Source organism: Streptomyces sp. NPDC050732 (assembly GCF_040654255.1).
Taxonomy (GTDB): Bacteria; Actinomycetota; Actinomycetes; order Streptomycetales; family Streptomycetaceae; genus Streptomyces.
On sequence record NZ_JBFAHP010000048.1, the window covers coordinates 1 to 56,472 of the forward strand.

The window sequence follows — 56,472 nt, forward strand, 5'->3', positions numbered from 1 at the left end:
GCGACCCCATCCTTGTCAAAGCGGTGGACAGCGGCGCGGACCGTGACCGGATGGCACTCCAGCACGCCGGCGACCTCGGCAACACACCGGCCCTGATCGAGGAGCCGGATGTACCCGGCGCGCTGCCGCGTGTACCGGGTGAAACCGACTGCACCCTGAGCTGTCCAACCGACAGCGTCCGCACCACAGTTCCTCCGAGCCGACCCGTCCACCGACATGGCGAACATCACGGCACCGGTCGGCAAACGAGCACGTGACGTACGCGGTCACTGGCTCGGCGAACATCCCGAACAACCCTCACCCCAGCCGGAAAAAAGACGGCTCGACCTCGATCTGGCGCTGCCCGACGCCGCCCGGCGTGCACCACGCCTGGTGACGTGACCGGGTACTGGACCAGTCCCGAGGCCCAGATCCCGCTCGGCCAGACCATGCTCCTGGCCCGGACCGACCTCGTCATCGCCGCGGGCGGACACGGCGGGCTCCCTGCCGGGGAAGACTTCTTGATGGTCAACGGCGTGACCAACCTCGCCGCAGGCGAACTGCTGCCATACGTCGTCTATTTCTACCGGCAGCACCCTGCTTCCCTGTCAAGTTCCGCGTGTCTGAGCGCGAAGGTTCATGCAGCATCCCCCGGTTGATCCCGAGCACACTGCCCGGTTCACGACCTGCCGACCGACCTTCCCCCCTACGCCTTGACCGAGGAGCTTCCCTCTGTGATGTACGCCCATGACAACCCGGCCGTCGCTGTGATCACTCCAACCGGCCTTCGCCCTAACCGACTTCCGTACTTGGAGGAGCTCTACGAGAGCCTCCTTGACCAGGAGGGCGTGTCCTGGGAATGGATCGTCGCCCCCAACGGCCCGCAGGCCGATCCCGAGCTCATCCCCTCGGTGATCACCAGGGACACCCGGGTTCGAGTGGTGGCGCGTTCGGGCCCGGGGCCTGCGCCCGCGCGCAATACGGCGCTGAACTACGTACGCGCCGATCGCGTCGCCTTCGCAGACGACGATGACCGGCTTCCGCAGCACTCGCTGGCGATCCGCCACGAGCATGCCGTCGCCACCGGTCTGCACTGGGTCGCCGGCCGATCCGCCGACTGGGATGCCGCGAGCGGAAGCCTGACGACGTGGATGTGCCCGACGCCCGTCGGGCGTCATGCTGCGGGCGACATCATGGCGTTCTGGCCGGACCCCATGGCGAGCAAGCCGCCCCTGGGACACTGCATGTTGCTGACCGACACCCGCCTCGCTCGCGCGATCGGACACGGCGGCCTCCACAAGGGCGAGGACTACCGGTTCGCCATCGGTGTCCCCGCGCGCCGGGACGGCCTCATGCTCGGCGACGTCGTGTATCACCGACGCGTCCATGATCAGCAGTGGAGCAGTGAGCCGACCTACCGGGACCAGATCGAGTTCGATGCTCGGCGGCACGCCTGGCTGATGGGTGAGGCGGAACGCGAACTGCACGCGGAGCCGCAGAGGATGCGAGCAGCGTGATGGCTCTAGGTTCCGCAGTTTCGTGAGCATTTCCACGTGATCACGAGCACTGGTAACGCGCAGTAGTTGTCAATTGTCGCCTATCAACTCCCTTCCGGTTTGGGCGGTGTACTCCCTTCGATCGTTTCAGTATGGCCGGACAGCGCCTTGGGAAGAGCCGCGGCAAGGGCAGCAGCCCTGCGGCGTCGATTCGTTACGCCGACGGGGCGACTCGCGAAGTTCCCTTCAACCTGCTGCGGCTGAGGGACTTCGACGAGCGGTCAGCGCTACCCAGGCCGACGCCCAGCTGTATTCATGTTCCGTACGAGGCCGGTATTCAGGGGCGTGGGCGAAGGTGCGGGGTTTGCCCGGCGAGCCAGGTGGTGATGGCGGCGCCGATGGCGGGTCCTTGGTCTTCTTGGACGAAGTGGACGCCGGGGCCGATGTGCTGGATGTCCAGGGCGGTGACGTTGTGGCGGCACCAGTCGATCATCTGCGGGGCCATGATGAGGCCCGGGTCGAAGGTGAGCAGCAGTTTGGGTACGTCGGTGGAGTCGGCGAGCCAGGTGTCGAACTGTTCAACTCGCGCGGTGACGTCGGCGGGTTCGCCCTCGATGGGGAGTTCGCGTGCCCACATCAGGGTGGGCAGGCGGTGCTCGCGTTCGCGGTAGGGGGCACGGTAGGTGTCGAGCTCTTCGGCGGTGAACGTGCGCAGGGTGAGGGCGGGCAGCATCTGCTCGATAAAGGCGCTCTGGTCGAGGAACATCTCCTCGCCGGCGCCGGGAGTACGGGCCGTGCCGAAGACGGTTCGGGCATGGTCGGGGAAGTCGTCCCAGGTGAACGGGCGGATCACGGTTTCCATGAAGACCGCTGCGGTGACCCGGCCGGGGTGACGGGCGGCCCAGTCAAAGCCGAGCGCGCCGCCCCAGTCGTGCACGACCAGGACGACCCGGTCCAGGCCAAGGGTGTCGAACCACGCGTCGAGGTAGCGGGCGTGGTCGGTGAACCGGTAGCCGATGTCGGGTTTGCCTGAGCGTCCCATCCCGATCAGGTCCGGGGCCAGGCACCGCCACCGGCTGCTGACCTGGGGGATGACCGACCGCCACAGGTAGGAGGAGGTGGGGTTGCCGTGCAGGAACACCACCACGGGCTCACCGCGGCCGCGGTCTTCGGGGCCGTGGTCTTGGTAGTACATCGTCGAGTCGAGCACCGCGATCTCAGGCACGGCCACCTCCCAGTCTTGCTTCCCTGCGTGCTCCCTTGACGGCCAGTTTCGGCCAGGAAGGGGCACTGGACATTTGTGACTGTAGAAGGAGATCAGGCCAAATGCCCGGAAACAGGCCGTAGCCCGCTGTGATCGGCCCCGGCGGCGGGTGGGCCGGATGCGGCGACGTGGCCGGGGCTGTCCTACCGCGGCCGCCGACGTTGCACGGCGTGGACTGAGCGGGCGGTTTCGGCGGGTCTTTCGGTGTCGTGCAAGGGCTGCTGCGAGTAGGCGAACCGGCTCGGCGGGCGTGGGGCCCGCAGTTGGCATCGAAGCCGTCAGGACTTCTGACAGCCAATACCGGTTCATCTGGGCCGTTCCTGCCGGACCCGTCCGTCGCGGCAGGCCATGCGCTGTCGGACAACGCCGGGCCCTGGGTGAGATCGGTGGCCAGGTCTCAAACGTCTCGTTCCGCAGGCCGACTGGCCGTTACTGGTCTCCTGGCGGGCTGATGCGACGGCCCAGGAGGGCGGCGAGCCTGGTCAGGGGTGGAGCGTCATGGGGTGCCGGCTGGGGTGATCCGAACGGTGTGCGTTCCGGAGGGACGTCGGCGAGTTTGCTGCGGGTGGAGGCCAGTTCCCGCTCGACGATGGTGTTGGGGAAGCGGGGCTGTTGGTCCGTTGCCTGGGCGAGGTCCCAGCCGTGGACGAGGGCTTCGGTGGTGCGCAGGTGCAGCGCGGCGATCCCCGGGACGGTTCCGGCGGGGACTCGGAAGATCTGCTCCAGCGCGCCCGGCTGTCTGAACGCGGCGACCATGGCGTCAGCTGAGCTCCGGTGGGCGTCCAGGGGGTCGCTGCCGAGTGCGTCGCTGGTCTTGGGGTCCAGGGCGCCCGGTGTTGCGCTCGCTTGGCCGTGCAGGATATCGGCGAAAAGACGGTTGCCGATCACCATGTGGTTGACCAGCTCGCGGACGTTCCATTGTGGGCAGGGTGTGGGGGCATTCCATCGGTCCCGAGGGACGTCTGCAATCAGATCGCCGACGGCATCGAGAACCGTGGCGAGGTCGTCGATGGGCGCTGATGGCATGAGCTGGACCTCCGTGATGCGCTGCCGGATGGCCTGCCTATCACGAGCGGTACAGAGCGGCAAAAGGGTGCCTATCTCCACCCGCTCGTAGCGGGAGCGTCATGCAAGCTCCACCGTGTAAGGACCGCGCGGCCCTGTCATCAGGTCACCGCTTCCTCGTCGTGGGCGGCCTCCACCACCTTGTCCACCCGTCGGACCAGCCGCGACCGGGGCCCGCCGATCCGGCGCGTGCCGGGCTTCTCTGCGGTGCTCATCGGGCGGCGGTGGGGTAGGTGAGGCGTTTGACCTCTCGCAGGATGGGGGTGGTCTCGATGGACTGGACGCCGGGGAGGGTGCCGATGCGGTGGTCCAGGTACCGGTACAGCTCGTCGGTGTCGCGGAACAGCCCGGTCGCGAGCAGGTTGGACGGGCCGGTGGTGACGGCGGCGAAGGGGATTTCCGGGTGGGCGGCCAGGGCGGTTCCGACGGTGCCGAGCTGCCCGGGGGCCACGCGCAGCCAGAAACGTACCTGCATCTGGTAGCCGAGGTGTTCCGGGATGAAGTCGACGGCGAGCCGCAGTGCCGCGGCGGAGCGCAGGTGGTCCAGACGCCGGGTGATGCTGGCGGGGGAGCGGCCCGTGGCGCGGGCGAGTTCGGAGACGGTGGCACGGCCGTCCTTGGCCAGTTCGGCCATGAGCTGCTTGTCCACGTCGTCCAGCCCTGTCTCCGACGCGGAGGGCACCGGCGCCGGGGGCGTGGGGGTCCGGTCTTCGTTCCCCTGCGCGTCGGGGACCGGGATGTGCCAGGCGTTGGAGGCGCCTTCGAAGGCGTGCAGCAGGCAGTAGGCGCTGACGGAGACGACCTGGGGGGTCTGGGGGAGTTTGTGCAGCAGCAGGGCGTCGCGTTCGCTGGTGGTGCGGGTTGCGAACGCGCAGTGCAGCTCGGTGCCGCCGGAGGCGATGCTGACCCAGGCGGTGTCGGGGCGCCGGGCCAGCGCATCAGCGATCTTGGCGGAGGCGTCAGGGGTGCAGCTGATGCGCAGCAGCCACCGGGTCGCTCCCGCAGGGTGGCGGCCGGGCACGCCGATGACACGCAGGCCCATCGTGTGCAGGCGCCGGTAGCGGCGGGCGACGGTGTGTTCCGAGACACCGACGGCAGCGGCGAGGCGGGCGAACGGGGCTCGTCCGTCCCGCTGGAGCTCCTGCACCAGACGCTGATCGATCTCGTCGAGAATGCCGGAATGCATCGCCTAACCGTGCTCCTGTGAGGGATCTTTTCGGATTCCAGCGTACGGCTTCGGAAACGACGGCCGGGGCGGCGACGGTGGGCAGAGCCGGACACGGCACCGCACCACTTCCCCCGGTTTGCAAGGAAGCCCCTCATGTCCTCCTCCCCGCCCTGCACGGCAGATCCCGGACGCTGGAAGGCCCTGTTCTTCATCTGCCTGGCCCAGCTGATGGTCGTCCTCGACGTCACCGTCATGAACATCGCTCTGCCCTCGGTCCAGCACGATCTCCACTTCTCCGACGGCGCCCGCCAGTGGGTGATCACCGCCTACTCGCTCGCCTTCGGCGGGCTGCTGCTGCTCGGCGGGCGCCTCGCGGATCTGTGGGGACACAAGCGGGCCCTTTTGACCGGCATCATCGGCTTCGCCGCCGCCTCCGCGCTCGGCGGCGCGGCCCTGAGCACCGGGATGCTGATCGGCGCCCGGGCCCTCCAGGGCATCTTCGGCGCCATGCTGGTGCCCGCCGTGCTGTCGCTGATGTCGGTCATGTTCACCGACACCACCGAACGCGCCAAGGCGTTCGGCGTCTTCGGCGCCCTGTCCGGCGGCGGCGCGGCCATCGGCCTGATGCTGGGCGGGGTCCTCACCCAGGCGCTGAACTGGCGCTGGACCCTGCTGATCAACCTCTTCTTCGGCGCCATCGCCGCCGCCGGGGCCCTGCGCACCGTGCCGGCCCCGGACCCGGGCCGGGCCCGCCCGCGGCTCGACGTTCCCGGAGTCCTGCTCGCCTCCAGCGGCCTGATCGGCTTCGTCTACGGGCTCTCGCACGCCTCCTCCGGCGGCTGGACCTCCACCGGCACGCTGATCCCGGTGGGCGCGGGAGTGGTTCTGCTGGCCGCTTTCGCGGTCCTGCAACGGCGGGTGGCCTCCCCGCTGCTGCCCCTGCGCGTCCTTACCGACCGCAACCGCGGCGGCGCCTACCTCGCGGTGGGCCTGGCCGTGATCGGCAACTTCGGCATGTACCTGTTCCTGACCTACTACCTGCAGACCGTCCTGGGCCTCAGCCCGGTGCAGACCGGGGCGGGGTTCCTGCCGATCGCCGCCGCCTCGGTGATCGCCTCCACGCAGATCGGCCCCCGCCTCGCCCCGCGCCTGCCCGCCCGGACCGTGATGGGCCCCGGCCTCCTCCTCGCCGCCGCCGGACTGCTCATCCTCACCCAGATCACCCCCGACAGCTCCTACTGGACCGTCGTCCTGCCCGGCATGCTCGTCACCGGCCTGGGCCTGGGCACCGCCCTCATGCCCGCCTTCAGCCTGGGCACCCTCGGCGCCCGGCCCGAGGACGCCGGCATCGCCTCGGCCATGGTCAACACCTCCCAGCAGGTCGGCGGCGCCATCGGCACCGCCCTGCTCAACACCCTCGCCGCCACCTCCACCACCACCTACCTCACCGACCACCCCGGCCAGGCCACCAAGGCCCTCGTCCACGGCTACAGCACCGCCCTGTGGTGGGCCGCAGGCATCCTCACCCTCGCCGCCCTGGCCGCCACCCTTCTCATCAACCACAACCCCCACCCTCGACCGCACCCGGACACCCGGGGACCGCACCGCCCCGACCACACCCCCGCCGCACACAACTGACCCGATCCCCGACCAGCACCTCCCACCCAAGGAGAGACATGACCGTCTTCGACATCCAGCTCGACGCCCTCACCGGCGGCCCCGCCAACCTCGCCCAGTACAAAGGCACAGCCGTCCTGATCGTCAACGTCGCCTCCCAGTGCGGCCTGACCCCGCAGTACGCGGCCCTGGAAAGGCTTCAGCAGCGCTACGCGCCGCGCGGCTTCACCGTCCTGGGCGTGCCCTGCAACCAGTTCATGGGCCAGGAACCCGGCACCGCCGAGGAGATCGCTACCTTCTGCTCCGCCACCTACGGCACCACCTTCCCCATGACACAGAAGACCGACGTCCACGGCGAGACCCGCCACCCCCTCTACGACGAGCTGGTCACCACACCCGACGCCGATGGCTACACCGGTGAGGTGCGCTGGAACTTCGAAAAGTTCCTCATCGCCCCCAACGGCACCGCCGCCGCGCGCTTCGCACCCCAGACGGACCCGGAGGCCGACGAGATCACCACAGCGATCGAAGCCGCGTTGTCCGGCTGAACGCCGCTCTCTCCGAGGCGTCGTCACAACTCACCCAACGGCTGCGGCACCCCCAACACCGAGACCCGGCGCGAGGCCGGATGGGCTGTCTTATCGCTGGGCCGTCCCTGACCACGCGTTCCCATATATAGCTGCGGATCCCCGGTTAGCGAAACCGGGGGTCCGCCCCCATCCTTGGTGCATATCGCCCCAACAACACCAACGGAGACCTCATTCACAACGCACCACCCACGCACCCCCGATGCCCTACCGGGCCGAAACCTCAAGATGTCCGGTGTTACGCACAGCGTCCACCGGTGGCAGCCCGCTGGGACGTTCTGCTCATGATCCGCCCCCACGAGCAGTGCTCATCACGCGCGGAAATCGTCACCACCGCAGGAGTCAGTGCTCACGCAGCTGCGGTCCCTACAATGGCCCGCTCCACGACCTTGGCCCCCATGTCGAGCGCGGTTGTCCACCAGCGGCGCGGCCGATCACCCTCTGGGAGGTTGCGGTTGGGTGGGCAGCAGTCGGACGACGGGGTCCGGTGCCGTCAGCTGCTGGCGGTAGCGCCGGTTCTCCGCGGTGAGTTGGTTCACGACGCGGACCAGGGCCTCGACATCCTGGCGGAGCGCGACCAGTTCCGTCTGGTCCTTCTGCCGGCAGGGTCTTGAGCTTGACGATCTGCTTGCGGAGCCGGACCTCGACGTCCGTGGGCTGGCCCCGTTCCTTGACCTTGGCGTAGAACTCGTTCTTCAGGTCCAGGTGGCGCTGGGTAAGGGCGTTGCGGGGAACGCCGGCTTCGGCCGCGAGGGCGACGATGGTGAGCGCGCCGTTGGAGTGCTGTGGGGTGCCGGACAGGATGCGGTCCATGGCGGCTCGGATGCGGTCGCGTTCGTCGAGGGCTGGGAGCACCGGTCAGCTGCTTTCGGTCGTGATGCGGGTGGTGTCGTGGTGTTCTGCGGTCCGGCGCAGGGCTGCGGCGCTGCGGTGCAGCCGCTCAGCGAGCGGGCCGGGAACGAGTCGGGCCTTGGCCTCCAATTGTTCGGCGCGGCCGCGGAGTTGGGCGGCCTGATGGTCGGTGCGGGCGATGTTCGCGCAGGTGCCGACGCAGTCGTCGAGCGTGGGGGTGTTGCTAGTGGCGTCGCGCCGGCACAGCGCCTTGTCGGGTTTGTAGACGCACATCAGCAGCGCGTGGGGATTGTCGTAGACAGCAAGGTTCGGGTTCGTGAGAACGTCGTGGGCGGTGCGGGCCGTGATCGTGACGCCCCGGAATCGGGGGGCCTGGGCGGCGGCGTGGATGGCACGCCGGGCTGCGGGCCCGGAGATTCCACCACCGTGGTCGAGGTCGTCGTTCAGAGCGGCGACGGTGTCGATGGTCGCCAAGGCGGTCTCGACGTCGAGGAGGTCGTGGATGCCGTCGCGGCTGCGCGAGGCGTAGTTGCCGCTGATCGCGGTGCGCAGGTGGCCGTACTGGATGGCCAGCGCGATGAGTCCGCCGGGGCGCCGGGCGATATGCCAGGCCAGGGTGCGGCGAAGGCGACTCGCGCCGATGGCGCCGTGCGGATCCGGCGGGACGACGTGCTCGGGCAGCTCCAGGCGGCGGGCCTCGCCGTTGGCCCAGGTGATGAAGTCCTCGATCCGCTGGCCGATCGTCTCGGTGTTCAGCGAGCCGGTGCCCGCAGCGGCGCGCTGCCCGTGGACGCCGTGGTCGAACAGCAGACCCCCGGTGGGCACGAGGCCCTCCAGGACCCGGATTGCGCGGACGACGGGCGTGATCGCCACCCAGGGAACCTCACGCAGCAGCCCGGCGGAGACGTGATGACCATGCTCGTCCTGTGCCGTCTTGAACGTGTGCCCGTAGATCAGGTGCCGACCGGACCGAGGCGGCGGACAGCACCCGCTGCGCAGGCCGAGCACTTCGCCGGGCCGCATCCCGGTGAGGTACGCGATCACGATGAAGCAGGCGGTTCCCAAGTGCCGTACCAGGGAGGCGATCTCGTAGTAGTCGAGGTGCTCGCGCCATCTGCGGCCGTCTACCTTCCCGGCCGGCTTGATCTCTAGCGGGCAGGGACCGGCATGGCGGGCGAGGTACTCCAGCACGGCGGGTTTGCGCAGGCGGTAGTGCGCTTGCGGGACCGTGGCTCCGGTGAGCGCGGCTACGTACGCCGGGGCGACACCGACGGCTCCCCGGATCCAGGTCGAGGGCATGGGTCGTCCTTGGGCGATGAGGTCCTCGATGTAGCCGGCGGCTGCCGCGCCGGTGGCCGGGGTGCCCGGTCCGGGGTTGATGCTCGCGTCCAGGCGGCGCCGCTCGGCCCAGGCGGACAGGATGTCGTCGGCGAGGCCGTCGACCATCCGCAGCGCCCAGATCAGCAGCGGCCCCATGGTCTGCTCGGCGATCGCGTCCGTGGCGTTCTCGCCATGCGGGCTGGCCGCCGGCAGGTAGTCGTCAACCCCCTCGCTCTCCCACGGGGGTTCGGGGACCCCGAGCGGTTGAGGGCTGAGATGGTCGAAGGCCCACAGCCGGGTCAGCGCGGTGAGCTGCGAGCCGACGTAGTTGCGCGAGGTGCTGGTGAACGCGGCCCTTGCGAAGTCCGCGAGCAGCTGCGGGGTCAGAGCGGCCAAGGTCGTGATCGACCGTTCCTGCAGCCAGTCGGCCAGAGCGCGCCACACCTGCACGGTGGTCGCCATCCGGGGAACGCTGATGCGGGAGCGCCACCCGCGGGCGCGTTCTTGCAGGAAGAGGTTCGGCAGTGTCTCGTTGACCATGGTCCAGGCGATCAGCCGGAACTCCTCGCGCAGCTGCGCGGGAAAGGGCTCCCAGCAGATGCTGTGGCCGAACGCGCTGGGGTTGTCGGTCAGCGGGTCCAACGGCCATACGGGATCGCCATATTGGGCAAGGGCACCGGTTCGCTCCGTGGTGACCCACTTCTCGGCCACGAAGGGGTCCGCGGCGTGCGGCCGGGGGCGAACTGCGCGGTGCGCCGTGAGGGCCATGGTGGTCATCGGTCGAAGTCCCCCTTCAGCAGCAGGTCGACCAGGTCTCGGTCGTCGTCGGTGATCCGGTCCTGGGCCGCGGTCCACATGGCCGGGCCCAGCTGGGCCTTGAGGTCCTCCAGCCGCTCGTACGCCTGCTGCCACCGCGCCGCCCAACGGTCCGTATCGAGCACGCTCGACAGCGCCGCCAGACAGGCGTGCAGGTGGGCGAGACGCGGATGGTGTCCGGGGTGGATCCGGGCGTTGGTGCAGGCCAGGCAGAGCAGAAACGACGCGGTGCACGCCGTGCCCGGGGCGGTGAACTGGCTGTGCTCGATGTCGTGGCAGTCCGCCGTCACGGTCGGAACATCCCCGGGATCAGGCTCCTGGCGAAGGCTGGCGGACAAGACCGCGCGGCGCGCGCTGGCCAGCGCGTCACCGACACCGGCGGCGATGTCCTCGATCGCCTCCTGCTGTATCCGGGCATCGGGCAATACGTACACCGAGTCGTGGGTGTCCTGAGTGTTCTGCCCGCTCTCGCGCCGCAGGTGGACGTTGCTGGTGCGCCGGCCGCGCCGGAACGGCGAGCAGGGCAGCTTCTCCACCTCGGCCCACTTCTTGCCCATCGTGGGGGTCACGCCCACCCGGAGAACGCCGAAGGCGTCACCGAAGGACGAGCCCGTGCGGTAAGGATTCTGGACGGTCGGCCGCCAGACCATCAGCCGGTCCACATCCGGGTGCAGCTCGGCCAGCAGGACCCGGGCGAACTGGGTGGCCTCGAGGGCCTGGGTGATGAGGCGGCCCGGCGCGTTGGCGCCGAAGTCCGCGAGGTTGCGGGTCTCGAAGTGCCGCCCCGGGCCACGGCGCACCTTCTCGATCTCCAGCCGCCAGACGGGGTGACCGTCCTCGCCTCCGTCGGTCTCAGCCCGCGGCACGGGCAGCCGGGAGATGGTGGACAGGTTGAAGCCGTACTCCACGGTCAGCAGCACCGCCAGGGCGGTGACTTCATGGCCCGTGAGGAACAGCCGCCTGCGGAACTCGGTCACGTTGGTGAAACCCGCGGCAGCACGGCGGCGCCGGATCGTCCGCGCGCACCCGTCGTCCTCGGAGGCGACCTCCCCGTGGCGGGCAAGGTGATCGAGTTCCTCGCCGAGCAGCCACGGCCCGCAGCCCGCAGCGAGCTCCCCGCGGCGAAAGGCCGTCAGCGTGCGAGCGTTGCCCGTGATCCGCAGGTGCGCCGTTCGAAAGACACGGCGAGCCGTTGTGGTCAGCCGCGCGAACTCCGCCGCCGAGAAGGATGGTTCCACCGGCTTGGCCTTGCCGAGCCGCTCGGCGATCGCCTCCCGCGTCGCGAGGGGAACACGCGGGTGCTCCCGCAACAGCGACGAGACAACTCGCAGCTGGGCACGGCCGCTCGTCCCGGACGGGCGGCTCAGCCGCCACCGCTTCCAACTGCTCGCAGTCAGCGCCTCCAGGTCGCTGGGCGCATCATCCTGGCCCGCGAGACAGGACACGAACTGCCGCACTGCCCACCACGCCTGCTCGCTGGTCTTGTGCGACGCCCAGCCGCCCGAGCGGGCACAGCGTGCGGCGAACACCTCAGCGAGCGACCGCTTCAGCCCCGGCGCCCCCGGCAGCTGGTCGAAGTCGTAGCGGACCACCTTGCCATCGGCGTCCCGGTGCTCGACCACCATCGTGTCGGTGTGCAGGACCGGCGGTCGCTCGGGCACCGCCCCCGCCAGTGGGAGTACCGCTCGACGTCCCCGTCCGCTCATGATGCGGCCATCCGGTCATCGATGTCCTGGATGCCCTCGGCCTCCCGGGCCAGCCGGGCGAAGACCCCGTCCAGCGTCCCGGCCACCGGCGCCGCCTGCGCCGCAGGGGCGGTGGCCAGCAGGGACCTCAACTGCAGGTCGGCGACCGGAGCGAGGTAGTGCTCCACCGTCGTCTCCCGGCTGGCGTGGCCCAGCAGCATCTGCACCATCCCCCAGGCGTCCCCGTACAGAAGCCGGTAATCGCGCCGCTCCTGCGGGGACAGCCCGAACCGCTCATCCATCACGTAATGCAAGATCACCAACATGTAGAGGGCAAAGCTGTGACGACATCCATGCGGCGTCAGATAGGGCGCCTCCACCACCCCGCGCACCGCCACGTCGTGCCGGCCGACCGCCAAGACGGTGCGGCACCGCTCGTTCGCCGCGGTGAACACGCCCTCCCACGAGTGCGGCAGGAACGGCAGACCCTGCTCGTTCAGCCACAGCCACAACGGCTCCGGCCCTCGGCTGCCCTCGGTGTAGAAGGTCATCCGCTCGTACACGGAGGCCGCGTTGAGCTCGGTCTGCCCCAGGACCCCATCCCGGTCACGCCAGTGGACGATCCGACGCGGGCCGCTGGACACGCGCAGCACCAGACGCATCTCGACGATCCGGTCGTAGCGGCCGATGGCCTGCGCGGCACGCACAGCGCGGGCCCGCGCGGACTCCACGTAGCTGTCGATCTGCCCGACCACCTCGGCCGGCACGTAGTACGTACGCGGCTTCTTCGACCGCGTCACCGCCGCCGCGATCCGCCCCACCAGGTAACGCCCGCCCTGGAGCCGCAACTCGGGTACCTCGAACGTGAGCAGCGAGGCGCCCTCCGACCGGCGCAGCCCCGAACCGTAGAGCAGCCGGGCATAGGCCACGTTGCGGGCCTCCAGCCGACCCTTCCAGCTGGAGGCGGGCAGCCCGTCGGGGGTAAAACCCCGCAGCCCTACGTCGACCCATCGCCGAAAAGCGCGCGGCGTCAGCCAGTGCACGTTGCTGCTGCGCGAGTCCTTCGCCCGCTGAACGGGGACGGAAGCGACCGCGCCGCTCCTACGGAGCACCACGCTGCGCGTCTCCACCGGGTTGACCGCGACGAAGGCGTTGCCCGGCCGCGTCGCCCACGCGTACAGCCCCGACAGGGCGGCAAGCTCACGGTTCCACTTCGCGCCGCCGACGTGCTGCGGGTTCTCCGCCGCTTCCTGCCGCCAATACCGGAAGTCGTCGATGTCGACGGCGGTGGCCTGCGTCCACAACTTGCCGCGCATCCAGAGGAAGTTGAAAAGGAGGCACAGGTCGGTAACGTAGTTCCGCTTCGTCTCCGGGGCACGTCCAGCGAACGGCTGACTGCTGAAGTACAGCGTCGTCAGCTCGTCAACCCGGTAGTCCGGGGCCAAGAGGATCGGGTCACCGGGCCGGATATGGACCGAAACCTCGCGCTCCCGAAGGTCGCACCAACCCTTCAACTCCGGCAGTCTCGCGGGGACTTCGCATCGCTCTCTTTGCACCCAAAACACACGCCACATCCAGCCCCTCCGAGGCACTCAGTACGGCTTCAACACTCCCATCCAATAGGGAACCCGGACCAGATGACCGCCGGCGACTCCGTCGCCTACCGCGATCTTCGGGGCCCTTCGCGCGAGTTCGCCTTCCGGCACGGCCGTGCACTGCGCTCCGCGCTGCACCACTCACGCGCTCACGGGCAGGAGCTGGTGCCCTGATGACCTCCGGCGTCACCCAGGCGACCTTGGACTACCTCACCCGGCGCCTCAACGACGTCGCCGCACAACTTCCCACTACCCATGCTGATGTGGACCCAGCGGCGCTCACCGACGATATCGCCCTGCTCGCCCATCACCTCACCTACGCCGGCGAACGCGCGCAGGAACGCTTCGCCGCCGAGACGGTCCGCCTCCCCGAGCGCCACACTCTGATGCGGCTCGCCCAGTCGATGACCGCCCTCACCAGCGCCATGGGCCACCTCACCGAGGCCGTGGATTGTGTGTCCACCGGCTTCTACCGGGAGGCCGTCCCTGGAGTGGAGACCTCACACCTGCGAGGCGATCCCAGGGCGCTGCGGATCATCGCGGCCGAGAAGTGCGGCACGGCCCGCACCCAGCTGCTCGCCGCTGCCGCACAGCTCCACACCGAGGCCGGTGGCAGAGCCGTGCAGCCCCGGCTGGCCACGGCTTCGCTGACGCCTCCGCCCGCTCAGTGCCCGTCCCCCGCGGTCCCCGTGTCGCGGACTGCACGCTGACCCCCTGGACCTCATGTCGCCCGAACCACCCACGCAGATCATCCTCAGCACCAGTCGCGCCAACGGGCTCGTCGCCATCCCCTACGGCGAGGAGCACCTCCGAGCTTCCCGGGCCCTGGACGAAGCCGGATTCCGCCGGATCCCCGGCGGCGCCTTCGCCGCCCCGCTGACCAACGGGTCGACCACCCGGCAGACGGCCAGCGCTCTGGTGCACCGCGCCCACGAGCACGGCGTAACCATCACCACCAGCCCCCGCCCCTATCTCGCGGACTTCGGCGAGGACCTCGCCGCCCGACTGCCCGGCACCTGGAGCACGCAGTCGGAGCACTATTACAACCCCGTGGTGCAAGAGGACCTCATCGGCCCGCTGTGGGACAGCGGAGACCTCCTCCAGGCGCTGATCCACGACCACGTTCCCAGCGCAGTCGTCCTCAAGAACTCGGTGGGCACCGAGCTGCTGCTGATCGAACGCCCCAGGCACAGCACCGGATACCTCCTGGGCGCCTTCGCCACCGAGGAGTACGACGACAACTGGGAGGAGCCGAACGCGCCGCGCAGCATCGTGCTGCCCTCCGAACCGGCCCTCGCCGCACATGCCGTCGCCACCACGTTCCTGCCCGATTACAACCGCTCCCTGCACAACCGCCGCCTCGACACGGTCCTGACCGCGCTGGACCGCATCCGGCCGGAGCACGAGACGCTGCAGGCGATCAAGGCGTCCGGCCGCTACAGCGACGGCGTGCCTCTCTCCGACTCCCGGCTGTTGACCGAGATGGAGCGCACCTTCGCCGACCACGCCTGGCTCCGTTTCCGCGACGTCCTCGAACACGCCCCCGTCCTGCTCAGCCGGTGCCGCCCCGCCCGCAGTCCCTGGCCCCAGGACGCCACCGTCCTGGACCTCCTGCGCACGGCGCTCGCCGACAGCCAGGAGCCGCGGGACGAGGACAAAGCCCTGAGCGGCGTCATGTACTCGATGGACGGGTGGAAGCAGGCCCGCAGCCGCTTCGGTCTCGCCGCCCTGCCCGCGATCGAGACTTGGCTCGCCAACAGCGAGGTGTTCGAGCGCCAAGCCCGTGCCGCAGTCCCTGGCGGACCGATGGCGCTGTCAGCGCCGAGCCCGCGCCTGCTCACCGCCCGCCCGGCACCGCCCGCCGTACCCCGGCCTTCCGCGGCGCACCGCTGACCCCCGCAGAAAGGATCCGCCCTCTGTCCAACCACTTCCACTTCGCCATCCACCCCGAACACGGCTTCGTCGCCATCCCCACAGCCGCGGTCACCCCGCACCTGGCCGAGTGGTTGCTCACCCGCGAGCAGTTCGAGCCCGTCCCCGACACCCCGGGCCTGTACCGGCTCACCCAACCGGAACAGGACGGCCACCGCCGCGCCCGCCAGGCCGTCTGCGACCTGCGCACCCACGGCTTCGCCGTGCAGGCGGATTACTCCCTAAACCCCGCGATCACCCCCGAGCCCGCCCGCCCGTACGTGCGCAACGGGCTACTCGATCGCCGCCCTCGCCTCGCTCAGGCCGCTGCGGCCACCTCGCCGCAGCGCGCCCCCGCGCTGTCCACCGCCCCGGCGCGGCCCTCTGCGCAACCGGCCGCGGTCCCCGTCGCCGGACCTACCCACGGCGCCGGGGCGGGACGGGGCCGGTGAGCATGAGCAGTGAGCCTATCCGTATCGCGCGCAAACGCGGCGGAGAGGTCGAAGTCGAAGGCCCCGTCGATGAGTTCGCCGCCCAGATCCTCGACCGCGCAGGGTTCATCTTCCGCCCCACCCTGAGCGGCGTGTGGATCCGGCTGCACTTCGACACCGGACAGGCGCGCGAGAACCAGAGGGCCACCCACGCCGCCCAGATGCTCAGTGCAGCGGGCTACCAGGTCGACCTCGACCCGAGTCTGCTCCCCGCCGCCGGACATCGCGCGCCGGTGAGCTGGTGGCCGCCGCGCACCGGAGCCGCGATGACAGCGCAGCCCGCGCCCAACTCCACGCAGCGGCCTCGACGCTGACTCCTCACGACACAAGGCACCATGACCCCATCCGCCAAGATCACGCTGTACCTCAGTGCTCACGACAAGATCATCGCCCTGCCGGGCGGGGCCGGTCGCAGATGGGCCGAGACCGCCCTCGACCTGTCCGGCTTCACCCAGGACCACAACCACATGCACACCCTGGCGCTGGATGACCAGGCTCAGGCGCGTCGAGCCCTCACGCGTCTGCACCAGGCCGCCCGCGACTGCCAGGTGAGCGTGACCACTCACCCCCGCCCCTACCTCGGTGACATCGCCGAGGCGATCGTGGCGGCGCTGCCCGGCCACTGGAGGGCGGACGTCGAACCCCTGCGAGAGCAGCAGGACCGGCACTACCTGCGGGACTACTTGTGGGAGACCGGCACACTCCACGGCCTCCTGGAGACGAACAGTCTGAGCTTCGCGGCGATCCTCCGTGATGGTGGCGGCACCGAGCTGCTGCTGGCCGAACGGCCCTCGGACGGCTCGTACATCGTCGGCGCCCTGATCCCGAGCCCCGATCACGTCCGCGTGACAGCCCCGGCTCCGCGCAGTGTCATCGCGTCCGATGCCCGGTTCGCCGCCCGGTTCATCCAGACGCGCCTGCTGCCCGACTATGAGCGGGCCGTCCATCTCTCGCGCCTGGACGAAGCGGAGGAGGACCTGCGCTGGGCGCAGGAGCACGAACCAGGGACGTACGACACCGTGGACCTGGAGGCGGCGCTGTACCGGTTCCGCGCCCACGCCATCGCGTTCATCGCCACTCTGCGCGAGACCACGCCGCTCTCGGCCGAGCAGGCCATCTTCCTTGATCGCATGGAGGACGGCCTGAATCTCGACGAGCTGGACGACCCGGACCCCGAGGCGCTCGCCGACGCGGGGGCGGTGTGGCTCGTCGACGGCGAGGAGCTGATCGAAATGGCTCGCGCCGCCACACCCGCTGCGCCTGGCGCCCCGGCAAAGCCCAAGGCGTTGACCACATCCGCACTGCCCCCGCCGGCAGTAGCCGCCGCCCCCGGCGCGCGCCGCTGAACCCCGCAAGCGGCCACCGCACCGCCCCGTCCCGGAGAACCTCATCACCGACACCCCCACCGAAGACCTCAGCAGCGCCATCAACGAACTCCGCTCCTTCCAGGCGCAGTTCGCACTGATCCACGGGCGTCACGAGAGCACCTGGTCCCAAGCGGCCGATGCCGCAGATGCCTCGCACGCTGCAGCAGTCATTGCGCGCGGCAGGCGCCAAGAAGGCGCCGAGGCGTTCGAGCGCCACGTACTGCCGCACACGAACACGCTGCTGACCGCCGCGCGGAGCGCCGTGGACGCCATGCCGCCGGCCCGGCACCATGCCGCCTGGCGCGAGCTGATCGACGACATGGCCCACGCCGCCGACCAGATCCACCACATCCGGTCCGCGCCCGCCGGCCAGGACGAGCCCGATGCCTCGCCAGTCCGTCACCTCCAACTGTGGCCCTACGTGCTGGCCTGGGCCGAGCGTTCCTTCATCATCGGTGACCTCGCCGGACAGCACCGCCCGGTCTCCCCGCCCCTGAGCGGTGAAGAACTTCGGCTCTGGCAGGGCCGCGCGCAAGCAGCATGGGAGCGCGGCGACTTGGACACGACCGATGTCTGGTACAGCGCCAGCAACGAGCTGATCACTCTGGCGTATCTCGTCGAGCACGGCGAGCAGTCGGTGGTCGTCCTGGCCGGTGAGGTGGGAAGCGAGCAGATGCGGGTGCTCGGCCACTACGCCACCGTGTCCGAGGCCGAACGGGCCGCTCCGCCGCCGGTTCCCGCCGGTGTCCTGCGCCCGGACTTCGCCCCTTTCCAGCAGCAGCCTCCGGCATCGGAGGTCTCGGTCGCGGAGCTGATCCGGAAGGTCGACGAGGCCCAGCACACCGGGGACGTCTACATGGCCCTGCTGGACGCGGTTGACGACTCCGGCTTCTCCCGCGGCCCGCTGCCCCGCCTTGGTGATCTCGTCGACCGGGCCGCGAAGTTCGCCGACGCGCTGGAGACGAAGCAAGGCCAGCACTCCGCCGCCCGCCTTTCTGTGCTCGCGCGGCAACTGGGCGCGCTGAGGGAGGAAATCGAGTTGGTCGCCGAGAGCCTCGGGGCCGGTGCCTTGCCGCCTCACCGCACTCCACGCCCCGTCTTCCACGTCGCTCCCACGCCCCCGGCACCGCCGACCACACCGCCCGCCGGACCGGTAGCACCCCATCCCCCCGGCCCGGCCCGCCACCGCTAGCACCACCCCGGCCCCGGGGTGCTTCACCCCAGAAAGCACGCGTTGACCTCCACCACCGGCTCCGGCCCGCTGCTCGCGCAACGCCACGTCGCCCGCTTGCTGTTCGGCACGCTGATCGGACGCCTGCCTAACGCCATGGCGCCCGTCGCGATCCTCCTCCTCGTCGCCGACCAGGGCGGATCGCTGAAGATGGGCGGCCTGCTGTGTGCGCTGTACGGACTGGCCTCCGCCGTCGGGCAGCCGGTCCTGGGCCGGATGGTCGACCGGCGCGGCCAGACTTTGGTCACCGCGACGGCGGTCCTGCTTACCACGGTCTGTCTGCTGGCCCTGCCGGTGGTCGAGGTCGCCGGACGGCCGGGTCTGGCCGCCGCTCTGGTCGCGCTCGCCGGGCTGAGCACTCCGCCGCTGGAAGCAGGGCTGCGGGCTCTGTGGCCCGTGGTCCTGCCCGACGAGGCGCGGCGCCGGGCAGCGCTCGCGCTCGACACCGGCGCCCAGGGGCTGATCTATGTCATCGGGCCCCCGCTGGTTGCCGTGCTGTCCACGACGACCGGGCCGCGCACCGCGATGGTGGTGAGCGCCTCGCTGGGGCTGGTGGGGGCCGCGGTGGTACTGAGTGCCGCGCCGTCGCGCCGCTGGCGCCCGGCCCGGGCGACCCAGCGCACCGGGCCGCTTGGGTCCCTTGCTCATGTGGGGTTGCGCTGGCTGTTCGTGGCGGTGAGCGGCGTCGGCTTCGCCCTGGGCGCGATGAACGTCTGGGCCGTCGCCCTTGCCGAGGATCTCAGGATGGACCTGTTGTCCGGGCTCATCCCGGGCCGCGCTGTCCACCGGCAGTCTCGTCGGCGGCTTCCTCTACGGGAAGCGCGCCTGGCCAGGCACCGTCACCGAGCAACTCCGCCGCGCCGCACTGCTGTTTGCGGCCGGGTGGCTACCGCTGATGACGGTCACAGGCCCCGTCTCCGCGGTCGCGCTGACGGCTGTGCCGGGGCTGCTGCTCACCGCCGTGATCACCTCCGCGTTCCTGACCGTTGACGCTCTCGCTCCGGCCGGCACCTCGACCGAGGCGTACGCCTGGCTGATCGCCGCGGTGGGCACCGGTCAGGCCGCCGGGACCGCCCTGTCCGGCGCGCTCACCGAGCACCCAGCAATCGGTGCATCTCTTCCCGCAGCCGGCGCCGCGCTCACCCTCACCGTCCTGCTCGCCGCCCACCGGCACCTCGCCGCCCCCTGCGCCACCGGGCAGCGTCGGGGGCGACACCGCGGCACACCGGCTCGCGCCGCTCGCTGAACGCTCAACACTCGCAAGGAAATTCACTCATGGCTGTTGTTGGTACATCGGGCTATCAGAACGTGCGGAAAGGCGGGCCAGGTAGCTGCGGGGCGGTGAGGCCCGCCCTGGAGCATGTCGGCAGTCATTGCCCATCGTTCGTGGTCCAGCCACGCACCGTTGATGTGTTGGAAGCTCCGGGCCCGCCTCGCCTTCGCCCAACACCCCACCCCGCCACCACCGATAGGAAATCCGCCTTGCCCGAAGTACCAGCAGAGCCGTTCATGACGATCCGGCACACCATCACCGGCGAGATCACCACCACCGGCTACAACGCCGCCGCCCGGCGGATCCTGCTCCAGTCCGGCTTCGAAGAGACGCCAGGCTGCGCCTGCCGAGCGACGGAACCCGGTACGGAGCAGACGCACGGGCCTGCTCGGCAGCCAGCGAGCTGCTGGTCGCCGACCACCCCCTGCACCTGTACCGAACCCTCGGTCGGCCGGTGAGCGCCGACGGTGCGCCCCGGTTGGCCCGGTCGCCGATGTCGGCACAGTCCGTGATCCGCTCCAAGAGCGCCCAGCCTCTCCCGCGCATCGTCAACCCCGCCCGCACCCGCACCTCTTGAAGGACCCTCGTTTTGACCACACCCGGTACGCCTCCCAGTCCAGCGCGCACCAAGGGCGGCGAACTACGGGCCAAGGTGGCCCGGCTGCTGGCCGACCGGCCAGCGGACACGCTCACCATCGGGGACATGGCCCGGCAGCTGGGCCACTCCCACGGCGCCGTCCGCAACGCCGCCCTCACCCTGGTGCGACGCGGCGAGGCCGACCAAGGCGGAACCGGACAACCGGAGTTCCGCGCGAACGCGAAAACCGCCGCAGCCGCGCAGACCGCTGTGATCAGTCCCCCGGGCACCCACTCTCCCCGCGCCCAGGCGGCCAGGGCCCGCACGACCATTCCCGCAGCAGCCACGCCCAGGCAGACCGGACCGATCCGCCGCGCGGGAGGCCAGGTCTACCACCCCCGGGAGCTGGCCGATCTGCCCGACGTCGAGGCGTTGAACCGCTTGCGCGACGCCGACGTGCCGGTGCTGCTCTACGGCCCTCCGGGCACTGGCAAGACGAGTCTGGTCGAGGCGGCGTTCCCGGACCTGCTCACCGTCGCCGGTGACGGCGACACCACGGTCGGCGACTTGATCGGCGAGTACACGCAGGACGACGCGGGAGGCTACGTCTTCCAGTACGGTCCGCTGGTCACCGCGATGACCGAGGGCCGCGCCCTGCTGATCGACGATGCCACCTTGATCTCACCGAAGGTCCTGGCGGCGCTGTATCCCGCGATGGACGGGCGCAGGCAGATCCAGATCAAGGCCCACAAGGGCGAGACCATCAAGGCCGAGCCGGGCTTCTACGTGGTGGCGGGCCACAATCCCGGCGTCCACGGCGCGGTGTTGACGGAGGCGCTCGCGAGCCGGTTCAGCGTGCAGATCCAGATCGGCACGGACTATGACCTCGCCCTGGCCTTGAGGATCGATGCCCGGGTGGTCCGGGTCGCCCGACACCTCGCCCACCAAGTCGAACTCGGCGAGCTGGGCTGGGCCCCCCAACTGCGAGAACTGCTCAGCTACCAGAAGACCGAGGCCGTCCTCGGCACCAAAGCCGCGCTCGCGAACCTGGTCGGCATCGCCCCTGTGGAGGATCGCGACGCCGTCGCCGACGCCGTCATGAAGGCTGCCGGCGTCAAGAAGATCGCTCCTCTCACCCTCGGCAAGCAGCTCCCCGCCTCGGCCACCCGGCAGCCCCCGGGCAGCTCCGGCTCCGCACACCGGGGCCGCCCGCAATGAGCGCCCACCACCACGTCCAGTCCCCCGCCACCACGCCGGACGACGACGCCGACCTCGCGCGCTGGGACGACGACGGCGCCCCGCCCGCGCAACCCCGCTCCTCCCCGGCCGCGTGGCTGCGCGTGGGAGCCGAACTCGGCGATCGGCTGGTCGCCCTCTCCGGCCGCCAGGACCTCCTCGTCACCTGCCGCCCCGGCACGCGCAGCGGCGCACCGGCCGCGTTCTTCCCCACTCTGGGCGAGGTCGAGTTCGACGCCCGCCTGTTCGCCCCCCTCCAGCCCCACGAGATCCATCCGCGGATCGTGGGCGACGAGGAGCGGTATCCCGCCGCCTGGGGAGTGTTCGTCCACGAGGCCGCGCACGCGGCCCACTCCGTCTGGACGGCGCCTGCCGGGGCGGACCCCCGTGTCGTCGAGGCCGCGCTCCTACTGGAGGAGAGCCGCGTCGAAGGCGCGCATCTGATCACGCGGCCCACGGACCGCACGTACCTGCGCACCAGTGCCCGAACCCTGGTCATGCCCGACATCGCCCACCCCACCCTCCAGGGCATCGAACAGGCCGCCGCCGTGGCGGCCCTGATCCTCGGCCGCCGTGACGTCGGCATCCTGGACGCCGGCGAGACCCGGGCCGTCGCCGATCTGTGCGAAAAGGTACTGGGCGCAGACCTGCTGACCACCCTCACCCGCATCTGGACCGCAGCTCACCAGTGCGCCGACCACGACGCCACGACCATGCTCGCGCGCGGTCAAGAATGGTGCGACGCTCTGGACGCCGCGGCCCCCGCCCTGCCCGTGCCGGAGGGCCTCTCCGATCTGCTGTCCGGCGCCGTGGGGGTCGTCATGGACAGCACGGTAGCCACCGACGCGGCCGACCTCGCGGCACAGGACGCAGCAGCCAACGCCATGGCGTCGCGGTCCAAGGCGCAGGCTCAGGACCGCGCCCAGCGAGCCGGCCAGCGACGCAAAGCCGCCGCCACCGCCAAGTCGGTGTTCAACGCCCGTGGCACCACCGTCACCCCCGACGGCACACCGGCTCCCTCCGGCAACCCAGTCACCGGCACCCGCAGGCCCACCGCAGCCGAACAGAGTGCCGCCGCGCGCCTGAGCCGCGCCCTGCGTGCCGCCGCCTACCGCGAGCGGACCGAGGAGCGGACCACCAGCCCCACCCCGCCCGGCCGCCTCAACATGCGCGCGGCCCTCGCCCGCGACGCTCAGCGCGCGGCCGGGTCGGTCCCCACCGCGGAACCGTTCACCCACACCCGCCGCCGGAACTCCCCCACCCCACCACTGCGGGTGGGGATCGCCGTCGACGTCTCCGGCTCCATGCGTGCCGCCTGCGCGCCCGTCGCGTCCGCTGCCTGGATCGTGGCACGCGCAGCAGCCCTGACCGACCCCGAATCCCTTACCGCCACCATCGCCTACGACAGGCACCTGACCGCACTGATCCGGCCCACCCACCGAGCACCAGAGCGCGTGACGACGTTCGATGCCACCGGCGGCCACCACAACCTCGGCGACGCCATCGACGCACTCGACCACGGCCTCGAACTCAGCCGCCCCGGCGCCGGCCGCCTCCTCGTGATCGTCACCGACGCCCACTACGGCAGCGACGAAACCGCTCAAGCCGTCACCCGCGTCAAGCAGCTTACGACCGCCGGCTGCGCCGTACTCCAGCTCACCCTCACCGCGAAGTCCCACCACTTGCCAGGAACCACCTTGCTGCACCTGCCCCGGCCCTCCAGCGCTCCCGTCGCCATCGCCACGGCGGCCACAGACGCCATCCGCAGGACACGCTGAGACGGCGCGGAAGGCGGAAGCGTCCCCGAGACCACCGCGAAGCACTCCAGACCACCTCCGCAGGCCAGCCCATGTCGCGCGCCGCTGAATCCCCACCATCAGTCCACTCGACCGCACATACCCGGCCTTAACCCCTGAACTGCCCGCCACGGCAAGGAGATCACCCAGAACATGGCTGTCCGTACATCTTTCGAGGTTATCCACACCTGTGGACACACCGTGACGCACAACCTGTCCGACCGGCCCGCCGACAAGCGCGCGTCCTTCGCCCGCTGGCTCGCCTCCAAGGACTGCACCGACTGCTGGAAGGCCGCCCGCGACAACGACAGCGCCAGCAAGGAGGAGTGGCTCGCCGCCAAGCGCGCCGCCGAACAGCAGGCCGCCGCCGACTGGGCCGCCCAGTTCGAGATGCCGCCGCTCGAAGGCCCCGAGAAGGCCCTGGACTGGGGCGAACGATCCCGCCACCAGCTGGTCACCGCCGCCTACACCGCCCTGGTCACCGAAGGCACCTGGGACGAGGCGAACTGGGCCGCGCTCGAAGAGAAGATCCGCACGATCAACCGCGCCGGGTGGTGGATCGATCAGCGGGACGCCGAAGGAACCGATCTTCCCGAGCTTCTCGACGCCGCCACGGAGGCCGATCGCGGCACTGAGAACCCCTTCCGCTAGTTGGGCGCAGCGGGCGCGGGACTGCCTTATACCCGACGATCCCCGGTTAGCGAAACCGGGGATCCTGCGGACCATTGTCCTTCCACCGCCACCCCGTGACGTTCGTGGAAGGACCCCAGCTGTGCCCCAAGCCGCCCGCCCGCCATACGTTCCCGACGACCTCCTCACGCCCAAGAGGGACATGACCCATGGCCACTTCCGGCCCGGCGACCAGGTGGTCGTCCTCAAGGGTGTGGCCGGCGGCGAGTTGTGGGGGGATGCCATGACGGTGGTGACTCCGTCCTGGCACACGCCCACCGACGAGGACGGCTGGCGGCTGCGCGACCCCAACGGCGGGCAGCAGACCTTCGTCACCGCCCACCCCCGCTATCTGGTCCACCTCTCGCGGCGCTGCCCTGACTGCCTCATCTACCTGCGCGCCCTGGAGGACTACCTGATCCCGAAGTTCGCCGACGCGGGCACCGTGATCGACTGCGGCTGGTATTCCACCACCGAGCTGAACCAGCTCGTGCACATCGCAGACGCCCGGGGCGGCCGGTGATCCCGTACATCCACGAGACGGAGTTCTTCCCCTCCATCCCGCTCTCCGCCGCGCTGGACCGTCCAATCGCCGAACAGAACGTTCTGGGTGATCTCGTGGTGGCTAGCGCGCCCTTGGACCCCACCGTCGCCGAGGGCAGCCCGCAGGAGTGGACGTTCGCCGAGTGGGAGGAGTACCTCATCGCGCCACAGAGCCTCGCCCCCTACGCGGCCGGACCGAACGCCAATGCCCCTGAGATTTTCCATCTGGTGGTCCGGCTGCACCCCGCCGACCGGGAACTGCGTCGGTCGGAGTGGGCGGAGATCGCCCAGCGGTTGTCCCGCGTCGCCGGTCTCGCACCAGCCGGGGATGAGCAGGCGTGCCGTTGGGTGGCGCTGCAGGCCCGGCCTAGCCGACTCAATGTGATCGCCAACCTCGTTCGCGGCGACGGCGTCTGGGCGCGGCAGCCCTATCCGCTCGTCCGGGCGCTCGTGGAGGAGTGCCGACGCATCGAGGCCGATCTGGGCCTTGTGCCCGCCCAGCCCCAAGGCGGGCGCCCTCTGACCGCGCGTCTGCCGGCCGAACGCATCGCGCTGCCAAAGCCGGTGGCGGGTCAGTCCCCGCCCGCGGTGGCCGCGCAGCTCGCCACGGTGATGTGCCAGCTCGCCGACGAGACCAACGGGCCGATCGCCTCGGTGCGCGGCCTGGTCGAACAGGCCGCCTACCGGCTGGAGTCGCTGCCCCACGCCTACGGGCCCGAAGCGGGGCACCGGCTGGAGTGGATCGCCCGGCGCCTGTACGGCATCCAGCAGGACCTAAAAGCCACCGCCGCGAATCTGCCCGGCGCCAACCAGCGCGCCGCCCCGGCTCCCCGCATGCCCACGCCTCAACCGGCGCCCACGCGCCATTCCCGCTGAACACTGTGAGAGAGCCCTGCCCTTGGCCATTGCCGACCGTTACCTGACCCTGCAACGGGACGTGCACTCGGGCGAAGTCCTCGCCCGCGGCGGCGACCCGGAAGCGCACAGCATCCTGGAACGCACCGGCTTCATTCCCGTCGTCCGCGTGCACGAGCACTACCACCGACTGCCCACCGGCCTCGACGAAGCCGAGGAGGAACGTCTCGCCACCCGGGCCGTGGCACGGCTGCGCACCGTCCGGTACCACGTCGCCTGCGACCAGGCGTTCGAGACCGAACTGCGCGAGGCCCACTACCTTCCCCTTGGCGCCTCCGTCGCCCACCAGGCCGAACGCATCCGCCAGGCGACCACCACCGAGGAGGTCGCGGATGCCCTGACCGAACTCACCGCCCCCCACGACGGCGTCCTGGCTGCCCTCGACGATGTCCTCGCGGCAACGATCGAGTTCCACCTGAGCCTTGGCGGACCATCTGACATCGCTACCGCCGCGCGGCTGCGTTACCTCTCCGAAGGCCGCCTGGACGTCATCCGAGCCGACCTGGCCGCCATCCGCGCCGACCTCGCCGACCTCGCCGACCGGCACGAGCCTCACCCGCAGCGCAGCGTGTGCAGCGCCGAAGTCGGCCCGCATGAGCGTGAAGCCTCCGCCGTCTGCGGTTGTCCGCCCCCGCCCCTGACCACCACCGCATCCAGCCCGCCGCCCACTGCCCCGGCTCCCGCCGGGCGGCGCTGACCTCCCATCCCCGAGGAACCCATGCACGATCCCACCCCTGATCTCGCGTCCTTCGCCATCGCCCTCGCCGACGAACTCCCCGGCAACTGGACCAGCGAGCACCAGACACACGCGCAGTACCCCGACCAGTTCGCCCGCGCCGAACACGTCTGGGACATGAACCTGGTCGCGCAGGCCATCGCCGAGCACGTCCTGGACCAGGACGCCGTCCTCACCCGCGACGACGGCACCCGCCTGTACGTCATAGCGCGCCCTCGCAGCGGCGAGGAGTTCCTCGTCGGCGCCATCGCCCCGGCCGGCATGCCTGCGGAAGCCTTCCACACCGTGCGCGAGCCCGACGGCATCTCCGTCCCCGACGACCCGGCCCAGGCCGCCGCGGACATTGCGACCGCCCTGTTGCCCCGCTACGACAAGGCCCTCGCCCAAGTCCGCGACAATGCCGCCCGCCTCGCTCCGACGTCGCCCCCGGACCTCGTGGTGATCACGTTGAGCGGCCGGGACTTCCACGTCACCAAGCCCGACCGGGCCGACGCCGCCCAGATCCTCACCGACAACGGCTGCGTCTACGACAAGGACCATGACGCCTTCGTACTGCCCGGCGAGGACACTGCAGCCCAGGCCCAGGCCATCCAGCGGGCAGCAGCTCAGCTCGTCCAGCTCGGTATCGGCATCAGCGTGCGGCTCCCGCAGGCCAAGCCCGCCTTGGACACCGCCCCGGTCTCAGCCCCGACCCCAGCCGCGGCCTCCGCGGCGCGGACTCGGTGAACGGTTCGACGGACGGCGAGCCGACGTTCTTCGTCCTCCCCTACCCTACGTGACCACCACACGGGATCCGAAGATGGCCTGTGCCATCGGAGGTTGGGTGAGTGTCATCGGAGTCTGGCCTCCCGGGGGACGTCCGCTCAACGCCTGGACACCAGAACCCAGAGGCTCAGAATCAACCCGCCAGCTGAGATCCCCAAGTGAATTACGACCCAGAGCACCCATATCTTCACCCTCGAAATGCGCGGGAACTCGGCCCGGTGCTCTGCACGGTTGTCTGCGATGAGGTCAGACAGGTTCAGTCCTGGGTGACGAAGTCCGACCTCATGACGCAAGCTGCCAGCCAGTCCGGAGTGGACAGCCCAACGCTCTCCGTACTTGGCGCAAGCCACAGCCCCGAAAGCCCCCAGGATGAACATCGGCAACGTCACCCCGAGCGAGGACGTTCGCAGGACTCCATGCTGTGCCAGGAAACCGAGGCCAGCCGCAGCAACCACAATCACGACACTGGTGAGCGCCGCACGCTGATTCTCCATCTGGCGAGCCTCGTCACGCTGCCCCCTCCACAACTCAAGCAGGACATCTGTGTCGTCCGCCGTCTCACCCACCCCCTTTGCCAACCTTCAGTAGAGCGCAGGACCAGCCTGGACCCAAGAGTGAACCGAGCATTCGGGTAGCCGGGACCGCGCCGCGCCCCACGAAGGGCTCCTGCCGCGCCTGGTGCAGACCCTGATCTCCACTTGGACCCCGTGGCCCCTGCGCCTGGAGCACGCCGGGCTCGAACTGGGGCCGGCAGAACGGCTGATGGTGACCACCAGCCGCTTGTCCAACGACGCTCGGCAGCTCGAACTGATCCGCAACCAGGCCGCGCGCACCAGCGCCTCCACGCTGACCAACAACCCGGCAACAACCCCGTCCAAGTCGCCTGCCCGGCGGCGATAGCCCCCGAAGATCGGAGAAGTCCGCCCGTGGGCAACAGAGCCGACGCCGAAGGCAGCGACGTCGAGATCTACCGCAAAGCCCCGACCGACACGATCCACGCCGACACCCCCACGGGTGCACCCGAGCAGCTCCTAGCCCTGCTCGATGCCCTCGGTCTGGAACGCAAAACCGAGGTCACGGCCGGTCCCGTCTATGTCTGGCACGAAGTTCCCGACCACCTCAGCGAGCAGGAGCAAAAGAAGGTCGCCACCCGCGCCCTTCCCTCCCTGCTCCTGGCCGGATACGTGGTCAACATCCCCGACGCACTCTTCGACCCCATGGCGTACCAGGAAGCGGTCGCCGACATCCGCAACCACCGCCACCCCGCCGCCGCGCCCCCGTGCGGTACCCATCCCGCGCCCAGGGCCCTCAGCCGCACCGCCACCGCCTACCAAGCCGCCCGTGCCGCGACACAACCGTCGCCACCGGCCACGGCCCCGGCGACACCACCCGCCGCAGAAAGCCACCGCTCCCGCCGCTGCCCGTGACCGTCCCCGGCCGGCTCCCGCCGCGGGGGCCGGCCCTCGCCACCCGAGAGAGACGCCGCACATCTCCGCGCCCGACCGCACACCCCCGCCCATCACCGCCGACCGAAGTCCGCGCCTGGCAGCTGCCCTATTCCGCCCCTACCTACGCGCCGTCGCCGTCGGCAGCCGCGTACGGTCCATCCCTCTGGCCGTCGCCCGGCCAGAGGCCGTCCTCAGCGAAGCCCGCCGCCTCGGCCGACACAGCTGACCGCCCCGTTCCTTCGCCCACAGGAGGCCCATGACCGACCTGCCGTCCTACCCCGTACGCCTCGCCGAGGACATCGCCAGCCTCATCAAGACCCTGGACGACCACCTCGACCAGGCCACCCCGCGTCAAGCGGCCGAGATCCTCGCCAAAGTCCTCGACACCGAGGAGGGTCTCCTGACCCGGGTCACCGATTTGGTCGGCACGGGCTCCCGGTTCGCCCAGAACCAGGCCCACCGCGGGATGCTCCCGCCCGAGGTCTGGCTCGCCATGGGCCGGGCATCCAACGAACTGCACAGCGTTGGCATGGACCTTGACGAGCACGCCGACGCCATCAAGCAGCTCGGGACACCGTCCACCACGGCAAGCACCCTGCCGCCCCAGCCCGTCGCCTCCGCCATGGTCGTTAGGAGGAGCCGGTGAAACAGCAGCAGTGGGCCGGCTGGAGCCCCGGCGCCCAACAGGCTGAGCAGCACTACCTGGTCGAGCCCCGCTACCTCGCCGGCGGCGGCGACATCCGCTTCGTCAGCGAGTTCCTGCGCGCCTCCGGCTGGAACGACAAGTCCAAGACTGGCGGGCCACTGGTCTTCGACAGCCCGGATAAGTCCGTGCGCATCGGATACGACCCCTTCACCCAGCCGGGCGGCTGGACGATCTCCGGGAAGGCCGCCCGCGGCCAGGAAGCCTGGCACGCGACCTTCACCCGCCAGGTACCCGTCGAGATCGTCGCCGGATTCACCGACGCGCTCACCCGCCCCCGCTCCGCGCACGCCCCCAACGTCTGGGCGCCCCTGCAGGAGCAGCGCTGGAAGACCGAGCAGGGCCAGCACTTCACCGCCATGAGCCCCGACGGCGGCGCCTGGATGCAGTTCCACCAGTCCCAGCCCGGCGAGGCTCTGTGGTGGGCCGGGGCCCGCAACGAGCACGGCCGGATCTGGGACGCCTCCTTCACCGCTTCCACGCCGACACACCTCGTCCAGGCGTTCAGCACCGCGCTGTCCGACCCGCAACAGGTCATGCGCCCGCGCGGGCACGTACCGCCCTCCACCCACATCCGCACCACCTCCGTCTCAGTGCGGCCCGACGAGCTGTCCGCCTGGCAACAGGCCCGTGTCCGAGCCGCCCGCGCCGCCACCTGGGCCCGCAACTCCTGGGCCTCCACCCGACCCCGACGCCAGACGCCTACCGCCGGCCCGTACGCCCAGGCAGGCTCCCGCGCCCGCCGCTGACCGGCCAACTACCCCCACTTCGCATGAAAGCTCACGCCTTGGCCCACCCCATACCCGATGCCCCCACCCCCGACCAGATCCGTCAGGCGACCAGCACCCTCGCCGACCTCGCGGCCTATCTCCGGTCCTATCCCCCGCTCGATGAAGCGCTGCCACTGCTCGCACCCCTGCTCGACGAGGACGACGGCGTCCCGATCCTGCTCGGTGACGCCCTGCGCCCCATCGCGCGCATCATCGGCCGCGATGCCCCATCGCCGTGGAGCGAGGAGACCCGCTCGACCATGGAAGCCTTCCGCAACGCGGCCCAGGAGGTGACGGACTGGTACGTACTGCACTGGACCGTGCAGCGGCTGCGAACGCAGGTCGGCGCCCCGGGGCGATGACCGACCCCTACCTCCCCACCCGCGCCAACTCCCCGCACGGCACGATCTGGTTGGAGACCCAGCCCCGTCACCTGGCCGGGCGCGGCGACCCGCGGCACATCACCCAGGCACTGCGAGCCGCGGGCTGGGCGAACCACTCCGACCCCGACTTCCCCCACGTCCTGCTGGTCAGCCCCGACTACCGGAACACCGTGGTACTGGAACCCGACCCCGAGCCCTACGGGGCATGGTGGCGCATCCGCGGCCAGGAAGAAGACGGTCGGCGCTGGTACACCGAATTCGGCGCGCACACCCCCGTGGAGATCCTCTCCCACCTCACCGACGCGCTGCTCGAGCCCGCACCCGAGCAGACGCCACCGATCTGGTCGCCGCTGACCGCGGCGGGCTGGTCCTACGAGCGCGACGAACACGGCAACGAAAGCGCCCAGCCACCCCGACGGCGCCCTCAGCCTGGAGCGGTGGGCCGTCGAGCCGGGTGAGAACTTCCACTGGCGGGCCCAGGCTGCCGTGCCAGGCGGCGGCGGTGGCCTTCGCCGGATCTGGCACGCCTACCTCGACGAGCAGATGCCGCCCCACCTGATCGCCGCATTCACCACTGCCCTGGCCGATACCGAGCCCGTGCAGCGCGGGATGTACGACGTGCCGCACTCCCACCTGGTCACCCAGGAGCAGCGCGGCCCGCAGGGCGAGCAGCTCGCCGACGCGCACAGGATGCGGCTCAAGGCAATGCGTGGTGCCGCGCGCAAGGCCCGCCGCACGGCCGCACTCACCACAGACTCACCGGCACCCCGCGCCGCACCGGCCGCTTCCGCCTCCGGCCGGGCCCGCTGAACGAGCCGGGCGGCACTCCCCGCCCGGCTCACCGCTCCCCCTTGTTCCATCCTTCGACTGAGAGCGCTCTTGTCCCCAACTGCTCACGCCCCCGATGAGATTCACCGCGCGCGCCTGCACCAGCTCGCCGTCTTCCTGCGCGAGAGCGAACAGATCCTCGCCGACTTCGATGCCTGGCGTGAGGAGCACAGCGACCTCGACGGCTGGCCCCTCGACGACGCCGAGCACAGCCGTCACGCCGTCGCACGCGACGCGGACACCTGGCGGTCCTTCAACCGCGTACGGTCCTTCGCCAAGGAGCTGCTGGCCACCGCCGAGGTACAGATACAGCAGCTCAACCCCGCACAGATCCAGTCCCGCTGGCCCTGGAAGCTGAGCGTCCTCGACCACGCCCTCAAGCAGCTCGGCGCACTGCAGCGGGAATGGCTCGAAGCACGTGACGCGCTGCCCCCGACTGCCCGGCCGGGCAGTTTCGCGTACGACGACGCGCTCGCCGAGCGCAACGAGGAAGCCTGGTCCTACCTCGACGACTGGGCCAGTCACGGCAGGGCTCTCCTCGAAATTCAGGCCGCCGTCCAGGACCTGCCGCCACGCTCACCGGCCCTGACCTCAGCCCAGGTGCATGCCCGTCCGGTGACTCTGGCCGCGGCGCCGTCCGCTGTGGCCCGCAGGTGACCGGCGTGCCGCACGACATCGACATCGCGCTGGTCCGCTACCTCGCCGGCCCCGGCGCCCCGGCCTGGGTCACCGTCCCGCTCCACCGCGCCTGCCGCTGGAGCACCGCCCAGGACCCGCTCGTGCCCCGGGTTATTCTGACCAGCCCGGACCAGCTCGCCCAGCTGCGTATCACCCCGGACCCGGCCGGACCGTGGTGGACCCTGCATCACGCACACCACGGCGACCAGCGGGCCTGGTCGGTCGCCTTCGGCGCCCACACACCGGTCGAGATCATCGCCGCAGTCACCGACGCCCTCACCGACCCCGCCACACCGCTGGCCGCGCCCGACGACCCCTACGAGACGCTGCGCGCGGCAGGCTCCCCGCCACCACGACGGTCGCACCTCGACCGAGGGCATGACCTCCCCCGACGGCCTGGCCCGAGTCGACCGCCTCGCCCATGAACACCGTGCCGCCAGCTGGGTCGTCGAGACGTCCGTCCACCACCTGCCCGCCCTGTGGCGCGCCTACCTGGACGGCGACACCCTGCCCCACCTGGTCGCCGCGCTCTTCGAGGCGCTGGCCGACCAGACACCCCTCCGTCCGAGAACCGCACCGCGTCCCGCACCTGGCAGCCACCCACGGCCGTGCCACCACCGGCCGGGTGAGCGCCGAGGCCGTCGCCTTCGCGCTGAAGCACCGCAGCACGACCGCCCTCGCCCAGCGTTATGCCCCTGCGCCGGCCACGCCGCTCGCCCCGCCGTCGCACGTGACCAAGCCACGCCGGTCCCGCTGAGCGGCCAACGCCCCCGTCCCTTTTGGAACTGCCCTCTTGTCCCAGCCCTCCCCTCAGTCCACCGACGGCTACGACATAGCTTTCAAGATGCTTCTTGGGGTTCTCGCCGTCGCGGTCCCCTTGTCCAATCTCGCCTGGCTCGGCGGACAGCTCACCGCCTGGGCCACCGACTCCGGGCCCGGCGTCCCCTACCAGCCCGTCCAAGCCCTCCTGCACCCCGACCAGCTCTGGCCCAACCTGGGAGAAACGTCCCTCCTGATCGGCACACGCATCCTGCCCGGCGCCGTGCTGCTCGCCCTGGGTATCACCGCCGCCGTGGTCTACAAGCGGCACAAGGGCACCAGCGGCGGGCGCAAGAAGCGCATCGACGGCATGGCCAAACGCGCCGACATCGAGCCGCTGATGTCCAAGGCGATCACCTCCAAAGCCCGCTCGCTGCGCCCGAGCCTCAAAGACGCCAAGCACATCGATGCCAACGACACCGGCATCCTCCTCGGCAACCTCCAGGGCACGAAGTATGAGGTGCGCATGGGGTACGAGGACGTCGCCGTGGCGATCATGGCGCCGCGCTCCGGCAAGACCACCTCCCTGGCGATCCCCTCCATCCTCAACGCGCCCGGTCCGGTCCTGCTGACCTCCAACAAGGCGGCGGGCGATGCCTTTACCGCCACGCTCGACGCGCGGGCGGCCGTCGGCCGGACCTGGTCGATGGACCCACAGCAGATCGCGCACGCCAAGCGCGAGATGTGGTGGAACCCGCTGGCCACCGCCCAGACTCTCGACGGGGCAGGCAGGCTCGCCGGGCACTTCCTCGCCGCCTCGGTCGACGCCTCCCAGCAGGGCGACTTCTGGTCGAAGGCCGGCAGTAACATCTTGAGCCAGTTGTTCCTGGCCGCGGCCCTCGACGAGCGCCCCATCACCGACGTGATGCAGTGGCTGGCCTTCCCGGCCGACCGCACGCCGCTGGACATCCTGCGCGACCACGGCTTCACCGCGGTCGCCGCCCAGCTCAAGGGCACCGTCGAGGGACCGCCGGAGACCCGCGACGGCATCTACGAGACCGCCCGGCAGTACGCCGCCGCGCTGCTGAACTCGGAGATCGCCGCGTGGGTGACCCCGCAGAAGGACATCGAGGAGTTCCGCCCGGAAGCGTTCGTCACCTCGACCGACACCTTGTACCTGCTCTCCAAGGACGGCGGCGGCGGAGCCAGCGCCCTGATCGCCGCGTGCGCGGACTCCGTGATGCGGGCCGCGACCGCCCAGGCCGAGCGCGCCGGCGGACGCCTGGACCCGCCCATGCTCGCGATCCTGGATGAGGCCGCGAACGTGTGCAAAATCGGCGATCTTCCGGACCTGTACTCCCACCTCGGCAGCCGCGGGATCATCCCAATCACGATCCTGCAGTCCTACCGCCAGGGCCAGAAGGTCTGGGGGGACGCGGGCATGGACGCCATGTGGTCCGCCTCCACGATCAAGGTCATCGGCTCCGGCATCGACGACCCCGACTTCGCCGACAAGCTCTCCCGGCTGATCGGCGACCACGACGTGGAGACCACCTCCACCTCGCACTCGGAATCCGGCAAGAGCACCTCGGTCTCCGTGCGGCAGGAGCGCATCCTGGCCGCCGACGCCATCCGCGCCCTGCCCAAGGGCACCGCCCTGTGCTTCGCCACCGGCATGCGCGCCGCGATGCTCGACCTGCGCCCCTGGTATCTCGAGCCCGGCGCCGACGAGCTGTCCGCCGCCTCCGCCCGCGCGTCGAAGGGCATCACCGAGCGGGCTGTCGCCAAGGCCGCCCCCAAGCAGGCCGACTTCGGCACCACCGCGTAGAACCAACCCCCGCCCTTCGTCCCCTGTGCTGCGCGCGGCGTCCCTCTACATCGCCGCACCAGCTGTCAGCGCACCTGGAATCGCCCATGACACAAATCCATGCCGTCCCCGACGACTGGGACCCCCGCCACCGCTGCTGCCTGGAATGCGGCAACAGCGAACCCGAAGTCGCTCTGCGGGCCATCACCCACCCCGTGAAGGACCAGCAGGCTCTCGCCTGCACCAGGCACATCGCGGAGGTGACCGCGGTCCTCGATTCGTTTGCCTGCGCTCAGCGCACTGCGCCAACGCAGTCGCCGACACCCGCCGCCACGCCGGCCCAGCCTTCCGCGCGTGCTCCTCGTCACCGCCCGCACACATGACCCGACCACCCGCCGACGCCCTCCTGTTCGAGGTGCCCCCGCCGCCGACGCCCGTCGAGCGTCTGCTCTCCCTCGCCGCCCATTACACCGAGCACAACGACCGGCTCGACCTGCTGCTCGCCGACCGCGCCAAGCCCGAACCGCGGGCGCACGTCACCGCCGCGCAGGACCTGGCCACCGAGACCCTCGCCGCCATCAAGGCCGTTCACAACGAACGACTGTATGCGAGCGCTGAGTTGTCCGACGCCGTCGTCCGGCTCAAACAGCTCGCCTACCTGTGCACCGCCTCCACCGGCCATGGCCCTCAACTGGCACGCGAGCTGACCGCTCTGGCCCCCGAAGCCGTCCTGGACAGTGCGACGCGCATTGCCGGTGAGATACGGCGAAGACGCTGGAGCAGCACCCCACGGCCCGATGAACCGCTCTCGACCGCGCAGCACACGGCTCTGCACGAGATCGCCCGCGGCCACGTCGTGGTCACCGGCTCCACCGACCGGAGTTACGTCCACCACCGCACGACACGCGTCCTGATCAGCACCCTGCGGTCCCTGGAAGCCAACGACCTCATCGCCCGCAAGGCCAAGTCCGCAGCGCCCGCATACATCGGGGGATCGCCGCAGGACCGCGTGCACCTCACCTCCGCCGGCGTCACGGCCCTGGCCGCCGCCCTTGCCCTGCCCCCAGCCACGACGGCCGGCTCCCCGCCCGGGCCCGCACCCCGCACGCAGACGGCCACCCGAGGCCGCTGAGCCCCTCCTGGAGCCCCATGCCCCCGCTCGACCTGAACCAACAGCCAGACCAACTCCGCTCCCTGGCCCGGAGCTTCGAGGAACTCCACGACCGCGTGCGCGACCTCGCCTACACCCCCGGCACCGACGCACTGCACAAGATCACTCCGCTCCTGCTCGCGGCCCAGGAGCTGACCGCAACCGCGCTCGGGCACCTGACGGCGCTGGACAACAGCGCGTACACGAGCCTCACCGGCAGCCGCGCCGGTCTGGAAGCACTGTCCGCCACCGTCGCCGGCGCGTCCCTGGCCTGCACCGACCTCGCCGAGGCCATCTCCGCCAACCCGTACGAGGGAGCGCCCTTCGCCGGATATCCGGCCGACGACGCCCAAGTCCGCGCGGCGCGTCACGGAGAGGCCATCCCCCGCATGAGCAGCCACCTCAAGGAGGCCGCCCACCAGCTCGACGTGGGGGCGAGCGCCTGTCACTACCTCGCCACCAGCATCAGCCGCAGCCTGCCGACCACATCACCGCGCCCGCCACAGACCGTGGCCAAACTCAATGACATCCAGCACTCGGCCCTGAAGTCACTGGCGCAGGGAGAGGGACGCCTCTACGAGCGGATGCAGAAAGGACGGAGCGGCACACGGGTCGCGGTCAAGGACGGCACACGCATCTCCACCGCCACTTTCCAGGCCCTCGCCAAGCGCGGCCTCGTCACCATCGACACCGGCACCCCCTTGCTCGTCGGCCAGGCCATCACGGTCACCGAGCAGGGGCAGCGCGCTCTGGTCCAATTCCGGCCCACCGCCACCCCCGCCACCACGGCGGTGCCCGCGCCAAGAACCTCCGCGCTTCCGGGCGTGCGCCGGTGACGAGATGCGCCTGCCAGAGCCCACATCGGCTCTCCCCGCGCCTACTCACCCGGTACCCCGAGCCCCCGCCCGCTGTCTTGCCACCGACCATGCCCCCTCACCGAAGGGATCCCTCACCTCCCCGATGACCGTCCAACTCCTGCCTGCAGAAGCGCTGCTGGCGCTCGGTGCCGACTACAACCGCCACAACGACGCGCTCCACTCGCTGTACGTCATGGAGATCAACGGCGCCAGCCCCGCAACCGCGGTCAGCAGGCAGATCCCCCGCACACAACACCTGGCCAAGTCGGCACTCCACATCATCGACGCGCTGAACGAGCAGCCGATGTACCCCAGCGCTGGGATCCGCGCGGTCTACGCACGCGTCCGGCAGCTCGGCCACCTCGCCCTCGACGCCACCGATCACCTCCTGGACGCCGAGGACATCCTCGACGACATCCGCGTCGGCGCCCCCAGCCAGGACAGGCTGCCACTGACCGCCAAGGAAGCCCGCGAGGAGGTGCGGGGCCGCCTCGTCCTCATACAGAACCTGACCGCCCTCGGCGCCGACGACACACTGGCCGCCGCGGAACTCCTGACCACCGAGATGCGCCAACAGCGTCTCCTGCCGGCCGGCCAGTCGCACGACCTCTCGCCCGCGCAGCACGCCGCCCTGCGTGCCGTCGCCCAGGGCTTCGTGACGATTGACCGGCACGACAACAAGCCGAGGGTCAGCCACGACGACCTTCGCGTGAGCATCAGCACCATCCGCTCCCTGGAAGCCCGAGGGCTCCTCAACCGCGAGGAAACCCCGCGGATCCTGCATGACGAACGCGTCCACCTCACCGCCGAGGGCTGCCGCACCCTGGCGGCGAGCTTCGGGCGTTCGCGGTCTCCGGCCCTGACGACCGCTCGCCCAGCACAGCCTCGGGCCGGCGTCACGCCCGCACGCTCCCGATGACACCCGCCCTTGGCCGTCCGACTGGCGCCATCTGCCCCGCGACGTCCAGGCCCAACTCCGCATCGCCACCACTGCGGTGCGCGAACTCACCGACGGCATCAACCCGGCTCTCGCTCCGCGCAGCGCTGGCGGCGGTGCCCGCGCCCGTGCAGCCCGCCGCGTCGTCCTCAGCACCCCCGCAGTGCTGACTCTCTTTCCCCCCTGCCCCATTTCCAAGGACACACCATTTCCGAATCCCCCACCTTCCGATGCATTTCTCTAGGCGCTGGTGTGCAATCCAGCGCCATGCTCGCCCTGTCCGCCAAGGGCATCCTCCCCAAGGTGGATTACGCGATTTTCGCTGACACCGGCTGGGAGCCGCAGGCCGTTTACCGACATCTTGACCGGCTGGAGCGAGACATAGCCACCCCAGCCGGAATACCCATTCTGCGCGTCTCCTCCGGGAACATCAGAAGGGATGCCCTCGACCCGGATCACCGCTTTGCTTCCATGCCGCTCTACATCCTGAACAAGGACGGCAAGCCGGGCATGACCAGACGCCAGTGCACTGGCGAGTACAAAATCAAGCCCCTGAAGAAGCAGGTGCGCGAACTCCTCGGGTACCCCTATCCGGCACGCATCCCCCGAGACGTTTTCGTGGAGCAGTGGGTCGGCATTTCGACGGATGAATTTCACCGGGCCAAGGACTCGGACGTCAAGTACATGCGCAACCGCCACCCGCTCATCGACATGGGCTGGTCAAGGACTGATTGTGTCCGCTACTTGACGTCACTCGGACTGGTGGACACCCCGAAGTCCAGCTGCCTTGGCTGTCCCTTTCATGGGAACGCCCAGTGGAGATCCATCCGGGACTCCTCGCCGCAGGAGTGGGCGGACGTGGTGGCCTTCGACGCGGCCATCCGGCAGGGCAACGCCCGCGCCAACGCCACCGGCAATCGGCTGCTGGGAGAAGCGTTCCTGCACCGCTCGCGCGTGCCGCTCGACCAGGCCCCGATCGACCATGTCACCGCTGCCGAATGGGCCGCCCTGCAGCAAGAACTCGGTGACAGCGCAGCAGACGCCCAGGAACTGGAGAACGGCGTCATCGACGGCTGCTCCCCATGGGCCTGCCGCGGTGAAGTCGAGCCGGTGCAGGACGGTTTCGGGCTGGCCTCTTGATTCTTGATCTGTTCGCTGGTCCCGGGGGATGGAGCCAGGCCCTGACTGTGCTCGGCGTACGGGACGTGGGCCTGGAATGGGACGAGTGGGCGTGCAAGACCAGGGCGGCTGCGGGGCAGTTGACGATCCGTACCGATGTCGCGGCCTACCCCCTGTGGCCGTTCCTCGGCCGGATCACCGGGCTGATCGCGAGCCCGCCGTGCCAGGCATGGTCGATGGCCGGCAAACGCCTCGGGCTCGTCGACCAGCCGCTGGTCCACCAGGCCGTGGCCGACCTCGCCAAGGGCCTGGACACCCGCGAACAGCTGCTGGCTGCCTGTCGTGACCCACGTTCCCTGCTCGCCGCCGAACCCATGCGCTACCTGCACGCCCTGCACCAGCACGGTCAGCCAGAGTGGGTCGCGATAGAAGAGGTCCCCGACGTGCTGCCCCTGTGGCGCCAGTACGCCGCGATCCTGCGCACCTGGGGGTACTCGGCCTGGACCGGGATCTTGAACGCGGCCGACTACGGCGTGCCGCAGACCAGGCGGCGGGCCATCCTGCTCGCCTCCCGCACCCGTACCGCCGAGCCGCCCCCGCCCACGCACGCCAAACACGCCGAGCCCGAGTCGCTGTTCGGGCCGGGCCGCGCCCGCTGGATCTCCATGGCCGAGGCCCTTGGCTGGGGTGCCACCGACCGCCCCGTGCCGACCGTGTGCGCCGGGGGCGGGCCTGGCGGCGGGCCCGAGCCGTTCCCCTCCGGTTCCCGCAAGACTCTCAGCGACGCCCGCGACCGCGGCACCTGGAAGCCGCACCCGCCCGCCAACTCAACTGTCTGTGTCGTGGATGGCCGGGCGGAGAGAACCGTCCACGCCGGACACCCCTACGCACAGGCGACGCCCACGGTGTGGCGCTGGACCCTGCGCAGCAACAACCAGGCCCACGCCACCGTCCGCACGATCGATGAGCCGGCCGGGACCCTGTTCTTCGGTCACCGGGTCAACGAGTTCGTGTGGCAGGCCGAACCGACCGTTTCAGCGCCGGCGGGCACCGTCTCAGCGCCGGATCCGATCCGGATCACCGCCGCCGAGGCCGGCATCCTGCAGACCTTCCCACCCGACTACCCCTGGCAGGGCAACAAGGGCCAGATCTTCAGCCAGGTCGGCAACGCCGTCCCGCCCCGGCTCGCCGCCCACCTGCTGGCACCACACCTCGGCAAGACTCTCACCCCCGACGACTTCACCCTGGCCGCCTGATGCCCCCTGCCTCCACCGACGACGAGCACGACGACCTCGACGCCCTTCCGCCGCCCCAACCCGTGCACTACGCCGAACAATCCCTGCTCGGCGCACTCCTGTTGGAAGCCCACCGCCTCGACGAGATCGGCCTGCTGGAGCCGGGCCACTTCTCCAACCACACGCACGGCGAACTGTTCCGTGCCATGCGCTCGGCACCGGCCCCCGGTACCGAGCAGCACCGCACGAGTCCGGCCTGGCTGAACACCGTCCTGGCCGCGGCCCGCCCCCACGCCCCCGGGCTGACCGCCTCCTACCTGCACACCCTCATCCAGGTCTGCCCCTGGCCGAGCCACGCGGCCACGTATGCCCGGATGATCCGCGCCGACCACGCCCGCCGCAGCCTGCGCCTGCACGCCGGGCGCCTGGCCCAGACCGCGGTGGACACCACCCTGCCCCACCGCGCGAAGGCCACCCTCCAGCAGGCCGACACCCTCGCCCAGTTCCTGGACGCCCTCTCCGGCCGCTTCACCCCACACCCCGGCTCCCTGCCGCGCACCGCGCTGCCGCCGGCGCCCGCCAGGGACACCGGCGAGGAAGCCCTCGACGAGGAACGCCTCCTGATCGCCACCGCGACCGCGTACCCCGCCGAGACCAGCCAGATGCGCTGGCTCGCGCCCGAGGACTTCACGCTCCCCCTGCACGCGGCGCTGTGGCAGTGCCTCACCGCGCTCACCCATCGCGGCGAGGCCGTCGACCCGGTCACCGTGCTCTGGGAAGCCCAGCACCGCAGCCTCCTCACCCACGACATCACCCCCGCCGATCTGCTGGCCCTGCTGTCCACGCCGGTCGGTTCACCCGAGCACTGGGGCGAGAAGGTCCTTGAGCGTGCCTTGCTCACCAGCGCGCAAACCGTCGCCGTCCGCATCGCCGCCTTTACCGACGACCCGGCCAACAGCCCCCACCAGCTGATCACCGGCAGCCGTCGGGCGCTGGCCGAGCTGACCGCCGTGCGCTCCCGCTGGCACCAAGCCACCGGCCCGGCTACGCCGCGCACCGCCCGCCCGGCCCGCGCCCCGGCCGCTCCCCGGGCTGGGCCTCTCCTGCGGTCCGCCCCGTCCCCCGTCCGAGCCACCCGCTAGAACCCGTGCAGGCCCGCGGCCTTCTCGAACTCGCCACTCGCCTAGCCGTGTACGCCTCGTCGGTGAGCGCGTGGTGTCCGTGGCGGTGGCCGCTCGGGATAGCCCCGGGCAGGTGCACGCGCACTCCGGATCCCTGACTGGCTACACCACCGTGGTGGGCCGTTGACGATCTAACGTGCCCTCGGCGCGCCCACCCGGCTGCTTCGCAACATGGCTCTCGCGCGCCGGGAGTGTCTTCCAGCAGCTGAGTGAGCCGGAGTGCGCTCTTTGGATTTTCATGTGACGGCGTAGAGCGAGTAGTGGCCAATCGCTTGAAAAGTGCGATCGAATCCGCACTGAAACGGTCAGATATGGCCTTTGTTTTGATAGGAGCGTTCAAGGCTCAGGCGCAGCGGACGGATTTCGTACGCCGGTGCGGCTTCGTACCCGTTAGTGACTCACTCGGATGGCTCAACGTCTGCGCGGGGCGCTAGGGTCGCGCCGAAGAGGTGGCCCCGGTCTCAGGCTGGAACCTATGACGGACCGGGGCCGCCTCACATTCTGATCAGTCGTCAATTCCTGTTGGAGGGAAAATTGACTGAGCACAACGTCGTCCGCGGCGCGGTAGCTTCCGGGACGATCCCGGACGGTAGCAATACCGGCCGGTATTACGCACGTGTCCGTGCCTTCGCTGTCACGCTGGGCCTGGCTCCGGTATTCGTGCTGATCCTGTCCCTTGCCCTGCCTCATGTGGGGAAGTGGCCTGTCGGGGCTTGTGTGGCCCTGGCTGGTGTTTCAGCGGTGGCAGCCCGCACTTCCACGATTCAGTTCCTCTGGGCACGCCTGGACTGACCCACGGGCCATGGCGGGTCGAGCTGCAGCCTGGCCCGCCATGGTGGACGGCAGAAGATGCGCAGCCACGGTTGTGGGGGCTGCGTCTGGCTTGGAGGGGAGGGATCGTGTTGACCGGTGGTCCGTCGAAGCCGACGACGTGCGCAGTATGCAGTGCTCCCTTGACGCAGAAGACAGGTGCGGGGCGCCGCCGCAGCTACTGCAGCACGGTATGCCGCCGTAGGGCGCAGCGGCAGAGGCAGGCGGGTGGGAAGCAGCCTGCCGAGCGGCAGGGTCCACTCGGGCAGGCGGTTGCCCTGGAGGTCCAGCGGCTGGCGCGGCAGCTCTTGGACGGCGAGGTGCGCAACGAGGACTTGGGAACGCTGCTGGAGCGTGCCGAGGTGATCCGTCGGGAGCTTGAAATTTACACGGCGGCTGCGGTGCAAGATGCCCGCCACCGCGGTGAGAAATGGGGGGCGGTTGGCCAGGCGGCACATGTGGCGCCAGAGACGGCCCGCTCCCGTTGGGGGCCGGAGCGGGTGGCCCGGATGATAGACCGGCACGCGAACGAGAAGCGGATAGCTCCCACCCGCCAGAGCAGTGGACGCCTTGCTCGGCATCCCGATGGCGAGGTGCCAAGGGGAGCTCTGTGGCCTGCCGAGGAGGCCAGCGGGATTCAAGACGCTAACTCGGTGGGGCAGCTGGCGTCCGCGCTGGCCCAGCTGCAGGCAGAGAGCCGTAAGAGCATTCGGGAGGTTGCGGACTTCACCCGACTCTCGCCGTCTTTTATTTCTCGCGTCCTGTCAGGGGACCGGCTTCCCTCCTGGGATCTGGTGTGTTCCCTTGCCGTGCTCTTCAAGTCGGATCCGGCCGACCTGCGGGTGCTGTTCGAGGCGGCCCACGGCATCACGGCTCCTCTGCGGCAGCCCGCTGTAGGAGCCATCGCGCAGCTGCACGCGGCTGTGCGCGGAATCTACCGGGCCGCGCACAGCCCCACGGCTGAGCAGATCGAGCTGCTCAGCCAGAAGGCGGTCAGCGCGTCCGCAGCCCGCCGCACCCTGGCCGGCATCGATGTCCCGGAGTGGAATGTGCTCGCTGCCTTGATCACGGCTCTGGGAGGGCAGCCGGCGGATATCAAACCGCTGTGGGAAGCGGTGCATTACGCCTTCCTCATGTGCGACGACCCGAGGCTTCCAGACGGCACCGCACACATCGCTGCACCCGGGGAGAGACAAGAATGACCTCTCCGCGAGAGCGCCGGACTGCCGTATCGGCAGCAGGAAGTCAGGACCGAGCCGGAGGTCCGTGCAGCAAGCAGATGCGGTCTCAGCGCACAGTACTGGCCGCCTTTGATGCCTTCCGGCAGCGTCATTACCAGCCGTATCTGGACTATGCCCTACTGCGGCTTGGCCGGGGGGAAGCCGCAGAGGCCACGATCGCCGCAGCCTTCACCGAACTGGCCGTGTCATGGCACCAGGTGCTGCGAAGTTCCGAACCGGCAGCGATCGCCTGGCGGATGCTGCACCAGCACATTGACCACGCGCTGGGTCATGCGAGGACTGACGTGTCGGCGTTGGGAGGTGTGGGAGCCCTTCAGCGGGACGCCCGTCTGCTGCGTGACCAGCTGCATCTCAGCTCCGAACGGACTGCGGAGGTAATGGGAATCACTGAATCTGATCTCGCCGGCCTGCTGGGGCCCGCCAGCCGCCCCAAGGGGTGATATTCCGCCGCTAGCTGGCCCCTCGCTGTGGTCGTGCGCCTACACTGAGTTGGCAGTGGTGCACGTCGCCAGGCGTGCCAGCGGCATCGGGGGCGGACATGGACTTTCCGTATGGTGTGGATGTCAACACGCCGAGCGTTGCCCGCATGTACGACAGTTTGCTGGGCGGGAAGGACAACTACCCTGCTGACCGTGCAGCCTGCGAGGCGCTGCTGGAGCATGTGCCCAGTATGCGCGAACTCGCCCTGAACAACCGCGAGTTCCTGCGCCGCGCCGTCCACACCCTGTCCTCCGAGTACGGAATACGCCAGTTCATCGACCACGGCTCGGGCCTGCCCACGCAGGAAAACGTGCACGAGATCGCCCAGCGCGTCGACCCCAGCAGCCGGGTGGTGTACATCGACAACGACCCCATCGTCCGCCGCATCGGCGGCCTCCTCCTTGAGCGCAACGCCAACACGGCCGTGCTGGAGGAAGACATGCGTGATACAGAGAGGATCTTTGCCAGCGACCCCGTGCGTCGTCTGATCGATCCAAGCGAGCCCGTCGCCGCGCTGTTCGTCTCAGTCCTGCACTGCATTCCCGACAGTGACCGGCCCGCCGAACTGATCGCCCGCGTCGCAGACAAGCTCCCACCCGGCAGCGCGATGGTGGTGTGCCAACTCGTCAGTGACTCGCCCCAAGTCCGCGGGTTCGTCACGGATTTCATGGCAGAGCAGACCCAAGGACACTGGGGGCGGGTCCGAGAGAAGAGCGACGTGACCGACTTCTGTGCCCCGCTGGACCTGGTCCACCCGGGCCTGGTGGAGGTCTCGACATGGCGGCCCCGCCACGACGACGTCCCCGCCCAGCAGACCTGGGAATGGGAAGAGTACGGCGGTGTCGGCTTCGTCAAGCGATGACTCGAGGGCGGACCCGCGCCTACCGCCAGTACCTCAACGCCTCCTCCAGCAGAGAACGGGTGTGCTGCGCGAGGGATGCGACAGCGCAGAGATTGTTGAGGACGGCGAGGTACCGCTCTGAGCTCGCTGGCTTCTCGTCGTAGACCGCCCCCTCGTACTGCTCGAGGTACACCATGTCGGGCAGGTACTCCGGCGTGAAGAACCGCAGATGGACGATGGGGTGCCCGATGGCACCGACCGCCCCGGCCTCCAGCGGCGCGATTCGCAGGTGGAGCTGGTACGGCAGTTCGGTCAGCAGATCCAACAAGTGCTGCACCTGCCGGTACATCACTCCGGGCGACCCCACCTGGCGTCGGAGCACCTCGGAGTCCATCACCGCCAGCAATACGGGCGGGTCCGTCTGCCGACGCAGCATCTGCAGTCTCAGCAGCCGAAGTCGCGCCCGCTCCTCAACCTCCTTCGCCGGGGCGGTGGGGTGCGCAGCACGGATCACGGTCTGTGCGTACTCTGTGGTCTGCAGCCAGCCCGGCACCAGCTGCGGTTCGTAGGAGATGATGCGACGGGCAGCGGGTTCCATGCCAAGAAGCGGCCGCAGGTAGGGCGCTGCCGCGTGTGCAAGGGGCTGCCACGCGTCCGGCTGGGCCGCCTCGTGCACCAGCACCGCGATGCGCTCACACTCGCGCCGATCCGCCACTCCGTACAGCTGTAGCAGCTGTTCGATGTCCCCTTGCTTGAGCGCGGCCAGGCCGGTCTCCATACGGCTCAGCGTCGACTCGGACGCACCGATATGTCCGGCTGCCAGCCGGGATGCGACGCCGGCATGGTCGCGGCAGCGCCGCAGATGCCCAGCCAGAGCCTTGCGATGCGCGCCCGGCCCCCATTGCGGGCGGTGCGGGAACCTAAGAATTGACGGCGCCATCCGCTCGGCTGCCATACCGAAATCTCCCCTTCGAATTCTCCCCAAGGGCGAGTATGGCAGCGCGAGCTGGGCATGTCAGGAACTAGCCAAAGGGTAGCCCTAGGTTACTAGAGGGCGAAATCGAATTCTCCGCCTTTGGCCCCCTCGAGGAACGCTGCGATCTCATTTGGCGTGTAGATCAGCGCTGGCCCTTCGGGGAAGCGCGAGTTGCGGACCGCGACCTCCCCGCTCTCCAGCTTGGCGACTTCTACGCAATTTCCGTTCCCTCCACTACTCATGGCCTTGCGCCACGAGACGCCCTCGATCGTGCTTGCGTCCATGCCGTTGTGTACCTGCTGCATCTGCCTCACCACATCTTTCCCGGCCCCCTGCCGACCGAACGTCGTCGGTCGGCACCAGCGTCGGCCGCGAGTGCGAATTCTCGTGCCCTGCAATTGCAGGACCCCGCTTGCAGTAACGAGCACGAGGCCGCGATAGTGACGGTAGAGACGGCACGGCGCGTCAAGCGCACGGCAACGCTCCCGGGGGACAGATCATGACGCCATATCGCTACGGCGCCCTCAGACAGCCGCAGCCCGTCCAGCCCTGGCGGCCACAAGCGCCGCTGTTCCTAGGCGAGCCACTGGCGACCACGGCGAATATGGCCGTCGACACCGGGCTCGGCAGCACCCCCTTCGCCGCCCGGAGCATCCCCGCCACCACCGACTGCTGCTACATCGCCCGGCAGTTCACTCGCAGCGCCCTACAGCGTTGGAACCTGCAGGCGATCAGCGACGACACCGTGCAGATCGCCTCCGAACTCGTCGCCAACGCCATCCGCCATGGCCACGCGCGCCTCGCCTCGGATGCCAGGCAGACAGGGGTGTGGCTTGCACTCGCTCCCCGCCCTCGCACACTCCTTTGTGTCGTACGGGACCCAAGCCGTCGCCGGCCCTTCCTCGCGCCGCCGCCGCCGCTGGCTGAACGCAACCGCGGCCTGCCCATCGTCAAGGCGCTCGCCACCAGTTGGGGATGGACTACCGACGCCCAGTCCCACGGCAAAGCCGTCTGGGCACGTGTAGCGCTTCGCGGCTTTGAAGGAAGATCACATCCGGAGTGATGGGTGGAGCTAGAGCGTGTCTCTTTGATGGGTTGCTCAGTTGATCGGATGTGTCTGTCCGATTAGTGATCACTGATGCGATTTGGACCCGGATCGAGCCGTTGGTGCCGGCCGATCCGGTCCGTGGACGACGGTGGGCCGACCACCGTCGGACTCTGGAAGCCATCGCGTGGAAGTACCGCACCTGTTCACCCTGGCGCGACCTGCCAGAAGAGCTCAGACTCTTTCAGACCGCGCACAAGCGCCTGATCAGGTGGGCCATGGACGGCATATGGGAACGGATCCTCGCGGCAGTCCTGGCAGTGGCGGATGCCGATGACGACGTGAGCTACATGGTCTCGGTGGACTCCACCGTCTGCCGGGCTCACCAGCATTCGGCCGGAGCCAGGAAAAGGGGTCGCCCGGCCAGTCCGAGCCCGAGGATCACGCGCTCGGACGCTCCCGCGGTGGCTTGAGCACGAAGGTCCATCTAGTGCTCTGACCGGGAAGGTTCGCCGGGTTGGTGGTTGGAGCGGTTGGATGGGCAGTGATGTCCGTCGGATCGCTGGGAGGTGTGGTGTCCGAGCCTGTGCGGGTGCCCAGACTGACAGATCAGCAAGGGCAGAAACTGCAGCAGACCGTGCGCCGAGGCAGTACCAGTTCGGTGCGCTATCGCCGGGCGATGATGCTGCTGGCGTCCGCCTGCGGAAACCGGGTCCCGGTGATCGCGTAGCTGGTCCAGGCCGACGAGGACACGGTGCGGGAGGTGATCCACCGGTTCAACGAGATCGGTCTGGCCTGTCTGGACCCTCAGTAAGCGGGAGGCCGTCCCCGCCTGCTCAGTCCTGACGACGAGGACTTCGTCGTCGCGACGGCCACCACCCGCCCGACCAAGCTCGGCCAGCCCTTCACCCGCTGGTCGGTCCGCAAACTTGCCGGCCACCTACGACGCGTGCAGGGTCGCGTGACCGGGATCGGCCGCGAGGCGTTACGGTGCCTGCTCGCCCGCCGCGGCATCACCTTCCAGCACACCAAGACCTGGAAGGAATCACCCGACCCCGAGCGCGACGCCAAGCTCGACCGGATCGAGCACGTCCTGGAGCGGTTCCCGGACCGGGTGTTCGCGTTCGACGAGTTCCGCCCGCTCAATATCCGCCCCACCAGCGGTTCCGGCTGGGCCCCTGCCAGCCACCCCGAGCGGCACCCCGCGACCTACCATCGCACCCACGGAGTCCGCTACTTCCACGGCTGCTACTCGATCGCGACGACACCCTGTGGGGCGTCAACCGCCGCAAGAAGGGCGCCGCGAACGCCCTGGCGGCGCTGAGGTCGATCCGCGCGGTCCGCCCGGACAGCGCGCCGATCTACGTCATCTTGGACAACTTGTCCGCCCACAAGAGCGAGACGGTCCGGCGCTGGGCCAGGAGGAACCGGGTCGAGCTGTGCTTCACGCCCACCTACGCATCCTGGGCTAACCCGATCGAGGCCCACCGCAGCCACCCCACCCAGGCCCGGGCTTTGCACGCCTACCTGCGCTGGCGCAACAAGAACGCCGACACCCCGACGTGCTGGCCGCCCAGCGCAAGGAGCGTGCCCGGATCCGCAGTGAGAAGGGCCTCCGCTGGGGCGGACGCCCACTCAGCACAGCATCCTGACCCAACTGGTGTTGCTATCCGGTTGGATCTCTAATCGTCAAACTCGAAGCCCGAAGTCTCCGCCCGGGCGATGATGTCGCGGACTGCCTCGGGGCTCGTGATGACTGATTCAACGGCCGTTTTGAGAAGCGCGAGGTCGCTCGGACTCCCCACCGCGCAGAACATGCCGGCCTCGCTGTCGAAGCCGAGGCGCTCGGCCAAGTCTGGCCAGGCAAACCGCACGAGACCTTCCCAGAAGTATCCGTTCGGCTCGTGTTCTGCATCGACCACTGCGGCATCAACAGCCAGGCCACCGACATCCATCGTCAGCGAGTGTTCGCCGTCGAAGTCATGAAGCTTGATGGTCACGGCCGCGATCCTCTCACGCCTGGCCCACGAGCCGTCCACTCCCTCCAGAGGCTCATCCGCTCACGACCCCGGTGAACCTTTCCGGTCACAGCACTAGCCAGTGACAGCCGGGCGCGGCCTCTGTCCATCCACGTCACCGCGGGACAGGCCGGTGACGCGCCAGCCTTCGAGGCGGTCATGGCCGGGATCCGGATCCCGCGGAGCGGGCTCGGCAGGCCAAGAACGCGCCCCGCGGTCGTCCCTGCAGATCGCGCCTACTCTTCCCGCGCGATTCGTGGGCATCTCCATCGACGCGGCATCCGCGCCGTCATCCCGCAGTCCGCCGACCAGATCGGCCATCACCTGCGGAGAGGCCGCGCCGGCGGCCGCCCGCCCACCTTCGACGCCGAGACATACAAGGAGCGCAATGCCGTCGAGCGGTGTATCGCCCAGCTCAGGCAGTGGCGTGGCCTTGCCATGCGGACGGACAAGCTCGCCATCGCCTACCAGGCCGCCCTCCACTTTGCTGCCATCCTCATCTGGGCCCGGCGCTGAGCAAGGCATCCGAAGGATTCATCAGGCCGCCCCGCGGACGATGAGCCGGTTCCGCTCTCCGTCAAAGATGCCGGCCAGGGCGTCGGCCTCCTGCCGGCGCCCGGCGAAGAGGCCCCTCTGGTCGACGTGCACGGTCAAGACATCGTGGCTGTCGATCACCTCAGAGATGCCCCGGGTATCGATCGTGTCCGACCACGCGTCCAGGTTCCGGCCGAACCACTCTGGCAGCCCACACGGCTCGCTCACCGCGTCCCAGAAGTCGTTGAGTGTCTCGATCAGCCGACCTCGCAGGTCAACGACCAGCTTTTTGTCCGTCACCGCAGCAGACTAGCCAGCCCCACCACGAGAAGCACCGGTCAAAGAGACAAACTCCAGGTCGACGGGCAGGTTCGAGAGCCAGTACTTGACCGGCTCCTCGGCCCCTTTGGCACCGCCGAGCCAGCTGAAGGGCTCACGCTCGGTGCTCGGACGTGGCACGGCAGTACTCCAACACCTTGAGCAAGGTGGGCAACTGCCAGATCGGGGTCAGCGTCCACGCTGCCTCCGACACCGCCTCCTGCCCACTGGCCTGGCCCCTGTTTGTGCCACAGAGCTGGGACGGGGTGGCCGGCCGTGAACCGGCACGTCGACTTCCTACGCGAGGCCGGTGTCACCGCACGTGACTATGAGACCCACCCCCACCGGTCCGAAGCCATAATCAACGTCGCAATGATCGACCTCATGAGTCGACGACTCACCAGCGAATCCGCTCCGAACTGGCGCGACACCTGAATCTCGAACCAGACAACCCCGCCGGGATGAAACGCTCTTTTACCCACTCCTTCGCCGTGGGCAGGCGTCGAAGGTGGGCGTCAGTTCCTGTCGGGCAGCAGGTACGAGCGGCGCTCGTCGGTGCTGAGTTCCCGGAAGGCCCGTTGGCGGGTGCGGCGCAGCAGGCCGTCGATGTCGGGATCGGCCATCGTCCAGACGCGTACGGTGCGGTCGCGGGAGGCGGTCGCCAGCCGTGAGCCGTCCGGGTGCCAGGCGAGGCCGCTCACCCGGTCGGCGTGGATGCCGAGTACCGCGGTCTGGGTGGCGCTGTCCGGATCCCAGAGTCGGACAGTGCGGTCCTGGGACACGGATGCGATGTGGGTGCCGTCGGGCGACCAGGCGACGTCCTGGACCCGGTCCTCGTGTCCGGCCATGACGGCGAGTTCGGTGCCGTCGAAGGGGTCCCACAGCCGGATCGTGCGGTCGCGGGAGCCGGTGACGAGGCGGCGGCCGTCGGGTGACCAATGGACCTTCCAGACGTAGTCCAGGTGACCGCGCAGGGTGCTGACGGCAGTGCCGTCGGTGGTGTCCCAGACGATGGCGGTGCGGTCCGTGCTGGACGTGACGAGATAACGGCTCTCCGGTGACCAGGCCGTACCGCAGACCCAGTCCTCGTGGCCCCGCAGGATGTGGACGGCCGCACCGGTGGCGGCGTCCCAGACGCGGGCCGTGCCGTCGCGGGATCCGGTGGCGATGCGGGTGCCGTCAGGGGACCAGGAGACGTGGGACAGTGCCTCGGTGTGGCCTGCCAGGTTGATGTCTTCGTCGCTGCCGTCCTGCCGACACACGACGGCCTCACCGTCGCGCAGGGCGATGACCAGGCGGGTGCCGTCAGGGGACCAGGCCGTATCGGACGCCTCACCGCCGTGCCACCCTCCGGTCGTACGGCCGGAGGCGAAGTCCCGGATGCTCAGGGAGCCGTCCTGGTGGACGGAGGCGATGGATGTCCCGTCGGGCGACCAGGCGACGCGGAGTACCGCGCCATCGTGGCCGCCGAAGACGTTGGTGGTTTCGGTGACGTTCCACACGGCCGCGGTCCGGTCGCGGGAGGCGGTCGCCAGCCGCTGCCCGTCGGGCGACCAGGCGATGCCGTAGATGGTGTCGGCGTGCCCGGTGAGCCGGTCCTCGCCCGCAACCCCATCAACGCTCCAGACCCAGGCCGTACGGTCCGCGTCACCACCGGCGAGGCGCGTGCCGTCCGGCGACCAGGCCAGGGAGTTGATGACCTCCGGGCTCTCCAGTGTCCGCCGTACTCGCCAGCTGCCGGTGTCCCAGATCCGTATGGTGCGGTCACCGGAGGCTGAAGCGAGCCGGGCACCGTCCGGCGACCAGCGGACCGACTCGATGTTGTTCTCGTGGTCGGTGAGTACGGTGACGGCAGCCGCGGTGGCCGCTGTGGCCACCGTCCAAACCCGTATCGTGCCGTCTTCTCCGCCACTGGCCACGTGTTGTCCGTCAGGTGACCACGTCACGCTCCACACCATGCGCCGGTGCCCGCGCAGCACTGCGGATTCGGCGTAGGTGTCGGCGTCCCAGATCCGCACGGCGCAGTCGCTGCCGACCGAGGCGAGGTAGCTGCCGTCGGGCGACCAGGCGACACCGCCGACTCCCTCCTCCCGGTCTCCGGTCGCCTCCGTGTGGCGCAGGACGGCCAGTTCGGCCCAGGTGTCGCAGGACCAGACGCGCACGGTGGTGTCCCGGCAGCCGGCCGCAAGCCTGCGTCCGTCGGGGGACCAGGCCACCCCCTGCATCCAGGCGCCGTCCCCCGCGAGCACCACCGGCTGGTCGTCGCGGTCTGGACGCCACACCCGTACGGTGCCGTCGTCGCTGGACACGGCCAGCCGCAGCCCGTCCGGCGACCAGGCCACCCCGGACGCGCCGCGTTCGAAGCCGCGCAGCACGGCTCGCAGCCGTGAGGCGCCCAGGGCCGTGTGCAGCGCCTGGACCGCGCCGGGTGTGGCCGCGCACTCCTCGACTGCCGCAAGGGCGGCGAGCACGGCGGTCTCCGGCTCCGTGTCGAGGCTTTCGAGGGCCCGGACGGCCACCGCGTCCGCGGCACGCTCCATCGTCGCCCGGTCCGCCCGTAGCGAGCAGTCCACAAACTCCTCGACCAGTGGCGTCGCGCCGACCGTCCGCGAGGACTGCGCCAGCCACCGCCGGGCGACAGAGAGCCGCTCCCCGGTGAGGAGATAGGCGTCCTGGCGTTCGGCGTGGTCCCAGTCCTGCGCCCGGCGTTCCAGCTCGGTGCGGCGGCGCAGGTCCTCGGTCCGGGCGACGACCGCTTGGCGCAGCGGCGCCCACTGGCGGAACAACGCCTCGTGGGCCACGTCCAGGACGCCCCCGTCGCCGCCGGTCAGCAGGCGTCCGGCGACAAAGGCGTCGGCGACCTCCTGCTCCCGCGGGGTGAGGTCGGCACGGTGGACCCGGCGGCGGGTGGCTTCGTTGCGGTCGATGGTGACGAACCGCAACAGGGTGGGGATCACGGGTGCGTCCGCCAGCTCGCCGGTGATCTGGTCGGCGCGCTCGGACAGGGCCCCGGCGACACCGCCGAGGGCTCGGTACGCCTCCTCGGTCACCGTTCCGCCGGAGCCTCCGGCGCGCAGGTACAGCTCTTGGAGGGTATAGGCGAGCAGCGGCAGCGCGTCGCCTCCGCCGCATTCGTCGACCATGCGGGCCACGACGCCAGGTGCGAAGGAAAGCCCGGCCTGCTCGGCGGGCTTCTCGATGACCTCATACAGCGCGTCCCGGGCGAGTGGGCCGACGACGACCGGGTTACGCACCAGCTCGGCGAAACCGGACTCCAGGAAGCCGGTGAGGAAGTCCGAGCGCAAGGTGGCCACCAACCACAGCCGCGAGTCACGCCGCAACGCGTCGCGTACAGCGGTGCGGAACGCTTCCCGCTCCTCGCGACCGGACAGGGTGAGCAACTCCTCCAGCTGGTCGATCACCAGCAACGCCGGCCGCCCGTCCGGCAGTTGAGCCAGCTGCCGTTGCAGGGTGCCGGCCGGGTCCTCGCCGGCCGAGAACGGTGGAGCGACCGCCCAGCGCCCCCGCCGCCGGGCCAGCGCCGGCAGCAGCCCGGCCCGCACCAACGACGACTTTCCGCTCCCCGACGGCCCGACCACGGTCACAAACCGCTGTGCCCGTCCTGGCACCGCCGGATGCAGCCGCCCCACCAGCTCGGCGATCTCCCGGTCCCGCCCGAAAAATACGGCCGCGTCGTCCTCCGTGAAAGCCTCAAGTCCCGGGTACGGCGGCTGGGCCCTGTTCCACACCCGGCGTACCGGCGTCGGCCGGTCGAGGAGGTGCAGCGCGACCTGGCCCCCGACCAGCAGCACCAGCGCGACACCGACCAACGGCACCGACCAGTCCCGCAACAGCCGCAGCGCGAGCGGCACATGGTCCGACTGGCCGGTCGCGTAGTTCGTCGCGATACCCAACAGGGCCCCGACCACCATGAGCAGGACATCGACCATGAGCTTGAGGGGGCGCCGATCCATAGATCAACAACTTAGCTGCCCGCGAGCCCCAGACGATCAGATCCTCATAACAACCCGGGACCCCTGCATGCCCACTGCGCCCAAGAACCACAGCTCAGCAGGCTCCAGGTCCTTCACCGCCCCTCAGCACACAACCGACGCCGCTGCACGGCCCCGCGCAGGCCCCGTTGCAACGCTCAGCTGTATCCCCCTCGTTGTCCGCCGGAGTCACCGATGGTGCAAGTGCTGCGCCACGGCCAGGAGAAGGAGCACGGGCAGCAGCCGGCGTAGGCGTCTGGGGCCAGCACGCACAGCTGGGCAGGTCGGTGTCAGCTCGCGTATTCGAGGCTCAATCCTCCGCCGCCAGCGCTAACTTGACGGGCATGTCGATGCCTCCGGACCCGCCCACCCCGTCGGGCGTCAGTCTCTGGCGGCGGCTGCGGAATCGGATGGGCGCGCGATCTTTCCTTAACCAGGCAGCGCACTGGCTCCTCACTGGAGCCCCCTGGTGGCTGCTGACCTTCGGGCTGCTGTATGTGGCAGGGGGCACGTTCCTCGGATGGCGGGCAGCGTACGAAATTCTCGTCGGACTGACGGCTCCAGGCCAGAGCGGGAACTCGGCTTTCGCCTATGTGTTGAGCCTGTCCGGTTGGCTGCTCGTGCCTGCGATCATCGGTGGCGCCGCGGGCTACTTTCTGGGCCGCCAGATTGATGCTCGACGGCCGCTGTCAGAAGAGGAGGTCCACGAGCGGGTAGCAAACCCGGAGCAGCCCGCGACGCCGGAACCCGGCCGCGACAAGGGCCTCCGCATCCGCTCGCTCGTCGAGCTGGAGGCCGAGGGTGGGGAAGGGCGCCGATTTGTCGAGCAGTACGTCAACGGCCCCCACGCCAGGAACCGCGAGATGGCTGAGGAGCACTGGAGCACCACCGTTGAGTTCGTCGCGGACAACTGGGCGCGGCTTGAAGGCCTCACGCCCGCGGTAGCCGCAGCTGAGGCGGAACGGCTCGCGCGTGCAGCCGCATTCAACGCAGCCCAGTTGGACCGGTGCTTCGTGTGCGATCAAAACCGCCGCGTGTAGCGCTGACCGCTACGGTGGTCTCATGGCGCCCACGGAGTCGGCCGACCGGGTCGTCGAGCGGATGCTCGGCACCTCATTCCCGGAGGCCTCCTACAGCGTGATCCAAGACGCCGCTCGTGCCACAGCGGATGTCGCACTGCGCCGTGAGCCAACGGAAGCTGATGCGCAAGCCTTTGCGGCCCGCTTCCGGGGTCAACTCCTGCCCGTCGAGGAACCTCCTATCGCGACGCCCCGCTCCGGGAGCACCCGTGAGCGCCGCCCCGACTCCAGGCGGCGCCCATGGTCGCCGTTCCGACGGCGCAGGGAGGAGGACGAACGGCGCGAGGCCCGCCGACAGGAAGCCTTGATCGCGGCTGGTCAGCGTCGCATGGAACTGTTGTCCCGGGCTATGAACGACCCCGACCTCGCAGAGACCGTGTTCCTTGGCGATGCTGGCCTCGGGGCACCCATGACACCAGAGCGCCGTCGCCAGTTCCTCTACGTGCGGGCGGTGTACGAAAACATGGTCCTGTCGTGGGCCACCGGCGCCGTGCCGTGGAAGGACCTGTTCGTGCAGGTGCGGGCCTTCCTGCAAAATCCCGTCGTACGGGACTACTGGTATGCCACCCGCGGTGAGCGGGCCGGCCTGGCGGCCGACAGCCCGGAGGCAGAAGTAGCCCACATGATTGACAGCCTGGTCCAAGATCTCGAGGAAGCCGAATTCGACGAGTGGTGGATCGTTGGGCGGCCCCCCGGCGAGCAGGACTTCTGACCGCAAGATCATCATCTCGGCCAAAGACGGCGCGTGCCCCACAACGCGCCACTCTCGGGCACGGATTACACGGGGTGCCAGGATGCAATGATGCCCGCCGTAAGCAATTCATCACTACCTTCACCCGACACTTGATAACCTTCCCCTTTTAGCCTGCTGCGTGGAGTTCCCGGCCTTCCCGGCTCGTCGCGCAAGTGAGAACCGCTTTACTCGCTATGGCTATCGCCCCAAGTGTGATCGGGGCCGCATCACCGGAAATTGCCCCTGCAATGCATGCGCAGATCCCGCCCGCGAAAACTATGGCGGAGAAATTCCTTACCTCTGACTGCGTCACCCATTGGCGTCCTCGGTCGCGGCACCTGAGCTGCTCCCTCTCGTGCCACGTACCTGAGAGTGTCAGTCGGGTCGGGGGTGTTGATTCATCGGTCGCTCCGTGCAAGCTTAAGCTTCGCGTAGTCGAAAATGAACTGTATAGCGAACCATACTGCGAAGGTAGAAATTGTGGAGTAAGCGATATAGGAGGCCGACTTGCCGAGAATCAGGCACAGAACTACTACGAGTACGCACACGCCAACGCCAACCAGTGCCGCATGCCGAGCGACCTCCACCGTTGCACTGTCATTCTTCATACGTTTCACCGTCCCAAGGTGAGGGTGTGGCGCCACCCTTGACCGTGGCGCCACACCGGGCAGCATGAGAGGTTACTTTCCGGGATCCAGCGTGTATTTGTACGGGTTGAAGCAGGAGTGCAGCTGACTCAACTCGTGCTTCAACTCGCCATCGTTCGGTTCGTCCCCGACCACTGACTTGTAGACGTAGCAGTAGAGCCCGAACCGCGTGGGCTTCACCTTCTTGACTATCTCCTTGCCCTCACCGAGAACTGCTTTACCTGCCTTCTTCGCCCAGTCCGGAACCGGCGGTTTCCAGAACAGGCCACTGGGATCGATGCGGTTGACGGGGTCACCCGCGGCGTAGAGGTAGGGATTCTGTTCCTGGCCGGAGGGGTCGGGGCTGTTGAAGCGGCCGATGTTGGGGTCGTAGTAACGGGCCCCGTAGTGGTAGAGGCCAGTGGGGTCCTGGTAGCCGCCGGCGAACCGGTAGGGCTGGGCGACCTTTTCGCTGCTCGCCGTCCGGGTGACGCTTCGGGGACTGTAGGAGTACTCGTTGACCTTTGCACCGGATTCGTCCGCCACCGCGACGACGGAGCCGAGTGCGTCGGTGAGGTAGAAGTACGTCTTCCGGTCCCGGGTCATGGAGTTCAGAGTTCCCCCGGGCTCGCGGTTGAAGCCCGTGTCCACACCGGCCGTTGAGGTCGCCGACAGGCCGAGCGGTCCGTTGTGGAAGTAGGTGTCGCCGAGCTTAGGTACTGCCCAAGTCGAAGCCCAGCTCCTAGGGCAGGTACTCCCGTCGGATACCGGCGTGCAGGACGGACAAGGTCCCGCACAGGACCTGCCGGTCCGGGCACCTGCGGTCTGTGCCCTCGACCAGCCTCCGAACAGGCTCAGGCGGCAACGGCTCCATTAGCGACCACGGTTCGTCCGACACGATCCACGGACGCGACTGACGATCCCCCATAGCCAGAACAACAAGCCAACCAGCCAACAGTCACTTGATCGA

Annotated in this window: 55 protein-coding genes and 7 pseudogenes; 49 read left to right on the top strand and 13 right to left on the bottom strand. The window is 69.6% G+C overall.

What is annotated here, in order from left to right:
* Positions 1 to 227, bottom strand: a 227-nt coding sequence (locus AB0H82_RS32625) for a helix-turn-helix domain-containing protein (protein WP_362999181.1), incomplete at its 3' end; no start/stop codon positions are given.
* A gap of 150 nt (positions 228 to 377) precedes the next feature.
* Between AB0H82_RS32625 and AB0H82_RS32630 the strand changes: the two genes are divergently transcribed.
* Entirely contained in the window at positions 378 to 638 is a 261-nt protein-coding gene (locus AB0H82_RS32630; protein ID WP_362999126.1) for a hypothetical protein, read from the top strand.
* Between the two features lie 78 nt (positions 639 to 716).
* Entirely contained in the window at positions 717 to 1,496 is a 780-nt protein-coding gene (locus tag AB0H82_RS32635; RefSeq protein WP_362999182.1) for a glycosyltransferase family A protein, read from the top strand.
* Positions 1,497 to 1,812: 316 nt separating this feature from the next.
* Here AB0H82_RS32635 and AB0H82_RS32640 read toward each other — a convergent pair whose 3' ends face one another.
* From AB0H82_RS32640 to AB0H82_RS32650, 3 genes are all read right to left on the bottom strand, one after another.
* On the bottom strand, positions 1,813 to 2,700 hold the full coding sequence (locus tag AB0H82_RS32640; protein ID WP_362999127.1) for a haloalkane dehalogenase: 888 nt from the start codon (positions 2,698 to 2,700) through the stop codon (positions 1,813 to 1,815).
* A gap of 468 nt (positions 2,701 to 3,168) precedes the next feature.
* A complete protein-coding gene (locus tag AB0H82_RS32645; RefSeq protein WP_362999128.1) occupies positions 3,169 to 3,765 on the bottom strand; it encodes a TIGR03086 family metal-binding protein in 597 nt (198 codons plus the stop codon).
* 250 nt (positions 3,766 to 4,015) lie between these two features.
* Positions 4,016 to 4,990, bottom strand: coding sequence for an AsnC family transcriptional regulator (locus AB0H82_RS32650; RefSeq protein ID WP_362999129.1), 975 nt, complete (start codon positions 4,988 to 4,990; stop codon positions 4,016 to 4,018).
* A 135-nt stretch (positions 4,991 to 5,125) separates the two neighbouring features.
* Here AB0H82_RS32650 and AB0H82_RS32655 point away from each other — a divergent pair, with 135 nt between their 5' ends.
* Both AB0H82_RS32655 and AB0H82_RS32660 read left to right on the top strand, forming a co-directional pair.
* On the top strand, positions 5,126 to 6,610 hold the full coding sequence (locus AB0H82_RS32655) for an MFS transporter (RefSeq protein ID WP_362999130.1): 1,485 nt from the start codon (positions 5,126 to 5,128) through the stop codon (positions 6,608 to 6,610).
* 38 nt (positions 6,611 to 6,648) lie between these two features.
* A complete protein-coding gene (locus AB0H82_RS32660) occupies positions 6,649 to 7,137 on the top strand; it encodes a glutathione peroxidase (protein WP_362999131.1) in 489 nt (162 codons plus the stop codon).
* An 897-nt stretch (positions 7,138 to 8,034) separates the two neighbouring features.
* Here AB0H82_RS32660 and AB0H82_RS32665 read toward each other — a convergent pair.
* From AB0H82_RS32665 to AB0H82_RS32675, 3 genes are all read right to left on the bottom strand, one after another.
* A complete protein-coding gene (locus AB0H82_RS32665) occupies positions 8,035 to 9,990 on the bottom strand; it encodes an integrase (protein WP_362999132.1) in 1,956 nt (651 codons plus the stop codon).
* Positions 9,991 to 10,121: 131 nt separating this feature from the next.
* Positions 10,122 to 11,825 carry a hypothetical protein gene (locus AB0H82_RS32670; RefSeq protein WP_362999133.1) on the bottom strand — a complete coding sequence of 568 codons (1,704 nt, stop codon included), beginning with the start codon at positions 11,823 to 11,825 and terminating at the stop codon, positions 10,122 to 10,124.
* Between the two features lie 41 nt (positions 11,826 to 11,866).
* A complete protein-coding gene (locus AB0H82_RS32675; RefSeq protein ID WP_362999134.1) occupies positions 11,867 to 13,294 on the bottom strand; it encodes a site-specific integrase in 1,428 nt (475 codons plus the stop codon).
* 192 nt (positions 13,295 to 13,486) lie between these two features.
* On the opposite strand from AB0H82_RS32675, the gene AB0H82_RS32680 reads away from it, so the two are divergent.
* The 37 genes and pseudogenes from AB0H82_RS32680 to AB0H82_RS32860 all read left to right on the top strand — a co-directional run bounded on the left by AB0H82_RS32680 (position 13,487) and on the right by AB0H82_RS32860 (position 44,202).
* A complete protein-coding gene (locus tag AB0H82_RS32680; RefSeq protein ID WP_362999135.1) occupies positions 13,487 to 13,618 on the top strand; it encodes a hypothetical protein in 132 nt (43 codons plus the stop codon).
* Entirely contained in the window at positions 13,618 to 14,154 is a 537-nt protein-coding gene (locus AB0H82_RS32685) for a hypothetical protein (RefSeq protein WP_362999136.1), read from the top strand. The genes AB0H82_RS32680 and AB0H82_RS32685 overlap by 1 nt, the downstream gene beginning before the upstream one ends.
* A gap of 13 nt (positions 14,155 to 14,167) precedes the next feature.
* Positions 14,168 to 15,337, top strand: a complete 1,170-nt coding sequence (locus AB0H82_RS32690) for a hypothetical protein (RefSeq protein ID WP_362999137.1) — start codon at positions 14,168 to 14,170, stop codon at positions 15,335 to 15,337.
* A gap of 113 nt (positions 15,338 to 15,450) precedes the next feature.
* Entirely contained in the window at positions 15,451 to 15,807 is a 357-nt protein-coding gene (locus tag AB0H82_RS32695) for a hypothetical protein (RefSeq protein ID WP_362999138.1), read from the top strand.
* A gap of 2 nt (positions 15,808 to 15,809) precedes the next feature.
* The gene (locus tag AB0H82_RS32700) at positions 15,810 to 16,160 is read left to right on the top strand and encodes a hypothetical protein (protein WP_362999139.1); all 351 of its coding nucleotides are present in this window, start codon (positions 15,810 to 15,812) and stop codon (positions 16,158 to 16,160) included.
* A gap of 21 nt (positions 16,161 to 16,181) precedes the next feature.
* Complete coding sequence (locus AB0H82_RS32705; RefSeq protein WP_362999140.1) at positions 16,182 to 17,192, top strand: hypothetical protein; 1,011 nt, start codon at positions 16,182 to 16,184, stop codon at positions 17,190 to 17,192.
* 283 nt (positions 17,193 to 17,475) lie between these two features.
* Complete coding sequence (locus AB0H82_RS32710) at positions 17,476 to 18,405, top strand: hypothetical protein (RefSeq protein WP_362999141.1); 930 nt, start codon at positions 17,476 to 17,478, stop codon at positions 18,403 to 18,405.
* Positions 18,406 to 18,447: 42 nt separating this feature from the next.
* Positions 18,448 to 19,434 (top strand): MFS transporter, encoded by a 987-nt coding sequence (locus AB0H82_RS32715; RefSeq protein ID WP_362999142.1) that lies wholly within the window; start codon positions 18,448 to 18,450, stop codon positions 19,432 to 19,434.
* Positions 19,406 to 19,690 (top strand): hypothetical protein, encoded by a 285-nt coding sequence (locus AB0H82_RS32720; protein ID WP_362999143.1) that lies wholly within the window; start codon positions 19,406 to 19,408, stop codon positions 19,688 to 19,690. The genes AB0H82_RS32715 and AB0H82_RS32720 overlap by 29 nt, the downstream gene beginning before the upstream one ends.
* 263 nt (positions 19,691 to 19,953) lie before the next feature.
* Positions 19,954 to 20,175, top strand: coding sequence for a hypothetical protein (locus tag AB0H82_RS32725; protein WP_362999183.1), 222 nt, complete (start codon positions 19,954 to 19,956; stop codon positions 20,173 to 20,175).
* Between the two features lie 194 nt (positions 20,176 to 20,369).
* Positions 20,370 to 21,512, top strand: coding sequence for an AAA family ATPase (locus tag AB0H82_RS32730; protein WP_362999184.1), 1,143 nt, complete (start codon positions 20,370 to 20,372; stop codon positions 21,510 to 21,512).
* Positions 21,509 to 23,308, top strand: coding sequence for a hypothetical protein (locus AB0H82_RS32735; RefSeq protein ID WP_362999144.1), 1,800 nt, complete (start codon positions 21,509 to 21,511; stop codon positions 23,306 to 23,308). The genes AB0H82_RS32730 and AB0H82_RS32735 overlap by 4 nt, the downstream gene beginning before the upstream one ends.
* 171 nt (positions 23,309 to 23,479) lie before the next feature.
* On the top strand, positions 23,480 to 23,977 hold the full coding sequence (locus tag AB0H82_RS32740) for a hypothetical protein (protein ID WP_362999145.1): 498 nt from the start codon (positions 23,480 to 23,482) through the stop codon (positions 23,975 to 23,977).
* Positions 23,978 to 24,158: 181 nt separating this feature from the next.
* Positions 24,159 to 24,518, top strand: a complete 360-nt coding sequence (locus AB0H82_RS32745; protein ID WP_362999146.1) for a hypothetical protein — start codon at positions 24,159 to 24,161, stop codon at positions 24,516 to 24,518.
* A complete protein-coding gene (locus tag AB0H82_RS32750; protein WP_362999147.1) occupies positions 24,515 to 25,414 on the top strand; it encodes a hypothetical protein in 900 nt (299 codons plus the stop codon). The genes AB0H82_RS32745 and AB0H82_RS32750 overlap by 4 nt, the downstream gene beginning before the upstream one ends.
* A gap of 22 nt (positions 25,415 to 25,436) precedes the next feature.
* Positions 25,437 to 26,150: a hypothetical protein gene (locus AB0H82_RS32755; RefSeq protein WP_362999148.1), complete on the top strand. Its 714-nt coding sequence runs from the start codon at positions 25,437 to 25,439 to the stop codon at positions 26,148 to 26,150.
* A 21-nt stretch (positions 26,151 to 26,171) separates the two neighbouring features.
* The gene (locus tag AB0H82_RS32760; RefSeq protein WP_362999149.1) at positions 26,172 to 26,915 is read left to right on the top strand and encodes a hypothetical protein; all 744 of its coding nucleotides are present in this window, start codon (positions 26,172 to 26,174) and stop codon (positions 26,913 to 26,915) included.
* A 717-nt stretch (positions 26,916 to 27,632) separates the two neighbouring features.
* Positions 27,633 to 27,854: a hypothetical protein gene (locus AB0H82_RS32765; RefSeq protein WP_362999150.1), complete on the top strand. Its 222-nt coding sequence runs from the start codon at positions 27,633 to 27,635 to the stop codon at positions 27,852 to 27,854.
* Positions 27,855 to 27,880: 26 nt separating this feature from the next.
* Positions 27,881 to 28,381, top strand: a complete 501-nt coding sequence (locus tag AB0H82_RS32770) for a hypothetical protein (protein WP_362999151.1) — start codon at positions 27,881 to 27,883, stop codon at positions 28,379 to 28,381.
* A 277-nt stretch (positions 28,382 to 28,658) separates the two neighbouring features.
* Positions 28,659 to 29,048: a hypothetical protein gene (locus tag AB0H82_RS32775; RefSeq protein ID WP_362999152.1), complete on the top strand. Its 390-nt coding sequence runs from the start codon at positions 28,659 to 28,661 to the stop codon at positions 29,046 to 29,048.
* Complete coding sequence (locus AB0H82_RS32780) at positions 29,045 to 29,854, top strand: DUF317 domain-containing protein (protein ID WP_362999153.1); 810 nt, start codon at positions 29,045 to 29,047, stop codon at positions 29,852 to 29,854. The genes AB0H82_RS32775 and AB0H82_RS32780 overlap by 4 nt, the downstream gene beginning before the upstream one ends.
* A 23-nt stretch (positions 29,855 to 29,877) precedes the next feature.
* Positions 29,878 to 30,237: a hypothetical protein gene (locus AB0H82_RS32785; protein ID WP_362999154.1), complete on the top strand. Its 360-nt coding sequence runs from the start codon at positions 29,878 to 29,880 to the stop codon at positions 30,235 to 30,237.
* On the top strand, positions 30,234 to 30,716 hold the full coding sequence (locus tag AB0H82_RS32790) for a DUF317 domain-containing protein (protein ID WP_362999155.1): 483 nt from the start codon (positions 30,234 to 30,236) through the stop codon (positions 30,714 to 30,716). Before AB0H82_RS32785 ends, AB0H82_RS32790 begins: the two co-directional genes overlap by 4 nt.
* Positions 30,688 to 31,068: a DUF317 domain-containing protein gene (locus AB0H82_RS32795; protein WP_362999185.1), complete on the top strand. Its 381-nt coding sequence runs from the start codon at positions 30,688 to 30,690 to the stop codon at positions 31,066 to 31,068. Before AB0H82_RS32790 ends, AB0H82_RS32795 begins: the two co-directional genes overlap by 29 nt.
* Before the next feature lie 69 nt (positions 31,069 to 31,137).
* Positions 31,138 to 31,743 carry a hypothetical protein gene (locus AB0H82_RS32800; RefSeq protein ID WP_362999156.1) on the top strand — a complete coding sequence of 202 codons (606 nt, stop codon included), beginning with the start codon at positions 31,138 to 31,140 and terminating at the stop codon, positions 31,741 to 31,743.
* A gap of 5 nt (positions 31,744 to 31,748) precedes the next feature.
* Positions 31,749 to 32,189, top strand: coding sequence for a DUF317 domain-containing protein (locus AB0H82_RS32805; protein WP_362999157.1), 441 nt, complete (start codon positions 31,749 to 31,751; stop codon positions 32,187 to 32,189).
* A pseudogene (locus AB0H82_RS32810) lies at positions 32,143 to 32,262 on the top strand (hypothetical protein); the annotation flags it as partial. The gene AB0H82_RS32805 and the pseudogene AB0H82_RS32810, both read left to right, overlap by 47 nt.
* A 346-nt stretch (positions 32,263 to 32,608) precedes the next feature.
* Entirely contained in the window at positions 32,609 to 34,351 is a 1,743-nt protein-coding gene (locus tag AB0H82_RS32815) for a TraM recognition domain-containing protein (RefSeq protein WP_362999158.1), read from the top strand.
* 358 nt (positions 34,352 to 34,709) lie between these two features.
* Positions 34,710 to 35,462 carry a hypothetical protein gene (locus tag AB0H82_RS32820; RefSeq protein ID WP_362999159.1) on the top strand — a complete coding sequence of 251 codons (753 nt, stop codon included), beginning with the start codon at positions 34,710 to 34,712 and terminating at the stop codon, positions 35,460 to 35,462.
* A gap of 17 nt (positions 35,463 to 35,479) precedes the next feature.
* Positions 35,480 to 36,316: a hypothetical protein gene (locus AB0H82_RS32825; protein WP_362999160.1), complete on the top strand. Its 837-nt coding sequence runs from the start codon at positions 35,480 to 35,482 to the stop codon at positions 36,314 to 36,316.
* Positions 36,317 to 36,440: 124 nt separating this feature from the next.
* Positions 36,441 to 37,256: a hypothetical protein gene (locus AB0H82_RS32830; protein ID WP_362999161.1), complete on the top strand. Its 816-nt coding sequence runs from the start codon at positions 36,441 to 36,443 to the stop codon at positions 37,254 to 37,256.
* Positions 37,257 to 37,541: 285 nt separating this feature from the next.
* Complete coding sequence (locus AB0H82_RS32835) at positions 37,542 to 38,414, top strand: hypothetical protein (protein WP_362999162.1); 873 nt, start codon at positions 37,542 to 37,544, stop codon at positions 38,412 to 38,414.
* The gene (locus tag AB0H82_RS32840) at positions 38,411 to 39,649 is read left to right on the top strand and encodes a DNA cytosine methyltransferase (protein ID WP_362999163.1); all 1,239 of its coding nucleotides are present in this window, start codon (positions 38,411 to 38,413) and stop codon (positions 39,647 to 39,649) included. Before AB0H82_RS32835 ends, AB0H82_RS32840 begins: the two co-directional genes overlap by 4 nt.
* On the top strand, positions 39,649 to 40,770 hold the full coding sequence (locus AB0H82_RS32845; RefSeq protein WP_362999164.1) for a DnaB-like helicase N-terminal domain-containing protein: 1,122 nt from the start codon (positions 39,649 to 39,651) through the stop codon (positions 40,768 to 40,770). Before AB0H82_RS32840 ends, AB0H82_RS32845 begins: the two co-directional genes overlap by 1 nt.
* Positions 40,771 to 41,939: 1,169 nt before the next feature.
* A complete protein-coding gene (locus tag AB0H82_RS32850) occupies positions 41,940 to 42,821 on the top strand; it encodes a helix-turn-helix transcriptional regulator (RefSeq protein ID WP_362999165.1) in 882 nt (293 codons plus the stop codon).
* 77 nt (positions 42,822 to 42,898) lie between these two features.
* The gene (locus tag AB0H82_RS32855; protein ID WP_362999166.1) at positions 42,899 to 43,300 is read left to right on the top strand and encodes a hypothetical protein; all 402 of its coding nucleotides are present in this window, start codon (positions 42,899 to 42,901) and stop codon (positions 43,298 to 43,300) included.
* A 98-nt stretch (positions 43,301 to 43,398) separates the two neighbouring features.
* Positions 43,399 to 44,202, top strand: a complete 804-nt coding sequence (locus AB0H82_RS32860) for an SAM-dependent methyltransferase (protein WP_362999167.1) — start codon at positions 43,399 to 43,401, stop codon at positions 44,200 to 44,202.
* A gap of 19 nt (positions 44,203 to 44,221) precedes the next feature.
* Here AB0H82_RS32860 and AB0H82_RS32865 read toward each other — a convergent pair whose 3' ends face one another.
* Together AB0H82_RS32865 and AB0H82_RS32870 are read right to left on the bottom strand one after the other, a co-directional pair.
* Positions 44,222 to 45,136, bottom strand: coding sequence for a helix-turn-helix transcriptional regulator (locus AB0H82_RS32865; protein WP_362999168.1), 915 nt, complete (start codon positions 45,134 to 45,136; stop codon positions 44,222 to 44,224).
* Positions 45,137 to 45,228: 92 nt separating this feature from the next.
* Positions 45,229 to 45,462, bottom strand: coding sequence for a DUF397 domain-containing protein (locus AB0H82_RS32870; RefSeq protein ID WP_362999169.1), 234 nt, complete (start codon positions 45,460 to 45,462; stop codon positions 45,229 to 45,231).
* A gap of 299 nt (positions 45,463 to 45,761) precedes the next feature.
* Between AB0H82_RS32870 and AB0H82_RS32875 the strand changes: the two genes are divergently transcribed.
* The 3 genes and pseudogenes from AB0H82_RS32875 to AB0H82_RS32885 all read left to right on the top strand — a co-directional run bounded on the left by AB0H82_RS32875 (position 45,762) and on the right by AB0H82_RS32885 (position 47,854).
* Positions 45,762 to 46,220, top strand: a complete 459-nt coding sequence (locus AB0H82_RS32875; RefSeq protein ID WP_362999170.1) for an ATP-binding protein — start codon at positions 45,762 to 45,764, stop codon at positions 46,218 to 46,220.
* Positions 46,221 to 46,270: 50 nt separating this feature from the next.
* Positions 46,271 to 46,695 (top strand): annotated as a pseudogene (locus tag AB0H82_RS32880) (IS5 family transposase); the annotation flags it as partial.
* Between the two features lie 237 nt (positions 46,696 to 46,932).
* Positions 46,933 to 47,854 (top strand): annotated as a pseudogene (locus tag AB0H82_RS32885) (IS630 family transposase).
* Between the two features lie 30 nt (positions 47,855 to 47,884).
* Here the strand turns inward: AB0H82_RS32885 and AB0H82_RS32890 are convergent.
* On the bottom strand, positions 47,885 to 48,202 hold the full coding sequence (locus tag AB0H82_RS32890) for an Imm51 family immunity protein (protein ID WP_362999171.1): 318 nt from the start codon (positions 48,200 to 48,202) through the stop codon (positions 47,885 to 47,887).
* Positions 48,203 to 48,295: 93 nt separating this feature from the next.
* Here AB0H82_RS32890 and AB0H82_RS32895 point away from each other — a divergent pair.
* Positions 48,296 to 48,736, top strand: a pseudogene (locus AB0H82_RS32895) (transposase); the annotation flags it as partial.
* 21 nt (positions 48,737 to 48,757) lie between these two features.
* Here the strand turns inward: AB0H82_RS32895 and AB0H82_RS32900 are convergent.
* Entirely contained in the window at positions 48,758 to 49,054 is a 297-nt protein-coding gene (locus AB0H82_RS32900) for a barstar family protein (protein WP_362999172.1), read from the bottom strand.
* Positions 49,055 to 49,206: 152 nt separating this feature from the next.
* Between AB0H82_RS32900 and AB0H82_RS32905 the strand changes: the two are divergent.
* Positions 49,207 to 49,371 (top strand): annotated as a pseudogene (locus tag AB0H82_RS32905) (transposase); the annotation flags it as partial.
* A gap of 19 nt (positions 49,372 to 49,390) precedes the next feature.
* Positions 49,391 to 49,507: pseudogene (locus AB0H82_RS32910) on the top strand (IS5/IS1182 family transposase); the annotation flags it as partial.
* An 80-nt stretch (positions 49,508 to 49,587) separates the two neighbouring features.
* Here the strand turns inward: AB0H82_RS32910 and AB0H82_RS32915 are convergent.
* On the bottom strand, positions 49,588 to 53,046 hold the full coding sequence (locus AB0H82_RS32915; protein ID WP_362999173.1) for a WD40 repeat domain-containing protein: 3,459 nt from the start codon (positions 53,044 to 53,046) through the stop codon (positions 49,588 to 49,590).
* A gap of 362 nt (positions 53,047 to 53,408) precedes the next feature.
* On the opposite strand from AB0H82_RS32915, the gene AB0H82_RS32920 reads away from it, so the two are divergent.
* Together AB0H82_RS32920 and AB0H82_RS32925 are read left to right on the top strand one after the other, a co-directional pair.
* The gene (locus tag AB0H82_RS32920) at positions 53,409 to 54,104 is read left to right on the top strand and encodes a DUF6313 family protein (protein WP_362999174.1); all 696 of its coding nucleotides are present in this window, start codon (positions 53,409 to 53,411) and stop codon (positions 54,102 to 54,104) included.
* A 22-nt stretch (positions 54,105 to 54,126) separates the two neighbouring features.
* Complete coding sequence (locus tag AB0H82_RS32925; RefSeq protein ID WP_362999175.1) at positions 54,127 to 54,855, top strand: DUF6082 family protein; 729 nt, start codon at positions 54,127 to 54,129, stop codon at positions 54,853 to 54,855.
* A gap of 701 nt (positions 54,856 to 55,556) precedes the next feature.
* Here the strand turns inward: AB0H82_RS32925 and AB0H82_RS32930 are convergent.
* Positions 55,557 to 56,216, bottom strand: a pseudogene (locus AB0H82_RS32930) (RHS repeat-associated core domain-containing protein); the annotation flags it as partial.
* Between the last annotated feature and the right edge of the window lie 256 nt (positions 56,217 to 56,472).

Excerpts from the sequence above, each read along its gene's own strand:
- AB0H82_RS32635 (WP_362999182.1), top strand. The coding sequence starts at position 717 with ATGTACGCCCATGACAACCCGGCCGTCGCTGTGATCACTCCAACCGGC.
- AB0H82_RS32645 (WP_362999128.1), bottom strand. The coding sequence starts at position 3,765 with ATGCCATCAGCGCCCATCGACGACCTCGCCACGGTTCTCGATGCCGTC.
- AB0H82_RS32650 (WP_362999129.1), bottom strand. The coding sequence starts at position 4,990 with ATGCATTCCGGCATTCTCGACGAGATCGATCAGCGTCTGGTGCAGGAG.
- AB0H82_RS32655 (WP_362999130.1), top strand. The coding sequence starts at position 5,126 with ATGTCCTCCTCCCCGCCCTGCACGGCAGATCCCGGACGCTGGAAGGCC.
- AB0H82_RS32660 (WP_362999131.1), top strand. The coding sequence starts at position 6,649 with ATGACCGTCTTCGACATCCAGCTCGACGCCCTCACCGGCGGCCCCGCC.
- AB0H82_RS32680 (WP_362999135.1), top strand. The coding sequence starts at position 13,487 with ATGACCGCCGGCGACTCCGTCGCCTACCGCGATCTTCGGGGCCCTTCG.
- AB0H82_RS32685 (WP_362999136.1), top strand. The coding sequence starts at position 13,618 with ATGACCTCCGGCGTCACCCAGGCGACCTTGGACTACCTCACCCGGCGC.
- AB0H82_RS32690 (WP_362999137.1), top strand. The coding sequence starts at position 14,168 with ATGTCGCCCGAACCACCCACGCAGATCATCCTCAGCACCAGTCGCGCC.
- AB0H82_RS32700 (WP_362999139.1), top strand. The coding sequence starts at position 15,810 with ATGAGCAGTGAGCCTATCCGTATCGCGCGCAAACGCGGCGGAGAGGTC.
- AB0H82_RS32705 (WP_362999140.1), top strand. The coding sequence starts at position 16,182 with ATGACCCCATCCGCCAAGATCACGCTGTACCTCAGTGCTCACGACAAG.
- AB0H82_RS32725 (WP_362999183.1), top strand. The coding sequence starts at position 19,954 with ATGACGATCCGGCACACCATCACCGGCGAGATCACCACCACCGGCTAC.
- AB0H82_RS32735 (WP_362999144.1), top strand. The coding sequence starts at position 21,509 with ATGAGCGCCCACCACCACGTCCAGTCCCCCGCCACCACGCCGGACGAC.
- AB0H82_RS32740 (WP_362999145.1), top strand. The coding sequence starts at position 23,480 with ATGGCTGTCCGTACATCTTTCGAGGTTATCCACACCTGTGGACACACC.
- AB0H82_RS32745 (WP_362999146.1), top strand. The coding sequence starts at position 24,159 with ATGACCCATGGCCACTTCCGGCCCGGCGACCAGGTGGTCGTCCTCAAG.
- AB0H82_RS32760 (WP_362999149.1), top strand. The coding sequence starts at position 26,172 with ATGCACGATCCCACCCCTGATCTCGCGTCCTTCGCCATCGCCCTCGCC.
- AB0H82_RS32775 (WP_362999152.1), top strand. The coding sequence starts at position 28,659 with ATGACCGACCTGCCGTCCTACCCCGTACGCCTCGCCGAGGACATCGCC.
- AB0H82_RS32785 (WP_362999154.1), top strand. The coding sequence starts at position 29,878 with ATGAAAGCTCACGCCTTGGCCCACCCCATACCCGATGCCCCCACCCCC.
- AB0H82_RS32790 (WP_362999155.1), top strand. The coding sequence starts at position 30,234 with ATGACCGACCCCTACCTCCCCACCCGCGCCAACTCCCCGCACGGCACG.
- AB0H82_RS32815 (WP_362999158.1), top strand. The coding sequence starts at position 32,609 with ATGCTTCTTGGGGTTCTCGCCGTCGCGGTCCCCTTGTCCAATCTCGCC.
- AB0H82_RS32820 (WP_362999159.1), top strand. The coding sequence starts at position 34,710 with ATGACCCGACCACCCGCCGACGCCCTCCTGTTCGAGGTGCCCCCGCCG.
- AB0H82_RS32825 (WP_362999160.1), top strand. The coding sequence starts at position 35,480 with ATGCCCCCGCTCGACCTGAACCAACAGCCAGACCAACTCCGCTCCCTG.
- AB0H82_RS32830 (WP_362999161.1), top strand. The coding sequence starts at position 36,441 with ATGACCGTCCAACTCCTGCCTGCAGAAGCGCTGCTGGCGCTCGGTGCC.
- AB0H82_RS32835 (WP_362999162.1), top strand. The coding sequence starts at position 37,542 with ATGCTCGCCCTGTCCGCCAAGGGCATCCTCCCCAAGGTGGATTACGCG.
- AB0H82_RS32845 (WP_362999164.1), top strand. The coding sequence starts at position 39,649 with ATGCCCCCTGCCTCCACCGACGACGAGCACGACGACCTCGACGCCCTT.
- AB0H82_RS32855 (WP_362999166.1), top strand. The coding sequence starts at position 42,899 with ATGCGGTCTCAGCGCACAGTACTGGCCGCCTTTGATGCCTTCCGGCAG.
- AB0H82_RS32860 (WP_362999167.1), top strand. The coding sequence starts at position 43,399 with ATGGACTTTCCGTATGGTGTGGATGTCAACACGCCGAGCGTTGCCCGC.
- AB0H82_RS32865 (WP_362999168.1), bottom strand. The coding sequence starts at position 45,136 with ATGGCAGCCGAGCGGATGGCGCCGTCAATTCTTAGGTTCCCGCACCGC.
- AB0H82_RS32870 (WP_362999169.1), bottom strand. The coding sequence starts at position 45,462 with ATGCAGCAGGTACACAACGGCATGGACGCAAGCACGATCGAGGGCGTC.
- AB0H82_RS32875 (WP_362999170.1), top strand. The coding sequence starts at position 45,762 with ATGGCCGTCGACACCGGGCTCGGCAGCACCCCCTTCGCCGCCCGGAGC.
- AB0H82_RS32915 (WP_362999173.1), bottom strand. The coding sequence starts at position 53,046 with ATGGATCGGCGCCCCCTCAAGCTCATGGTCGATGTCCTGCTCATGGTG.
- AB0H82_RS32920 (WP_362999174.1), top strand. The coding sequence starts at position 53,409 with ATGTCGATGCCTCCGGACCCGCCCACCCCGTCGGGCGTCAGTCTCTGG.
- AB0H82_RS32925 (WP_362999175.1), top strand. The coding sequence starts at position 54,127 with ATGGCGCCCACGGAGTCGGCCGACCGGGTCGTCGAGCGGATGCTCGGC.